Below are 57671 nucleotides of genomic sequence, written 5' to 3' on the forward strand. Positions count from 1 at the left end.
GTGGAGACTAATTTTCACAATGGTGTTTTGGAGCTGGGACATTTTGCTTTGGTCCCGATTGGTTCTGGAGTTTTGAATAGTGAGAAGTAGTTCGATTGAAGAAGCTTTACTTCTTTCGAAGAAGTTTGGCTTCATTTCAAAAGGAGTCTTCTGGGATTTCTGCTGCTCAGAAGGAAAGTCGGTCCGCTATCAGAATTGGAGTGAGCTTAAGAACTCACCTTTATTTACAGCTTATTCGAACGGATCGGGAGTTCCTGATTTCCTTTCATTGAGTTCAAAGGGGAAGCAAAGAATGGGGCAGGATTCTATCGGTCAGATTGTTCCAACCTATTTGCTACATGATGAGATTGTTATGCGGTTTTATCTTCACCTCAAGAATGAACAGATGTTGAGGCAAAGCTGGTCTGAGGCTGAACTAAAATCAGATCGAGTTATTGCTGTTAAAGGATTGGGTGATGGAATTATCTCCAAACTGCCAGACTTACTTTTTGATGTAACGGGGGGTAGCAACTTCATTCGTTGCGCTCTCGAGATCGAGCGGACAAGAAAATCGCAAGCACGGTATAAAACCATGAGGCGAGCCTATCAAAGAGCACGAAGCGTAGACTTGGTTCTTTTCGGAGTGGCAGACGAGAAAATCGAAACAGTGATTTCGGAAGAATTTAAAACCGGTGGATTGAACTTGGCGAACCAAGAGATCGGATTTTTTGATTTGGATAATTTCTCTCAGCGGCAATTGGATTGTGAACTTCGGATTGCAGGGAGGAAAACCACTCTGAAGAAGTTCTTCAATTCTCTGGCAGCATCAGTGAAGAGAACGCCGGAAAATCACCGGAATGTTTCCGGTTGATTTTCAAGAAAACTCGGGCTGCTGAAATGCGGGTAAGTATTCGGAGTTTGAAGAGAAACAGGGGACTTCCTCCCACCTCCATCCCCCTCCTGCGGTTCGTGACCCCTCCCTCCCTACGAGAGAAAGGGGTCACGAAACGGGGGATGGAGGTGGGAGGAAGAAGATATGAAAGATAGATAGAAAATATTTAGATAGATACAAAACACAAACACTTGAAATTATAAGAGGCAGGTAGCTGAAGTGCAGTTGAGATTAAAAAATGCAGTTTTAGATTTGGTCATTGATGGGCTTCGACTTTAGACAGTTAGGCTACCTACCTCATATAATTTCAGATTCTGCGAATGATGGATGCTACAGGCGGCGCATCCCGATTTTGAATACAGGGAGGAAAATAAATGGAAGAGAAAGAAGAATTAGTTACGAAGATCACTATTACCAAGCAAGCCGAAGAGGCAGTCAGTCAAATTGTGGCCCGTGTTAATGAGGGGTTTGATGCGGGAAGAGTAACAAGACAAGATGTGGCAAGTTGGGTTTTGACACGATTCAATGAGACATGTGTTGAAGGTGATGTGCAGCAGATCAGGTCTGAGTTTTTCAATGAAATTGCGTTGTTGGAGAATATTCTGAAGAAAGCAAAGCAAAGTGGTTCAGTCCCAGAAGAATTGAAGTTGGCATTAATGGGGCAGGCCAATATAAGTCTTGGTGGTGCAAAGAAGACAAAGAGAGGCTTGACTAGTAAGTTGACCAATGGTCAACATGAAGAAAGCGGAGATGCAACTTGAGTCCAGACAGATTTCGAGAAATTCGTTTAGGGTTGAACCTAACACAGGCTGATACAGCCCTCATTCTTGGAGTGGCCGACAAAACAGTTATTAGTAGGTACGAGGCCGGTGGTCGCCGTCCAAATAATTTGATGTCGGCTGTGATGGAAGTTTTGGCGAGTTTACCAAGAAAAGAATCTGAGCGACTCGTTGAGCTTTTGAAGAAGCACGTCGCCCTGCAAAGAAGCGATAATTGAAGAGAGGTCGCAAAGAAATCCCCAGTTACAAATTACCTGTGCCATTGAGGATCATTTTGAAACCCCAGCCAGAGCCTTCGATTGAATTTGAGAAGCGGGCTAAGGAAGTCAAAGACATGATTGCTAAAGTAATTTTAATTGCAAATAAAAGGGGACGACCTTCGCAAAAGGATGATGAATATGAAGAAGCAGCTTAACATTGGTGCCTACATTCGAGTTTCAACGGATCGTCAGGTGCAGGTATTTGAAGGATCATTGGATACTCAGAAGTACAGAATGCTTGAGTTTGTAAATGCTCGAAATAGAGATCAAAAGTCCTGGGGAGAAATCGTCGAGTTCTATGTCGATGAAGGTCTTTCTGCCGGAACAGACCGTCGTCCACAATATCAAAAAATGATGGCGGATGTTCGTTCAGGTAAAATCAATTTGATTCTCGTGGCCGATATCTCTCGCTTATCAAGAAGTGTCCATGACTTTAGCGTGCTGTTGAGAGAGCTAGAAAACCACAATGCGAGTTACCTTTCAATGAAGGAACAATTTGATACGACGACTCCAGCAGGACGATTGATGATCAATATGGTTGTCAATATGGCTCAGTTTGAGCGAGAGCAAACGTCCGAGAGAGTTGCGATTAATTGTAACTCGCGTGCCATGAGAGGGTTCGTCAATGGAGCAAGACCAGTTCTTGGCTTTTCACGTCATCCAGATAAGTCAGGTGTACTTGTTATCAATGACATGGACGCAAAAAAGATCAGAAAGATTTTCGAGATCTTCCTCGAAGAAGGTACCATTGGTAAAACGCTTCCAATAATTGAATCATTAAAAATTCTGCCTCGTTCATCTAAGAATGTTGAGCGTGTTTCGATTTCTCCACGTTGGAACTACTCAGCGGTTCGCGATATTCTCACTAATCCTGCTTATGTGGGACTGAAAGAAGTAAATAAGAAGAATAAAGGAGCGGACCCCGAGACACTAAAGCCGTGGCAGCACTACCAAGTCGTTAAAGCTTCATGGGATGGGATCATCGAGAAGGCAGTATTTGATCAAGTTCAAGAGGTTCTGCAGCAAAACGCTCTTTTGGAGCGCCGAAAAATGGAAGAGGCTGAAAGACGTGTATTCCTGCTGTCAGGAATTCTTCGCTGCGGAGAGTGTGGTAGGACTTTAAGTGGACAATCTGCGCATGGTGAAAAGGCTGTACACCGATATTACTCCCATTCTTACAAGCGCGGATCTGAATCAAGTTGTAGCCTAAAGAGAATTCGCGCTGATGAGATCGAAGATGTGGTCATATCTTATTTAACGAATGTAGTCTCTCGCGCGGGCTATATGAGTGGGATCGAAGAGAATTTGAAATCGGCAGTTAATATGACTCCGGCAAGCTATTCCGAACAAATTGGAAATGTTAAAAATGCGCTTTCTGAAGTCGAAATAGAAATTAAGGCGACATTCAAATTGCAAATGAAGACGTCTCTGGGGGATGAGGCAGCTTCGTTGGCAGTTCAACATCTTGAAGAGCTGGGGCAGAAAAAGAAACAGCTTGGGACTTTGTTGGCTAAACTTAAAGATCAAGAAGGTACGGTCGTTGACACTGACAGTGTTATGAATGCCATTAAGAATAGAGTTGCAGACTTTAAGAAGGGATTTCCCAAAGCAAATGCATTCTTGAAAAGACGTCTATTGAGGAAGGTTTTGAAGGAATTAATTCTAACTGATCGCGGACTTGAAACATCATTCAACGTCGATATTGGAAATCCAAATCAGACGGAAGATGACTCTTTGTCTTATGAATATGGCAAGTTGTTGAGCTTTAAGCGCAAAGTTATGAATAACGACAGTTCGCCATCAGTGCCTCTTAGGGCCACCGGGCCTGATTTTACTCCGTCGTTTGAATTATTGCTTAATGATGGAAATGGATGGGGTAGCAGGACTCGAACCTGCGAATGACAGAATCAAAATCTGTTGTCTTACCAACTTGACGATACCCCAACAAGCTGAACGGCTGAACCGCTAAACTACGGATATTGCGTGAAGATTGCAATCAGTGACGCGCTGCGAATTAAGCGATAGCTTAAGAATTCCATCGCGGATTAAGCATTTACCCATATAAAAAGCCCGCTACTACAGGTATTTGCTGTAAGAGCGGGCAAAACTGTCCTTGGGTTTCAAAGCCGCCTCAGGTATCAAGCCTCCACAAATGACCTGATACTTGGCGTGAGCAGGATACTTTGAACCTCTAGTAGTCGTCGCTACCGTAGTCGCTGCCTGGCGCCTTCTGGCGTTTCAGGTTAACCAAGGTTTCTCCCATGGACTTTAATTCGTTTTCGTAAGCTTCAAAAACCATGTCCTCGATCATCGCACGCGTTTCCTGATTCAAAGGATGGGCGATATCGCGGAATTGGCCGTCTTTTCTTTTTTTAGAGGGCATCGCGACGAAGAGGCCGCTGGTGCCTTGAATGACTTTCAGATCGCGGACTACGAAACATCCATCAAGGGTGATGGAGACGTAGGCCTTGAGGCGATCCTCATTGACCGGGAATACTTTCACTTCGGTGACTTTCATAGAGTCCCTTTCTAGGTGCCTATCGTGTTGCTACCAATGGAGCCATACTATGGTCCGATCTCTATTTCGGACGTCGCTGAGAAAATCTAAAGACCTAGGTCGAGGAAAGTTCTAAATTCTGATCTCTTAATAAATTCTGTCCCAATCTGAAACGCTTCACCACTTACAAGATTTTGAACCAAGGGCATCTTCGTCGGGATGCAGGGCGCTGGGGTGAGGTGTTGTTGAGGCCAAATCCGCGTGCAGTTCGGGCAACTGGCAAGAACTTCATATGACTTGCGGTAACGTGACACGGGTTGGGGGGCATGGGAAACAATCGGTCCTTATTTAATTAAATATTTGTTTGAAGAGGACTCTATGAAAACACTTTTGGGTTTTATGTTCGTTTTGGTTTCCGCCCTGACTTCAGTGTCACATGCCGCTGGATCTGAGGAGTGGACTTTCGCCGCAAGCTGCATGCAAACGACGACAAACGACGGCTCTTTGCCAAACATCGTTTCTATCTACACAAACTCCCAAGGCATCAGCCAATTGCTTCTTAAGTTCTATATCGAAAACGACCCGCGCGAAGTGATCGCAACACAAACGGGTCGCGAGCCAGCGAACACGGTTCAGTTCGACGATGTTCGCCTGTTTGAAGATGGCGCCGTTAAGGGCGGTCGAATGGGGATCAAATTTAACATGGATCTGGGAGTCTTCCAAAATGGTGGCAACATGACTTGGAAATACTTTGATGGGTCTGCAGCTTCTTACGTCTGCGCACCTTTTTAGTTTTCCGATCCAAGCAATTTTAAATGAAAAAATCCCCTGTGAAGAGCAGGGGATTTTTTTTACCTAACTCTGTTAACCCTATTTCTTTAAGCAGCTTCGCGCAGTTGCTGGGCGGCGTGGTGCTCTTTTTTAGTCGCGACCTTATTTGCGCCGTGGACCAATAATCTGAGTTCTCCAACCAGTGAACTTAAAGTGTTCGCTTGCGCTGACATTTCCTCGGACGAAGCGGCCACTTCTTCTGATGAAGCCGCATTTCCTTGAGTCGCTTGGTCCAACTGATTCATCGCCTTGGTTATTTGCTCTAATCCTGTGGATTGCTCGTGGCTGCCGGCAGAGATCTCGCCGTTTAAGTCGGCAACTTTTTTAACGGAGGTCAGAATTTGCTTCAGGACGGCGCCACTGTTGCCAGCAATAACTGCACCTCTTTCGCTTTTTTCCACGTTGTCTTTAATAAGAGAGTTGATGCCTTTCGCAGACTCGGCACTTTTTTGTGCTAATGCGCGAACTGCTTCGGCCACGACGGCAAAGCCTTTACCTTGTTCTCCGGCACGGGCCGCCTCGACCGCAGCATTCAATGCCAGCAGGTTTGTTTGAAAAGCGATATCATCGATCACATGAATGATTTCTTCGATCTTTTTTGAACCTTCGGCAATCGCATTCATCGCGGTGATCAGCTGCTCAATTTCATTGGCACCTTTTTCGGCCGAGTCTCGGGATGACTGCGATAATTGATTGGCTTCCTGGGCATGGGACGTGTTGAGTTTCACCATACTGGAAAGCTCTTCGATGGACGCGACTGTTTCTTCCAGTGAAGCTGCAGCTTCCGTTGCACCCGTTGATAACTGCACGCTGGCAGAAGCAAGTTGAGTGCCCCCCGAAGCTGTTTGTGCTGCAGCCCCATAGATATCGTCGCTGATGCGATTCAAAGTTGTGGCCAGTGCACTCGAGAAAAGAAAACCAAAAATCGAACCAAATAAGGTCCCGCCAATAACGATCACCATAATCAGAGTATTGGAAGAATCACGAATCGAAATCGCTGATTGGACCTTTTTGTCTGAGGCCAATCTGTGGAAATCGGCAAGGGTGTTCACAGCGATGGTATAGACCTCGGCTTTTTTGGGAGCTTCCTCAAAGAGCATCGTCATCATTTTAGCATGATCTGCGGGAGTTCCCGATTTGTAGAGCTTTAAGAGCTCTTCGCTTAGATCTTTGAATTCGATCCATGAGGACTGCAGCTTTTCGTAGCGATCTTTTTGTCCCTCAATAAATCCCAAGTCGGTGTAGGCCGTATTCGATTTTTCATAATCCTGAATACCAGAGAGGACTGCATTTACACTTTGCTCTGCTTGGTCCTTTGGCAAACCATCAAGCCCCAAAACAGTGAGGTTGATTCTAATTTTACGATAGTTCAGAAACATCTGATCCAATTGTTCCATTTTAGGCATGGTACGTGTGGCGATCCAGTTGTACTCAGTACTCACCCGAGTGAGAGAGATATAACTGGTCACTCCCACTGCGATACTGACCCCAATCAAAGCGGTCGTTAGCAATAATAATTTAGTCTTCAGGCTCAACTGTTGCATTTGTTTTCTCCGGTGTTTTGAAATCCAAGTCAGAGGAGTATCGGTCGATTATTATATTTCGTTAAGGATATATCCGTACTGATTTAAACTTATGGATCAGGCTGGATAAAAGTATATAACCAATATACATGGGACGTGTTGTTAAAGGGATTAAAGACAAAGAGTTGGGCAAGCTGGTGAAGAATTTGTCAAAAAATCTGCACAGGGAACGGACTAGGCTAGGGTTTACTATGCAAAGTCTAGCTTCGATGGCACAGATGGCAACCTCCACCGTATTTGAAATTGAAAATGGAAAAGTCGAAGATGTGCGTATGAGTACTATCACGGCACTTGCACGTCAGTTGGACATGGACCCGTTGGATTTATTAAAATAGAAATAGTACGAAGTTGAGTTCAGGCTAAATGAAAAAGTGGTTGCCCTATTTGATAGTGATCGCGGTGCTCTTAGCAGCATCTTTTGTGGTTCCTCACCGCACGGTGGATCCCTGGGGTCTATTTAATCCCTATAGTCTTATCAGAATTTTATTAGCACTGACGGCGCTTCAAGTTTTTAGTTCCTTACTGATGAGTTTTTTGCGCGGGCACCATGCCGGCCTGTTGTTGGGTTTTTTGGGTGGATTAATTTCCAGCACCGCCTTGGCGGTTTCCCTTTCTAATCAAAGCCAGGACTGTTCCGAAGATGAAGCGCGGCTGCTGAGTCTGACTTACTTAAGTGCTCTTTTGGGAACGGTTGCTTTAGCCGCTGTTCTATCTATGATTGGCTCTGATCAGCTCAATTGGAGATTGCAAGGGGTCTTTCTTGGGCCGATTGTGGTGAGCCTGTGGCTGGTCGTGTGGCGAGCGCGTTCTATTCAAAAGATTCAGTTTAAACCTGATTCCATTCCGACTTTAAGTGTGAAATCTGTACTTTCTCTGGGCCTTATTATCATGTTGTTTCTTGTTTTTTCAAAAGTGCTGCAGACTTATCTGGGAGAAGTGGGGCAGTACTATTTAACATTTTTGACCTGTTTGTTTGAGCTTCACGGTTCCATCATTGGTAATACGCAGCTTTTACAAAATGGCACTGTTACGGCCGCGACAACGGGGAATTTATTTGCCTTGGGAATTTTAGCTTCTTATATCGCAAAAATGACGATCGTGATTGTGATGGGAAGTCGGTCCTTTAAGAAACGAATTATCAAATACACGGGCTGGCTGTGTTTATCTTTAATCGTCGCCTGGTTGTTTGCTTCAGCGGCGCTTGCATTTTGAGAAGTATAAAAAAAATCCCCGGTTTAGGAGCCGGGGATCTGTCAGGATACTACGAAGGATTCTGGATTAGGGAGTATCCATGTTGATGATTTGAATTCTGGAATTGCGAGCAATACGTAAAGTGTTGCTGCCTTTTTTCAAATTTTTCAAAACATCTTTTGAATTTGAGACGGATTGCTTGTTCACATCCAAGATTACGTCTCCTACCGCCAGGCCGGCTTTGCTTGCTGCCGAGTTGCGAGTGGTCTCAATGACGATTGGTTGCTTCATATCGTCTGGTAGACCCCATTCTGTGCGGATCGCAGGGGTAGGGTCGATGATCGTAAAGCCCACGTTAAAGGGTGCTTTCTGGCCATCGTATTTCTTTACATCGGTTTTCTTAAATTTCGCCTTGTCGTCAGGGCGCTCGCCCACTACAACGGAAACTGTCATGGGTTTTCTGTCGCGAATAATTTTCGCCTGAGTCGGTTTGCCAATCGAAGAGTCGCTGACAGCATCCACCAAGCTTAATGAACTATCGATCGTGCGACCATTAAACTCTGTCACGATATCGTAAATTCTAAGACCTGCACGAGTCGCTGGACCGCGTGGATCAAGCTGCGTGATCACCGCACCACTTTGCTCGCCCATGCCCAGGTACTCGGCTGCTTCTGGATCCAGATCACCCAAGGCGGCGCCAATCCAACCGCGAGCGATGCGACCTTTGGATTCAAGTTGCGGGATCAAAGCTTTCACTTCGTCGATGGGAATCGCAAAACCGATACCTTGTGCGCGGGCATCGATCGCCGAGTTCACACCAACCACCATGCCTTTGGTATTCACCAGGGGACCACCAGAGTTACCAGGGTTGATTGAAGCATCTGTTTGAATCAGAGGGATCTTATTGATCTCGGCAATGCCGCGACCTTTTGAGGAAACAATCCCTTTAGACATCGAGTGACCGTGACCAAATGGATTACCGAAAGCGGCAACCCATTCACCAACTTCTAGATCTTTAGATGATCCCAGAACTGCCACAGCTAGTTTTGTTTTTGGTTTGATTTTGATCAAAGCGATATCCGTGCGCTCGTCACTACCGATCAAAGTTGCTTCGTAAAGGTCTTTGGAATCTTCGCTCAGTTGAACTTTGATTTGGTCAGCACCTGCGATCACGTGATTGTTCGTTACGATCAAACCGTCTTCACGAATAATGAACCCAGTTCCCAGGCCCATCATTTGTGGTTTTTGTTGTTGCTGGGGTTGTTGCATGCGCAGGCCATACAGTTGCTCTAACATATCCAACATTGGATCACGTCCGCCGCGGGGCATGTTCTTAGGAATCGCGGTCGTTGAAATATTCACGACTGCAGGATTGATCGCTTTCGCCAATTCCACAAAAAGATTTGCAGGAAGTGGGGCGGTCAGATTCATTTTCGGGGGATCTTTGGGAAGGCTTGTGGATTGAGCCTGAGATTGGGGACCTGCCACCAGGGAGGTCGCGACTAGAAGGAATAAAAACTTCTTCATAACACTTTTCTCCTAACAGTTTCGGAACAACTATCACTCTAACTGAAATGCCCAACCTCAGCCAGTCTAAGTCGCTGGTCAATTCTGAGCGTTAGGCATTTATTTTTTTAAATTGAAACAAACTTCATTTGTAGATCGTTAATTAGGTTATCTAAAAATTGCGCCTCGTCAGAACTTAGGTTCCCTTTGGTTTTTTGCTGCAGCACCACCAAAAGATCGATGTTAAATCGAGCCATATTTTTATCTTTAGAAGTCTGGCCCGTTTGTGGATCCGGGGCCAAACCCATAGCCATGACGGCAGAAGAGGCCAGGGACATAATAAGAACTGATAATGAAGCTTCCATTTTTTCTTGCATAAAACACCCTTAAGTGAACATGAGTTCACAAAATTTAATGTCAAGGTTAGATCGGATAGTAACCCATGAGCTTTTGCAGGCGGGTTTCAATCGACGGATGGGATTTTAAAAACAAATTCTTTTGCTTAAAACCCTCGGGATTCACAATAAACAAATGGCTGGTGCAAGCTGGGATCTCTAAAGGTTGAGTTTGTGCAAGACCCTCAAGTCTCCACAAAACTTCTCCCAAAGGATGGCGATTATTTAATAATTCAGACGCCATGAGGTCATTTTCAAAAAAGGACTTTTCACCCACGACCGCTTTGATAATCAACCAACCAATCGGCGACAACAGCGGCATGAAGAATTGCAAACGGTAGGGGAGGAATGAATCTAAGAATTGTCCCAAGCCCACAACGGAGTTTGCAAGTGTCGAGCTGACGCTGAAGGCAAAAGTATCCAAGCGACGAATGTGACAAAGTTGATGGGCTACAACTGCTTCAAGCTCCTTGGCACTTAACTTTTGCAAAAGACCCAGTGTGAAACCCAAAGAACCATTTTTCCAGGAATGACCCACACAAAATGCATTCACGGAAGAGTGCGGAGTCATAAATACTGCCGGTGCCGGCATGCCCAGTTGGTGAGACATGCGCTCCACCATATCCAGAACGCCCCAGGCATCCTGGCCTTTTACACGTTGAGCGCGAAGTTTGAAAAGAACACGGTTTTCACCATAAAAGAACACGATGAAATTTAAAAGCAGGGCTAATAAAAAACCGATGATCAATCCCAAACGTTCGCCGAATTGGTAGCCCAAAATCAGGAGCGCTAAGGATGTGGATAGAATGAAAACCCAAACTTTCGTGTTCGTATTCGTCATACTGATTTTGTCCCATTGAACCGGGTTTTTTTCAACGCGTACAATTGGTGTAACGCCATGCCCGTCCAAACTAAAGGCTAGGACTGTGACATAACAATTGCAAGTTTTCCTAGGCCCGACGCCCCGAGAAATTTAGGTCTGGAGCGCCTCGGTTAAGGCTTGCCGGAGGAAAGCTAACAGAGTGAAATAGTAAGGATATTTCCCGAGGAGGAATGGGTGAGCGAAGTTGATATCATGGCGTTAAACGCCGCGATCAAACAAGAAAGTCAATTCATCGATAAGATGATGACAGAGATCAACAAAGTTGTAGTCGGTCAAAAGGAAATGGTCGAAGGGATCATGATGGGTCTTTTGACGGGCGGTCACATCTTGCTTGAAGGTGTTCCCGGTCTGGCAAAGACACTGACGATTTCCACAGTTTGTAAATCCATTTCATTGGATTTCCAACGCATACAATTCACTCCCGATCTTTTGCCAACGGATTTGATCGGTACCATGATCTTTAATCCCAAATCAGGCGAGTTTGCTCCACGTAAAGGCCCAATCTTTACGAATATCGTTTTGGCCGATGAAATCAATCGTGCTCCGGCAAAAGTGCAATCAGCGTTGCTTGAGGCGATGGCAGAAAAACAAGTCACGATCGGTGACGAATCGTACAAACTTGCAAATCCATTCTTGGTTCTGGCGACCCAAAATCCATTGGAGCAGGAAGGTACTTATCCACTTCCAGAAGCCCAAATGGACCGTTTCATGTTTAAGATCAACGTGGTTTACCCACACAAAGGCGAAGAGCTTGAGATCCTAAACCGCATGGGTACGAATGAAAAACCGGTCGTGAATCCGGTGATTTCTAAAGAAGACCTGTTGCGTGCTTCGGAACGTGCTGACCAAATTTACGTAGATAATAAAATCAAAAACTATATCGTCGAGATCGTGATGGCTTCCAGAAAGCCAGCGGAATATGGTCTAAGCCGTATCGCAAATCTTATCAACGTGGGTGGTTCACCGCGTGCGACGATCTGCTTGTTCCGTGCGGCGAAAGCTCATGCGTTCCTTCGTGGTCGCGGTTACGTAACAGCGGAAGACGTAAAAGCGATTGCTTACCATGTGATGAGACATCGTTTGATTCTGACTTACGAAGCAGAGGCAGAAAACATCAAGTCTGATGACGTGATCAAAGAAATCCTAAGCCAGGTTGAGGTTCCATAGTGGGATTGCCTCCAGAGGTCTTAAAGAAAGTTAAACTGCTAGAGTTGAACACAAGAAAACTTGTGAACAACCTTTTTGCAGGCGAGTACCATACGGCCTTTAAAGGTCAGGGTATGACTTTCGCGGACTTCCGTGAGTATGTTCCTGGTGACGATGTTCGTTCGATCTCCTGGCCGCTGACGGCACGCACAGGAAAAACTTTTATCAAAACTTTCGAAGAAGAACGTGAACTGACGTTGATCATCGCGGTCGATGTCAGCGGTTCCAGTGATTTCGGAACGGGTCCTTATTTCAAGGGCGAAGTGATGACTCACATGGCAGCCTTGCTTGCGTTTTCGGCAGTTAAGAATAACGACCAAATTGGTTTGTTGCTTTTCAGCGATCAGGTAGAACATTTCGTTCCGCCGAAAAAAGGCCGTGGCCACGTTCAACGTTTGCTGCGTGATCTTTATTACTACAAACCAAAAAGTCACAACACCAAACTTTCTAATGGCTTTAGCTTCCTTCAAGGGGCTTTGAAAAAGCGTGCGACTATTTTCGTATTCAGTGACTTCCAGGACGAGGGCTTTGATCAAAGCTTGCGCTTGCTGGGAAGAAAGCACGATGTGGTGGCGTGTGTTGTGAACGATGCTGCGGAATACTCTTTGCCAAGTATGGGCGTAATTGAAGTGCAGGATGCCGAAACGGGTGAAGTATTAACCGTCGATACATCGTCTGCAAGCTTTAGAAAAGAATACGAGCAAGCTGTTCAGGCCCGAAAAGAAACTCGGGATAAGTTATTGCGTAAAGCCCAAGTGGATCGCGTGGATGTAAAATCCAGCGAAGATTTTGTGGATCCTTTGGTAGCGTTTTTTAAGAAGAGAAAATAATGGCTGCGATTCAGTGTAAAGTTGAAATTCCAAAAGTCGATGGACTCAAAGACGGGGAGCTGACGGTTGGCCGTGAGTTCTTGCTGGTCTGTGAGGGGGAATTTCCGAAAACTTTGCAGCAAGATAAGCTTCAGTTGGTTTTGCAGCCGGAACAAAAGTATACTATTGCTTTACGGGGTTTTGAATTCCGTACTCCCACCGAAGCTGATATTAAAATCACTTCTTATACTGCGGGTGGGGTAAAGTTTGATAATCTGCAAATCACAGATGGCACAACGACTTTAGATTTGGGACCCGTGCAATATCAGCTCGTCAGTGTGTTGCCGCCGCCAAAACCACCAAGTCAACCTGGCGAGCAAGCTCCGAAACAAGAACCCTTTGGTCCGATTGGTCCGATGAGCATTCAAGTGCCAATGATGTATTGGGGAATTCTTGCCGCTTTTATCGGGATTATCGCTTTGTTCGTCGTGACAAAGATTTTCCGTTCTTTGCAGCGTCGCAAAATTATCGAGCGTTTAAAAGAACATGATTCAGCTCTTTCACCTTTGGCGGAATTTCATCAAAAATTCCGTCGCATGCAGCGTGAAAACACGGTCTTTTTTGGGGGCACTCCAAAATCCGAGGATATTCCGTTGGCGCTGGATGAAACACGCCACATGTTAAAGCTGTATATCACTCGTCGCTACAGAATCCCGGCGCTGGAGTGGGGCCCGCGTTTAATTTTGAAAGATCTTAAAAAGTATCATCCGAAAGTTTATCAAGAAACAGGCAGCGAGCTTGAAAAGCTGGTGAAAGAGTTTTTGCATGCGGTTGAAGATAAAAGCAAATTAAGTGGCTCGGATGTTTTAAATCTTTCTAAGCGTACGCGTTTGCTGGTTGAAGAAATGGAGAGATTGTCATGACAATACACTCTCCCGTAGCTTTCTGGCTTTTGCTACCCCTGATTGCGATCGTCGTTTGGGTTTTATTGAGAAAGAAAACTAAAACTCCCACTTTGCAGTTTGGTTCTGTGCAAGTTTTAAAATCCGTGACTCCAAGTATTCGTACGCGACTGTTAAATATTCCTTTGATTTTAAAAGCCCTGGGAATTGCCCTTGCGATCTTTGCTTTGGCAAGACCGCAGGAAATGAATACGAAAATCAAAAAGAACGTTGAAGGCATCGATATCGTGATTGCTCTGGATATCTCCGATTCCATGTTGATCGAAGATATGAAGCCTTTGAATCGTTTGGAAGCCGCGAAAGAAACAATCAAACAATTTATCAATGGCCGTAGTTCTGACAGAATTGGTCTGGTGATCTTTGCAGGGGAATCATTCACGTTGGTGCCGCCAACTTTGGATTACCAATTGATTCTTTCCCGCGTCGATGAAATCACGACCGCGGCTAGTGCCCGTATCAAAGACGGAACGGCGTTGGGTGTGGCATTGGCGAATGCCGCAGGCCGCTTGAAAGATTCCCAGGCAAAAAGCCGCGTCGTGATCTTTATGACCGACGGGGAGAATAACTCAGGCACAATCGATCCGGAAACGGGTCTTGAGATCGCGAAGGGTTATGGAATCAAGATTTACTCAATCGGTATCGGTAAAGATGGTCCGACACGTATTCCAATTTATACCCGGGATATCTTTGGTCAAAAAATTAAAACCTATCAGCCCTTTGATTCCACGGTGAACGAAGATCTGTTGGGTCGGATGGCAAGTCAAACCGGTGGTAAGTACTACCGTGCTTCCAAGGAAGACTCTTTGAAAGGTGTTTTTAAAGACATCGACTCGTTGGAAAAAACGAAAATCGATGTGAATAAGTTTACGAACTACACTGAGAAATACCCGCCATATCTTTTGGCCGGTATCATTCTTTATTTGGTGGGCTTGCTCTTGGGTCGTACATGGTTAAGGAGGGTGCCGTAATGTTTAGATTTGAAAACATGGCAGCTTTTAACTATTTGTGGTTGATACCGGCGATCATCATCATTGGTTATTTCTTTGATCGCAGAGCCAAAAAAGCGATGGAAAAGGCTATTGGTTCCCGCCTGTACCCATTCCTTTCCAGTTCCGTGTCCCAAAAGAAACGCAGAATTAAAACTGTGTTTCAGGTGGTTGCGGTTTTCTTTTTTGTTCTGGCATTGGCTCGACCGCAATTTGGTCAAAGTAAACAGGAAGTGAAAAGCGAAGGTGTTGAGATCATCTTTGCCGTCGACGTCTCTGAAAGTATGATGTCTGAGGACGTCAAACCCAACCGTCTGACTCAGGCAAAAACGGAATTAAGCCGTTTGGTTGATCTGATGCCGGGAAATAAAATTGGTGTAATGGCCTTTGCCGGATCCGCGGCCTTGTTGTCACCTCTGACAAATGACCCAGGTGCCGTGAAAATGTACATCGATGCCTTGGATACGAATTCAGTTTCAAGCCAAGGGACAAGTTTTCAGGAAGCTCTGTCTAACGCGAAAGATGCCTTCGAGCGTGGCGGTGTTTCAACGGATGATACCGTCAAAGTCACACGCGTGATCATTATCGCCTCTGACGGTGAGGACCACGAACCGGGGGCTTTGGAAGCTGCAAAAAAATTAGCTGAAGATGGCACACGTATTTTCACAGTCGCTTATGGAACTGAAAAAGGTGGCGCGATCCCAGTGCGTGATGGCATGGGCTTTCTAAAAGGCTATAAAAAAGATCGTGGTGGGCAAACGGTGATCACGACGGTTAAAGGTGATGCTTTACGTGCCTTGGCTGAAGCCGGTAAAGGCAGCTTCTATACAGCAACAGTTGGTGGTGATCAGGTTAAGCACCTGGTTGAAGACATCAACAATCTTGAGAAAACGCAATTCGATACGACGATGGCGACTCAGTACGAAGAGCGCTTTCAAATCCTGCTGTTAATTGGAATTTTGCTTGCGATGTTTGAGCTCTATGTCGGCGAAAGACGTAAAGGCTTCCGGTTCTGGAAGGGTCGCTTTGAGGTGCCTGCCGAATGAGAAAGCTGATTCTTTGTTCTATTTTACTGATGCTGACGGGTTGTGGAGATCAACTGGATCTTAGAACTTTGAAGGTGAACCGCGAGGGGAATGCCCTTTTGGAAAAACAGAACTTTCAAGGTGCGAATGAAAAGTATATCGAGGCTTTAAGATTCAATCCTTATCTGTCTCGCGTGCATAGTAACTTGGGTCTTTCGTTTGAAGGTTTGCAGCAGGCCGAAAAAGCTCAGCAGTCTTATGCCGAAGCTGGCCGCTTGGCGGAAGCAACGAAAGATGCGGATATGCTTTTCGTTGCACGATTTAATGAGGCCCAACTTTTAGGAAAAGCTAAAAAAGTGGATGAAGCCTTAGAGCTTTATCAAAAAGCGCTGGAAATCGTCCCTTCCAGCAAAGAAGTGAAAACCAATATCGAGTTATTAATCCAGACGCAGCAAGGTGGCGGCGGTCAGGGCGATAATAAAGATAAAAAAGATCAGCAGCAGCAGGGTAAAGACCAACAACAGCAGCAGCAGCAGGATCAAAAGGGCGATAAAGATCAAAACAAAGACCAAAAAGACCAGGACGGAAAAGACGGCAAGGACCAAAAAGAAAAGCAGCAGTATCAAAACTCTGCCAAGTACAAGCCTCGTCCCTTTGCCGGAAAAGAACTTTCCGAAGGCGATGTAAAGAAAATCCTGGGAGAGATTAAGCAGCAGGAAGGAAAAATCCGTGCTGACTATAATCGTAAAGAAACGAAGGAGCAGCCTCGTGACAAAGATTGGTAGATTTCTAATCTTTCTGACTTTTATTTTAAATGCAGTCATGGCTATGGCTGCAGGGACGACGGTTAATGCAACCGTTGACCGTAATGAAATGCGTTTGGGTGATACCTTTACAGTGACAGTTTCCGCAGTTTCCAGTGAAGACGTGGATATGCAGGAACCCCGCGTTCCAGAGCTTGATGGTTTTGAACTATTAAATACCTGGAGTTCAACAGCTGTTGCGCAAAAACTTGTTCCCGGTCCGGGCGGCATGCAGTTTGAAACCCAGCGCCGCAAAGAATACAGCTATAGCCTGGCTCCAAAGCGTCAGGGGACTTTAAGTATTTCTTCATTTGAAGTTGTGGTGGGCGGGAAAGTTTTTAGAACTCAGCCGATCGTGATTAAAGTCGGCACAGGCGGTGGTGCTCCGAACCCACGTCAAATGCCTCAACGTCCTCAAGCCCCGCAATTCCCCGGCATGAATGAAGATCCCTTTGAAGCGATGGACCGCGCCGAAGAAGAAATGTTTAATCAGCTTTTGCAACAGCGTCAGCGTCTGCAACAGCAGATCAGACAACAACAAGGTGCAGGAATGCCAGACGAACAGTTCGGCATGGGGGCCTCCAGCGCGATTGATAATCCGGCTTTTCGCAGTCTGCCGACAAATCCCAATGATGCTTTTTTTATTGGTGTCGAAGTAGATAAAACGGAAGTGTACGAGGGCGAACAAGTCACGGTGAACTGGTACATTTATACTCGTGGCCAGATGGAAACTTTGGACCGCTTGAAGTTCCCAGATCTTCGTGGCTTTTGGAAAGAGATCATCGAGGAAGTTCCGTCTATTCAGTTCTATGAACAAAATGTCGGCGGCATCCCTTGGAAAAAGGCTTTGCTTGCTTCCCATGCCCTTTTCCCGATCAAAGCGGGGACCGCCACTATTGATTCATATAAAATCAAATCCCGTGTTCGTACTTTGAGTCAATTGGGGATGATGAGTAAACCCTATGAATACACAAAAAGCTCAGCCAGCATTCCTATCAAAGTAAAACCACTGCCAGTGGATGGACGTCCTTCTGATTTCTCGGGTGCTGTTGGTCAGTTCGACGTGCATGCGACGATTGAAGGTCAAAGTTTCCCGGTGAATCAACCCTTAAGCCTTAAAGTCCGTTTTGAAGGCGCAGGGAATGCGAAGCTGATCGATTTGCCAGCCATGACTTTGCCGACGGGACTTGAGCAGTACGACACAAAATCAGATTCCAAGTTCTTTAAAAACGGTCGCAGCTACAAAGAATTTGAGATGCTTTTAATCCCGCGCCAAGAAGGCGACATGGTTTTTCCGGGATTAAGTGTCAGCATGTTTGATCCTAAATCAGGCAAGTACTACACGAAGAAAACTGAACCGATCACTTTGAAAATCGTAAATAACCCAAATGCTCCGGTGGGCTCTTCACAAAGAATTTCCGGCGCTCAACAACCGGCAGCTGCGAAGGTTGTGGAAAATAAACTGCCTGACGTGATCATGGCGTGGCAACCATCAGCGCAAGCAGCAGTGATGGCTCGTCCCTGGTTATGGATTGTGATTTACGCGGGGATCATCACGGCTTTATTGGTTAAGAGCCAACGTGAATTCGGCTGGGGCCGCAGACGTAGAACTTTGAAAGAACAGGTGGCCAAACGTTATAAAGTTGTCGATCAAGCGGTAGGCAAAGATGACTACCGCACGGTCGGTGCTGAAATGACGAACATCTTTTATATGGTGATGGGACAAGTGGCAGGGGAGTCCGGAGCTTCGCAAAAAATCGAAGACCTGATGACCCAAATCCCCCCAAGCTTACGACGTGATCATGGGGATGAGATCACGAAGACTTTTGAAGTTTTCCAAACTCTGTCCTTCGCTCCGGATGAGATGCTCGGAAGCCTAAAAGAAAAAGCCACGGTGAAACAAAACATCGAGCGGGCTAAGAAGGTCATCAGCGAATTGATTTCCTCGAAAGAAGAGAAATAGCTGAATAAAAAAAAGGGACCATCACTGGTCCCTTTTTTATTTTTAGAAGTTTAAAGCTCTGTTAATGAATGACGGCAAGAAGTACTGCACATTGTTAGTCGTGATGACCGTGTCTAACCCAGCATCGGTGTAACCCCACTCTCCACCCACACTTGCACCACTACACATCATCGTTCCGCCGGTCGTCGTTGCGCAGATACTTGAATAGTTAACTTGGACTTTAGAGAATGTAGCTCCACCTGCAACTTGGATTGGTACATTGAATACTCCGTGAGAGTTTGCTTCACCTACGCCCGTCAAATTTGAAACATCAGAATATCCCCAGCATTTCATCGTGCCATCTGTCTTGATACCGCAGGCATTGGAATAACCCATAGATACCGCAGTATAGGTCGCGCCACCGTCAATCACGGTTGGGGAGTAGGCATAGCTAGCTCCAGTACCACTCATTGAGTCACCCCAACACTTCACTGTGTCTGTAGCTGTGATCCCGCAACTGGCGTATGCCCCCACAATAAGTTTTTTATAGATTGCACCCGAGTCAATAGTGAATGGAGTTAACTCGGATGTTGTGCCGCCGTTACCGACAGAACCAAACCCGTTGGCACCCCAACACTTGATTGTGCCTGCCATCGTGCGACCACAAGTATGGAAATAACCGCGGGCAATTTCCGCATAAGTTACGCCAGAGTCAATAGTGGTAAATGCAGTTATAGGGTTCGATGTTCCGTCACCAGCTTGTCCACCTTGATTTCTGCCAGCGCAACGTAATTCGTTGGCAGTGGTAATAGCACAGATTGTTGCATAGTTCACGGACACGGCTTTGTACGTCGTGCCTGGATCAACGTTCGTTGGAACATAGGCCGTACTTCCCACCGCCACGGCAGCACCCAGCTCACCGTAGTCATTTTTACCCCAGCAAAGCAGATTGCCAGCGTTATCAATCGCACAGTTGTCGGCATCATGATGAGAAGCAATAGCAGTATAGGTCGTGGACGGGTCGATAGCGACTGGGGCATAACGACGGACCGCTGTTCTTGATCCATCCCCAAAGACTGCGGCCGCACCCCAACAGAATAATTTTCCTGATTTCAAGCCGCACGCTTGGGAGGCGTTATCAAAAACGGAATTGTTCGCTGGAGTATAGATATCCCACTGAGGAAGTTCTAGATTGGTATACCATTTATTCCAGCTACCCATGTGAGGAGCATAACCAGCTCCCCACAGGTTCAAAGATTTCGTTGAGTCATAAGTAAAGTTACCCCAACATTTTAATGCTCCACCAGCCGAGCCCGAAGTGATGCCGCACGCCCGTGAACCCGTCACCGCGATGCTAGAATAAGTTGTACCTGCATCCACATTTACCGGGCTTGTACTTTGTGTAAGCGTACCATTCGCAAGGAGGGCATTGGCGTTACTGCCCCAACACTGAGCTGCTCCTGAAGAAAGGAGAGCACATGTTGTTGTTCTGCCGCCGGCAACGTTAAGATCGTCATTTACAGACACAGCAGTGTAGGTCGCAGACGCATTCACAGACACTGGTGTCGTGCGTGCGGTTGTCGTGCCATCGCCGATAGCGCCTGTACCGTTATAACCCCAACATCTCATTAAACCCGTTGTTGTGACTCCGCAGGCATGACCAGAGCCAATAGCAACTGTTGCGAAGTCATAGGTTGCGTCGACGTCAATTGGAGATGTCGCATTTGTCGTCGTACCGTCACCAAGCTGATTAACAGCATTGTGACCCCAACAACGAAGCTTATTGGCGGAAGTGATTGCGCAAGATGATTTTGCTCCCACTGACACGAATTTATAATCAACTGCTGCGTCGATCTCAGTCGGAACATTTAAATTACCGGTACCACCCTGACCAAGAGCTCCGTACATACCTTGTCCCCAGCAGCGGATTTTATTGGCAGTCGTAATACCGCAGCTGTGATTTTCACCAGAGCTAATTGCTTTATAAGCGACACCTGAATCAATCAGCTGAGGAGAGTTCTTATCAACACCAGCACCATTGTTACCAACTTGTCCGTTGGCATTGCGACCCCAGCAATAAAGGTCTCCATTAGAAGCAATCGCACAAGTATGTTCATTTCCTACGGCGACATCTTTAAATGATGTGCCGGAGCTGATGATAACAGCTTCAGAGCGGAACGTGGTCGATGCATCACCAATTTGCCCATAGGTATTGTGACCCCAGCAACGTAGTGAGTTGTCGCTCATGATCGCACAATTGTGTTTTCTGCCGATGGAAGCTTTCGTCACCGTCAGGTTTTTTTCATCATCGGCAATGTAAAACTGCGCGGTATTAATCGACGTCATATATGCCATCGATGGGTTGTCTGTGTGCGAAAGACCAAAATTAAGAACCTTTTCACCCGTTGTTGTCGCATTGTCTGGGAAATTGATTGTGACATTTGCACTTGTTGAGCCAGCTGGAATCGTCACAGAACCATTTACTAGATCATGCTGCGAAGGATAGCTTGCGTCGCCATAAGCACGGTAATTAACAACGACGTCGTAAGTTTTTGTAGCGTTCATGGTGATGGTAACGGTCTGAGCGCCTGAGCCTTCCATTACTCTGTTCATGCGTGGAGATGTGATTGATATGGAGTTAATCGCGTCTTTGATCCAAGTGACACTTGTAGCAGAGGTGACTGGTTGCCAAGTTCCCGATGCATCAGAACCTATCACGCATAAAGTGACCGGGCCATTCGGATGTAAGAAGACTGTAGTGGAAATTGCAGTCGCGATGCTAATTGCCGAAGTATAGCTGGTCGTAGCGCAAGTGCCCGATGAGATAACATTATATTTGTACTGTACGAGTCCTGTTCCGCTGACGGTCACGTTAATGCTACTGCCTGTATAAGTTCCCGTAGGATATCCACTTAGAACCGCGACCGGGTAGGGTGCATTCACGACGATGCTTTTTTGACCAGCAAGGGAGTTCGCTGAACCCGCTGCAGGTAACGTCAGGGTGGCGTTATTCCCCAGGGTGTCTTTCATAGTTCCGCCATTGAGGGAAATGACCGCGGCAGAAGCATAGTCCAAATCAGCAGAAGAATCTCCGGTCGCAACAGTATATCTGAAAGTCAGAGTACTCGTTCCATTTCCGGACCACAATGTTGCGTAACGAGTAGTTCCGCCCGTCTCCATTAAAATACGAGGCGTACCTGTGACACTGACTGGTTCATTAAATGTTACCTCGATACTTATGATCGAATTTAAACCGTAGGTGCCATCCGCTGTCGAGGATGTAATAGATTGTGGGATCGGGCCTGTTGTATCACGAGTCCAGCTTGCGGAAGTTGATGACGTTGAATCATTCCCTGAAGCTTCGCTACCCAGTACGCAAACCTTGTATGCGCCATTTTCAGTTAGTGTATCTGTGATTTTAGTCGCCAAAGCAATTGCAGAACCTGTGTAAGCAGCCATGTTCGTACAAACTTCAGAGCTGCTTGGAGGTACGATAAAGTATTTGTATTGAGTCAATCCTGTTCCAGAGACGGTGATATTCAAAGTTGACGTCGTATTTGTACCAGTCGGAGAACCCGTCAGTGTTGCGGCCCCTGGCGCCACAGTGTCTTTAACGAAAGAACGATTTTGCGTGACCGTACTACCGCCTAAAGAGGTATGTGTCGCTCGCAGTGTGTATGTTGCGTCGGATTTGGCAGAGAGGTCAAACGTCGTGCTCCATGCGCCTGAAGTACAAGTTGGTGTGTTGGTAATGTTTTGGTAAGTCGCACCATTATATACTGCTACAGAGACAGGTCGGCCATCGATAGAACAAGTCCCCGAAACATCAAATGCGGATTTATTGGCGATATTAATATATGCCATCGATGCCGGAGAAACCCAGGCAACATTGGCAACGGAACCATCATGAGTGATAGAGTCTGACACACAGCTTGATTCATTTCCCGCGATGTCACGAGTTTTAAAATAAACCGTGTTGTAGGCATCTGCAGTTGCTAGCCACCAAGCTTGTGACGTTGCATAGGTTTCCCAAGTACCACCCGTCAAGCAAAGTGCATTGTTAGTGATGTACATCTCGGTAGAAGTGGCTGCTGCTATCGTAAGGACGTTGCCCAGTTGATTCGTATACGCATCATCATTTTTAATGATGAAAGTTGTAACGATTGGAGCCACGGTGTCTTTGGTATAGCTTTGTGACGCCGCCGGCGCAGCGGTACCGCCAGAACTGCTGTGATTTACTGTAAATGAAATCGAAGCATCTGCCAAAGATGAGACGTCAATCGTTTTCGTCCAGGCACCGGCAGTACAAGTTGGCGCAGTCACGGTGAGTCCTGTAACAGTGATATTCACAGCTTGACCGTTTTCAGAACATGCACCAGAGATGGTGAATGCTGTCGAATTTGCGATATTAATATAGGAACCTGAGGCCGGGGAGGCTATCGTCACGGTAGGGGTTGTTGAAGTGTGAACGATGGTATCTGAATAACAACTAGATTCGTTGCCCGCAGCATCTTTAAATTTAGAATAAACGGTATTCGTCGCATCTGCTGTCGCTAAACTCCAAGACTTTGAAGCTGCGAAAGTTTCCCAGGAACCGCCACTCGCACAACCAGAAGTGTTTGTGACATACATCTGACCGCCAGTGTCTGATGAAGATAAAGTCAGAGTAGCAGTGAGACTTGTTGTACTTGCTGCTCCACCATCGATTGATACGGAACCTGTTGGAACAACAGTGTCTTTGGTATAAGAAGGCGAAGTCGCAGATCCTGTATTTCCTGCAGCATCATTAATAGAAGCACCCAGCTGGAAGCTGCCTTGAGCCAATGATGTTAAATCAAGAATCGCACTGAAAGTAGTACCCGAGCAAGTTGTGGTCGACGTAAAGCTGCTTGGGCCGGTAATTGTGATAGAGCGGCCATTTTCAGAACAGGAACCACTGATCGTAAATGCGGTAACGTTCGCACCGTTCACGTAAGAACTTGCAACTGGAGAAGTAATTGAAATCGTCGGATTTGAGTTGTCATGAATGATGTCATCACTCACACAGGCTGTTTCGTTGTCATGGCTTTCTTTAAATTTAACGTAAACGGTGTTTGTTGAATTCGCGGAAGGTAACGTCCAAGATTTTGAAGAAGCGTAAGTTTCCCAAGCTCCACCAGACGCACAGCCTGGAGTATTTGTGATGTACATCTGAGTCGCGCCCGTGACGTTCATATTCAAAGTCGCAGACAGGGAATTCGTGATCGCCGCACCCGCATTCAGCGCGACAGAAGTGATCGTAGGAACGGAAACATAACGAGATGTGATCACGAATTTAGAGCGAGTATTGTCGTAAGTGTCTTTATGAGTTGCTGAAACCGAAATCGTATTTCCGGTAAGGCTGGTCACGTCCAAAGTTTTTGAAAAAGTACCAGTCGAACAAGTCGCAGTCGTATTAATAGTCCCAATTGCGATATTCACAGTTTCGCCGTTTTCAGAACACGTACCAGAAACCGTATAGGCCGCTTGGTTAGCCGCATTGATCGCAGTAATCGAAGGGATATCAATAGTCGGAGGTACAGAGTCTTTATCAACCGTGACCGTATATGATTTAGGAGTGCCGCCACCTTGTGGAGTTACGGTGAAAGTAATGTCTCCGGCATAAACTCCCGCCATCGCACTTAAATCGATGGCGCGGGACCAGTTACCAGAAGAAGAACAAGTGAATGTTGTGATGTTCGCAACGGAAGGAGCGGAAACCTGAATGGTCGCACCTTGCCCACAACGACCATAAAAAGGAGCCGTGGCGACATTGGCTTCATTGATTTTTCCACCAACTGCAGAAGTCGCAACCGCAAACGAATCTTGATAAGTCACCGGAACAGAGCAGTCAGATTCTTTCACTTTGCCAGTGACGTCCATTGAGAAAACGCGAAATGTATACTGCTCACCTTCATCTTTAGTGAACGAAGCCGTGTTATTAGCCGCATCTGCACCTAATTGAATAGTGGGCAAGATAGGGTCTTCGCAGTTCGCACCTTTATAATAGAGAAGTTCTTGCTGAACGATTTTTTCGTTTTTAGGCGCTTCCCATTTAGCCTGAAGGTCCCCAGACTTTTGTAGGGCGTTTTGATCCCACACCAATGAGGTTCCAACGCTACTGGAAAGTTCTTCCAAAGACATTTCGATAGAGCATCCCACCAGCAGAAGCGGCAGGATGCTGTATCTTATAGCCAGAAACAGTGACTTCAAAGACGTCCAAGAGTGTTCCATGAAGTACTTATCGGAGTTTCCCAAAATCCTTTAATGAATTCATGAGGTAAGTTATTGAAACCACGATCGTGTTTCACGAAAGTAATTTATGAGGTCGATGGGACTGCTTCAAATTGAGACGTTGTAAAACTATCTTGTTTGAACAAACGGAAAGCGTTCAGTCAGTTGATAACGCGTCTGGGGAGTCTTACCATCCAATTCACTGCTGGCGGTCCCCATAAAGATTTGCAGCGGAGTCTGGACTTTCACCTGATAAGTCGTATACAGAATATCGCCCTCGCCAGGCACCTTGTATTCATCACAAACTTTGCCAGTCACAACTCGCTCTTGATTTGTTTTCCAATCAGAAAAACCACACCAGTTGATCATGTTTAAAGCTTCCGTGACTTTATCAGTTAGGCTTTTGTAAGTCGCCTCCACAGTCGTCATGTCAATTTCACGGTCCACGGACTTCACTTTGTAAATCTCTGCGTAGACCAAGTAAGCCTTGGTGCATTTATCATCCTCATAAGCTACGTGAGAAAAATTCCATCGCGGACCTTGAATCGAAAGGTGAGTGATCAAGGAATCATCGTCCATTAAATGACAAGCCTTAACATAATTGCCATCAATCTTTTGAACCGAAGGCGCCGCAAATACCAGTTGTGAAAATAGCAAAATCATTTTGATCATCCATAAATCGTAATTCCCACCCCCACCAATTCAAGCTGCGCCGCTTCCCCAAAAACCGGCAGGCGCCTTTTCGAAAAGGCGCCTGCCGGTTTTTGGTAGCTGGGTGCGGCGTTGGTGGCTAGCTGTGGGTAAGTTCTCAGTGAGCTTTCGTTTCCGGCGAATTTCGGAGATGTCGTTGTTTCCGTGAAAGCGGCCTTGTAGGTTCCGCCGCATATCAAAAAGGAGTTCCTCATGCGTATTTTGGCAATGGCTTTAACTATGGTTCTTTCTTCGGCGGCGTTCGCTGGCACAAACATGTGCGCAACATTCAAATCAGATCGCATGTTGAAGGCTCTTCACACAGTGGCTGCTCGTGAAAAAGTGACATTCGAAGAAATGTGCAACTTGCCTAAAGTTTTGGGTGTAGAAGCCATGCCCTCGCAAATCGTGAACATCAATGGTGACGTGATTCCATACACGCGCGTGCAATTGCATATGTCTGAAACCAGCTGCCTCTACATGGTTCGTGACGCTGACCAAGCGATCACGGAAGCTCGTTGCTATTCAGCTTGGTAATAAATAAGTAAGTAAGTACGCCGGGCTAAAATCCGGCTTTTGATTTCTTTTTTTCGTATTCTTCCATATTTCTTCAATGCTGTTTTCATATTCTCATCTTAAGAGATCACAACTGATTGTGAGCTTAAGCCCATGAGGAACAGAACTATGGAAAGAATATTGAATGCCGTATTGTTTTCGCTTGTCTCAATGGCCACGGCCGCTGCGATTGGCGCCCAGGAGCAACCGCCCCAAAGAGGTCCCGCCGGTGCCGGCGGGGAGGGGAATGAAGTTCTGCGCTGTATTTATACTCCCGCAGCTGATTCCCAAAGTTCCTCACTGCCAACATCCAAAATCGGCGTTAAGTTTTTGCTGCAAAGAAATAACAGCAATCACATTGCTGCTGACACTTACACTTTGAATGATTCCAATCAACCGATCAAACAAGTTGGTCATGCGGAACTTGCGGGCTCTGTCTCAGAAGTCTCAGCCACAACGAAGGCCGCTGATATAATTTCGGGGTTAGCGTTGGCAGAGGATTCGCCGTTTGATTTCCAAATCACTTTAGATTCAACCGCTGCCGACAGCAATGGTCGTTTAAGCGCCGTTGTGGAATCCATGACAACTTTTACGGGACAAACTTACACGCAAGTTCCTGTAAGTTGCAAAATCCCACCAGCTCCGCAGCAAAAACCACCGCAATCACAAAACGCACGTTTAAATTAATCGCCCAGGATCTGCTTCACAAGTTTCGGAACTTCCTCTGAAGCAGGTCCCACCAGATGTTCCTCAAAGGCGCGGGAAATTTCCGTGTCTTTCACATTGATTTCAATCTTGCGCGCTTTCCACGCAAGTTGTACGAAGCCGGCGGCAGGGTAGACATTGCCGCTGGTGCCGATGGAAATAAAAATGTCGGCGTTTTCCAAGGCGTAGTAAATCTCGTCCATGTGGTGGGGCATTTCCCCAAACCACACGATGTCGGGGCGAAGGGCGCCCTTGATGCCGCATTGAGGGCAACTCTCATTTACTTCTAAGTCTTCTTCCCACAGCATCACTTCTTCGCAAGACAGGCAGCGGATTTGATCCAAGCGACCATGCATGTGCAGAAGGTTTTGGGAGCCCGCTTTTCGATGCAGATTGTCGACATTCTGGGTGACCAGCAGGAATTCGCCCTCCCAGGCCTTTTCCAACTCTGCCAGAGCGAAATGAGCGGCATTGGGCACCACTTTTGGGTCTTTCAGTTGAGATCGTCTCGCATTGTAAAAGCGTTGAACCAAAGCCGGGTCCCGATGAAAAGCCTCGGGAGTGGCAACGTCCTCGATACGATGTTCTTCCCAAAGGCCGTCTTGATCGCGAAACGTGCGAATGCCTGACTCGGCGGAAATGCCGGCCCCAGTAAGAATCACGATGTTTTTGAAGAGATGTGAGTTCAAAATTATGCCTCGTGACAAGATGCCCAACTCGTTGAGCTTTCAACTGATTTTCATTAGGATGTGGCGTTCTTTACAGAAAGGCAATTACAATGGCTTCTAAAATCGAAACTACACCGGAAATGGTGCAGAACGTTTACAAGAAGACAGCTGAACGTATCGCAGTTGTTGGTAAGCGTTTGAACCGTCCTTTGACTCTTGGAGAAAAAATCCTTTTCGGTCACTTGGACGACCCACAAAATCAAGAATTAGTTCGTGGCGAAAGCTTCCTACTTTTGAGACCAGACCGTGTAGCAATGCAAGATGCGACAGCGCAAATGGCTTTGTTGCAATTCATGCTTGCTGGAAAAGACGAAGCAGCGGTTCCTTCTACAGTTCACTGTGACCACTTGATCCAAGCTTACAAAGGTTCAAGCGTGGACATGACTGTTGCTAACACTTCCAACAAAGAAGTTTATGACTTCTTGGCGACAGCTTCTTCTCGTTACAACATCGGTTTCTGGAAACCAGGCGCTGGGATCATCCATCAAGTCATCCTAGAAAACTACGCTTTCCCAGGTGGCTTGATGATCGGTACAGACTCTCACACTCCAAATGCGGGTGGCTTGGGTATGTGTGCGGTAGGTGTCGGTGGATCTGACGCTTCTGACGTCATGGTTGGTCTTCCATGGGAAGTTAAAAATCCAAAATTGATCGGTGTTCACCTTAAAGGAAAACTTGGCGGCTGGGCTTCTGCCAAAGACGTGATCTTGAAACTTTGCGGAATGCTAACTGTTAAAGGTGGTACGGATAAAGTTGTTGAGTACTTCGGTGAAGGGACTTCTTCAATCTCTTGTACGGGTAAAGCTACCATCACAAACATGGGTGCTGAGCTTGGTGCAACTTGTTCTGTATTCCCGTACGACGACCGCATGGCTGCTTACTTGAAATCAACTGGCCGTGATGAATTAGCTAAAGTTGCTGATGCTCACAAAGATCTTTTGTCTGCTGATGCTGACGTTGTTGCAAATCCAGGCAAATACTTCGACGAAGTTTACGAAATCGATTTGTCTGCTTTGGAGCCACACTTGGTGGGTCCTCATACTCCGGACTTGGCTCGTCCTATCTCTGCACTTAAAAAAGAAGTGGCTGAGAAAGGTTACACAGTTAAGATTTCTTCTGCGTTGATCGGTTCTTGCACGAACTCTTCATACGAAGATATTGGTCGCGCGGCATTCGTAGCGAAACAAGCTATGGAAGTCGGCGTGAAAATGGAATCTCCATTCTTGGTTTCTCCAGGTTCTACACAAATCCAAAACACTATCGAGCGCGACGGTCAAATGGCGACGTTCAACGAAGTGGGTGCAACTGTTCTTGCGAACGCTTGCGGTCCTTGCATCGGTCAATGGAGACGTGACGACATTAAACCTGGCGAGAAGAATACAATCGTAACTTCTTTCAACCGTAACTTCCGCGCACGTAACGATGCGAATCCAGAAACTTTAGCTTTCATCGCAAGTCCTGAAATCGTAATGGCGTTGGGTCTTGCCGGTCGTTTGGATTTCAATCCACAAACGGATGAATTGGTTGGACCAAAAGGTTCTATCAAATTGCAAGCTCCAGTGGCGCCAGAGTTGCCTGCTAAAGGTTTCATCGCGGACACTGAAGGTTACCAAAAACCAGCGGGTGCGACGGCTCAAGTGGCTGTGAATCCTTCTTCAGATCGTTTGCAACTTCTTTCGCCATTCACGAAATGGGATGGTAACGACTTCGTTGATAATTTGGTTCTTGCGAAAGCAAAAGGCAAATGTACAACGGATCATATCTCTCCAGGTGGTAAATGGTTGAACTACCGTGGTCACTTGGACAACATCTCTAACAACATGTTGTTGGGTGCGGATAACGCGTTCACAGGTGAAATCGGTAAAGGTAAAAACCAACTGACTGGCGAAACTGGCGTTGAGTTCGCTCAGATCGCACGTCAATACCAAAAAGCTAGCAAAGGCTGGATCATCGTTGGTGACGAAAACTACGGTGAAGGTTCTTCTCGTGAGCACGCAGCTATGTGCCCAAGACACCTTGGCGCGACTGCAGTGATCACGAAATCATTCGCACGTATTCACGAAACAAACTTGAAAAAACAAGGTGTGTTGGCTTTGACTTTCGTAAATCCAAAAGACTACGACAAAGTTCAAGAAGCGGACAAAGTTTCCTTGGTAGATCTTAAAGATCTAGCTCCAGGTAAGAACGTGAAAATGATCTTGAAGCACGCTGATGGATCAACTGAAACGATCGAAGCGAAACATACATACAACGCAGAACAATTGAAATGGTTCAGAGCGGGCTCTGCTCTTAACTTGATCCGCGGCCTTTAAGAAAGAGCGATCGGAAGATCGCTTTCATTCTAGATAAATTTTAAAACCCACAGTGATGAGCTGTGGGTTTTTTAATTGTCTTAGACGGATTCTAGTTCGGATTTTTCGTAGTTGCATTGGAAGCAGGTTAGGACGTAGTGGCCGTATTGGTTGGTGGCTACGTTCAGGTGGGAGTTTTCGCAGTGAGGGCAGGGAATTTTGTCGGAGTTGAGCCATGTGCTTGCTGGGGCCTGTAGAAGCTCGTACAGATTTTGTTCTGCGGGCTCGAAACCTTTCAATGAAATTTTGCCGATCGCGTGCATTTCAAATCCGTCGATGGCCAAGGTCTTTGCGACATTGGCATCGATCACGATTTGATCAGGGGAGGCAAACCCTGCAAAACGCGATGACAGTGGTAATGGAGCGCCAATTGCCGTGTACGAGCGGAAGTATTTTGAATTTCCGTAAAAGCCAACGTTGGCATCCCCAGCAGCGATACCAATTCGAATCTGCAATTTCTTTTGCCAGTTGAATTGATAAAATTCCTGATCCTTCGTCAAGGCTTCACGGACATCCAAAGCTGCCAGGCAGGTTTTTTGGATAAATTCGCCGTGGTGATCTGCATCGTTGGCAAAGGCCATGATGCCATCACCTTGAAACTTATCAATCGTCAGATCGTACTTTAGGAATATCGAAACCACGGTATCCATAAAACGCGCAAGGACCGTGTCGACCTTGCGATAATCCAGACGCACGACTTGTTGGCTGGAATCCACGATGTCGATAAAGATCGCGCAGATTTTCAGCTGACGAATGCTTTTTTCCAGATCCATGCGCCCATCATAAATAGCTTGGGCGATCTTGGGGCTGAATTGAGTCTTAAGAGAGTTCAGACGAATCGCTTCGGCAGTTTTTCGTTTAACAATATTATCGCGATTGGCGAGCTCAGTTTTCAAAGCGATGCGGGAGTTGATTTCTCGTAAGCGCAGACGTTCGTGAAAGAAACGAATCAAATAGCAAATGACTACGGAACCAAAGATAAAGAAGGTATTGATCAAAAGACCTGACCAGTCCTTCATCGAATGCGCACCATAAATCACGATCCCAAAGTAAGGCCCAAAAATCAGTGCAGTCGTCAGGCAGAAAAATCCCATGGTAAATGGAATAAAAGAAAGGCCACCCAACGCCACCAGATTCAATCCGGCGTAATAGACAGTCGTCACTTCTGGCAAAAGTCCAATCATCACATTGATCGGAAGAGCCACCATGCCGACATAGGCTGCCGCGATCCACTGGGCAGACTCAGCGGAGCGTTCGTGCTCCATCATTTTTTTGCCAAATAAGCAGACGGGGATGATTGTTAGCCGAAGAGCTAAGAATTCCCACTTAAGATTCGGAGCATAGGCCCAGTCAGCAATCCAGAATACCAAATAGAGCGGGATGGCCATCCAGTTGGAGATCACCTTTAAGATCGCTCTAATTTCTGCATTCACTTCAAATTCGCGCATCTGCGATGAAGTGATCACTGTTTCAAACACGGTTGTTCCTATTTTTTAATGACTACAAATAAGTTCACTCCAAGGGGTTCTTTTTCAATCCAGATTTTGGATCCGAGTCCGTTAAAGATACGCAGAAGATCTTCTTCCGATCTGTAAATTAAGTGCCAATCCAGTATCAGCTCCATAAATGGAACACAAGGATTTGTTTTGCTGAAGTTGCCAATGATAATGTGTCCACCATCTTTCACTGAGTTCAACATTTGCTTCGCAGCCATGTGTGCAACGTGTTCCGTGAAATAGTCAAATAAGCCAGCAGAGTAAATCATGTCGTAATCCTGCTCGGGACAGCCCATGGCAATCACATTCTTAATGGCCATATTATTAAATCGGTAACTGAATCCTGACTTTACTGAGCGTTCGAGCGTCAGTAAACGGCGCTGAGCGTGTTTCAGGGATTCCTCGTCTTGATCAAGGCAAGTGAACTCTAGCGTTCGGCCGTAAAATTCTTTTTTGTTTTTCAAAAAGAGCTGCTGTTCCATCGCAGGGCCGCTGGCAACTGATAAAAATTTGAGGGGCTTATCAGGTGGTGATGCTTGCACCAATTCGGATATCTTTTCGAACAAGTAGGTTCCGCGATTTTTCACCGCAGCACCGGCAGGCTCATCAATAAAGTATTTATGCATGCATTGATCGAACAGAGTTTTGCCGACCAATTCATTGCGATAAAGATGATTCATCATTTCATAGTCACCCGCATAGCCACGCGGTTTATAGTACGCACGACTTGCAAAAGGTGCCCCATAGATCAGGTGACCTACTTGCTCACGGGCAAATTTCGTGGCCCACTTTAACTGCTCGGGCGTTAGATATTTAATCAGTTCTGGGATCTTAGCATAAGAGCTGGGAATCACATGCCCCAAATACTGTGATAGTTGAGTTGCGATAGTGGCTTTATATTCCTGACATTCGTCAACACTATCCTTGGGAGCGTTTGCCTCTAAGGTGTCGACCTGGGCTTTTAATTTTTCTAACCAGTCTTTCATTTCATAGACATAGTTTTTAAATTCAGCGGAAAGTTGAGACAAAGCCACGGCATATTCAGTTTGTTTTTCGATAACAGATGTCGTCGCTTGCAAAGCTTGAATGCGTTCGATCTGTAGAGGCTCTTCCATTACTTCAAACGCTACCAGCATTTGCGAAAACGCCGACAGAGCATAGGGTTCGTTACGCACCCAACGCAGTTTAATGCTTTGAGTTTTGATGTCTTTATAAGTCAGAGTCGCTTCAGGATGATTGTGTATACCAAAGGCTGCCCTGAAAGCTGCATAGTCTGTTTCCGCAACAAGTATCGCGCAACCAAAGGTGCTTAGATTTAAAACATCGCAGCGAAACCCGTTGACCGTGACATGGCAAAGGCCGGGCTCAAAAGGCGTGCGATCCTGACGAACCACGTTTTTCCGTTTATCCGCGACCACACTGAAGAATTCTTGCTTCATCGCTTGTTTGCTCATTGATCCCTCGTTGTAAGGAAGCCTACTTTTGTCTTATCGCCATTATTAAAAGTGTTATGAGCCCAAAATTGCGTTTAACCCGAATAATTTTACCCCTGTTTACCCATGAGCATTACAGGGGGCGAATGATTCCTACATAAGAGGGGTGGGTCTTTGCGGACAAATGCCTTTAATTGTCACCTTAGACACTCTTCACAAATGAAAAACACATAGTTTCCAAGGCTTAGCTGGCGATTTTCGAGGTCTAAGCTTTGCACTAAACCGCCGAGTTATGAAAAATACCGTTCAATTAATGCTGTTCGTTTTGTTGATGATGATGCCTTCCCGCTATGTCCTAGCGGTGGAGGAGGGCCCACGTGAGACCGTGGATACGGTTTTAGTGGAGGAGACACTTGATCCGGCCAAGGTTGCACAAACCACGGATAAAGAACACACCGTCATCGAGGTTAAAGGCAAAACATTCACTCTGGAAGCTTATCCAGATGTTGACGCTATGAAGGAAGCTTTGGGACTGACTATTCCCGATAAAGTGCGCGCTGAAATTTTAGCTCGCGGTGGAAAAATTGAAGACGTCAATCCACTGGAAGCATACGAAAAACTGCCCGCCGACAGACAAGAGCAATTCCGTAAAACTCGGGAGCAATTCCTAGCGAATGCTGCAAGAATTCTTATGACAACTAAGTTCGCCTTGGGGGCGGGTAGTGTTGTCGGCGATGGCATGAGCTTTATCAAAGTGAAAGTTAAAAAAGTTTTCGGTAAAGACACTCCTGCCCAAGAAAAACAGAAGCTAACTTTCGGAGAAAAAAGTGATCGCGCCGTTTTGAACATGCTTAAAGGCATGGACTATAAATTGTGGTCTCAGGCGCCACTTCTTATTGATTCAAACGAATTTGGTCTTAGCGTGTCTGTGGGTATTGTCGCAGAAACAGGCGTCATGAAAAAGGGCGCCGGCGGAGCTGAGGAGTTGGGTTTTAGCTTAGCGATGAACAAAGCCAAGAAGGCTTTCGTTTTTGAACTTTTCCATAACTCGGAAAGATTTGATAACACGAAAGCCGCGATTTCCGTCATTGGTGTTGTTGGAAAAGTAGGTATGACTATGGGTCATCGTGAAGGTGCCGAAACTCTTAAAGGCAGCTCTTTTTATCCACCAGCCATCCCTGGCTTTAGCATGAACTCGCCAGAATATTTTGCTGCAGGATTCAGCAGCAGCATCGGATTACCGCCTCCACCGCTGGCTGACCTTTTAACTTTCACCAATAAGTTTGAACGCCATTCGTTAATTCGTGTGACAGTATCGCCGTTGGTTAAAGGATTTGTGCGTATTGAAGTGGGTGATTTAAAAGGTACGTTCAAAGCTGTCACTTATCGCTTCGTGGATATCTTTAAGGCCATTGCTTATAAGACTCACTTGATGAGACGGCCTACTTTGTGTTCTGCTGTTTTTGCAACAGCAGGATAAGGATATCTCACATGCCCGGCATCGTTAAAAACCCAGTGCTACGAAACGTCCTTCTGGTGCTGGGATCGGTGTCCTTAATTCTTGGAATTATCGGCGCTTTTCTTCCCGTTCTTCCTACGACGCCTTTTGTTTTGCTATCGGCCTGGTGCTTTCTGCGCAGTTCAGATAAGGCCCATGCATGGCTATATCGTCAGCCCTTGTTTGGCAAAGCCCTGACTGATTGGGACCGCAATAAGGCCATTTCCAGAAGAACTAAAGTCGTCGCAATCACCATGATCCTGTGTTCACTGTGCTTTATGTGGTGGACAGTTCCTAATACCTATTTAGTAGTGTCTCTGACGGTTGTGCTTTTGGCAGTGTCTGTGTTCATCGCCACACGAAATGAAGTATAAAGCGGGATTGACGGACTCACTGCCCTGCAGTTGAATGTTCCCATGAGCCTAGAGCAATTTTTTTCAGAACTAATCCAAAAAGCCGAAGATTCGGATGAGATTACGAACGCGGGGAAAGATGATGAGGGGTTTTATAAACCCACACGTACGATCCTGCTTCGTCATCTGCATTTACTGAAAGACTTGCACAAAAAGCCTTTGGCAAAGCCGATGCTGAAGCAGTCCTGGGCCTATGTTGTCGAACACGTTCCAGCTGAGTGGCTGGTCCCGGGTACGAAAGAGGATCAGGCTGAACTTAAAAAGATGCTTTGATCTGTTACATTCACTTCTGATTGATTTTGATTCGGACTATGCAAAATTGGAAAATTTAGAATATGAAAAAGGTATTCCGACATGTAAATCTACACATTAGATTTCTTGAGATCATTTTCAAGGTCGGAATGATCTTTTGTTCATTTACCTCCAAGGCCTACGCGCTTCCGGATAATGGGCCCTCCGCTCAAGCACATAAAAAAATTCTGTTCGTCGCTTCCAATTTAAGAAATGGGGGAGTGAGGGCTGTTAGTGATTCATTTCAGCGAGCCGCTGATGAACTTAAATGGCAAGTGTTGCTGGTTGACTGCGCGGGAAAGAAAAGCTGCATTCAAGCAGCACTTAAAAGCTCTCTATCAAAAGCCACTGACGGAATAATCCTGGGTGGTTTTGACGGAGCTGACTTTCGGGAAATCTTAAAAAAAGCTCAGAAGCGAGGAGCAAAAGTCGTTGGGTGGCATGCTTCCGCCAAAGCGGGAGTCACGGAGGACATGTTCGTCAATATTTCGACAGACCCGGTGGATGTTGCGAAAGCCGCCGCACATCAGCTGGAAAAATTTGGAAGAAAACCTGGAGGCGTCATCATCCTGACGGACCGGGACTATTCGGTTGCGACCTTAAAAACTCTTTCGATGAAAAAAGCTGTCGAAGCTATGCCGGATTTTAAATTGCTCGCCGTGGAAGATTTGGCAATTTCCAAGTCAGATAAAGAAATATATCATCTGGTGAAATCCTGGAATCAGCGCTTTGGAAAAGCTTGGACTCATACCTTAGCGATCAATGACCTTTATTTTGATTATATGGCTGATGCTTTAAAGGGGATTCAGCGCAATGATGTGGTGGGCATCGGTGCCGGGGATGGCTCCATTGAAGCCATCGGTCGCGTGGGCTCCTCCAAATCCGCGCAAATGGTGACAGTCGCAGAGCCTTTGCAAACCCAGGGCTGGCAAATCGCTGATGAACTTAATCGCGCTTTTGCCGGAGAGCCGCCGAGCGGTTATGCGACCCAGCCTCTGGTTATTACCAAGAAATTTACCGACGAAGTTAAAGACGGGAATATCGAGGAGCGTATTCCTTATCAAAGAACATATATGGCCATCTGGTATCCTCATCGCGCCAAACCAAAGGATTGAACAAACCTTTGACACTCCTGAAAAGAATGCCGACGGCTGATCCCACAAGAGCTAACACTCGTAGGATAAAGTATAATTTAGCAGCCATGAATAAGCTGTTTTTCCTCTTCATTCTCGTCGTATTTTCAGTCAAAACTTTCGCCGCAGAGGAATCCTTTGTGACTATTTCAGCCGTGGGCGACGTGATGCTGGGAACCGATTATCCCACAGATAAACTTCCCAATGACCAGGGTCGTAAGCTCTTCAGGTATGCCGAAAGCTATATCAAAACCGGCGACATCCGTTTCGCAAATTTCGAAGGAACATTGTTTGATGGAGTCAAAGGCGCTGGAGCGAAAAGTGAAGGTTCCAATCGTCACTTGTTCCGCACTCCTACAGAGTTTGCGCGCACCTTTGCTGATGCAGGTTTTAATGTTGTGAGCTTAGCCAATAATCATGCGATGGATTTTGGTTCGGAAGGTCTTTACTCGACTCAACAAACTTTGCGGTCGTATCAGATTCAGTACTCCACGAAAAAGGGAATGGAAGTTGCACAATTCTTAGTGCGCGGTATTCGTGTGGCTTTGATCGCCACTGATTTCTATCCTGGTTCTCGCAGCATTTCTGCTCCGGAGAAAACTTATCAGGAAATTCGCGACCTAAAAAAACGTTTCGATGTCGTGATCGTGTCTTCTCATGCTGGCAGCGAAGGTTCTGATTCCATCAGAACTCCGAATACGACGGAATACTATATGGGCGAGAATCGCGGAAACTCTGTGGCCTTCGCCCGGGGGGCCATCGATGCGGGGGCAAGCTTGATCCTGATGCATGGTCCGCATGTGCCTCGCGGCTTAGAAGTTTATAAAGGTCGTCTGGTCGTATATAGCTTGGGAAATTTCGCAACCGAAAGAGGTATCAACGTCCTAGGCACAGCGGGATTGGCTCCACTGTTGCTGGTGAAATTAGACCCTCAAGGAAAGTTCCTAAAAGGCTCTATTACATCGTTCATCCAAAACCGCGAGCAGGGTGTGATCTACGATAAAAACCTGGGAGCTTTTAAGCTGATGCAAAGCCTGTCATATCAGGACTTCCCGGGCTCGACCCCGCTGTTTGACTCCACCACAAGTATGATTCGCCCACGCTAGTTGCGCCCCTGTAACGTAGTGTGAAATAACTATATTTCTGTTTTGCCTTATTTAAATTTTGGACGCGAAAGATTACTATCTGCGTCATTATGCGTTGGATTCCTCTCTTACTTTTGATTGCTGTTTTGGCTTCGTGCTCCTCTGAAAAACCAGAGACGCGCGAGCAAAAAATGAATCGTGGTTTTGAATACCTCGATCAGCAAAACTACGATCAAGCGATTGCGTACTTTCAAAAGCTTTTGAAGGAAGACGGGCACCCGCAAGTTCGCATGGCCTTGGCCTCGGCCTATGCCGCCCGCGCCGGTATCCGCATTGAAAACATCTATAACTTCGTGGTTGTTAAGCACCGCCCGGTGATGCGCATTCAAATTGAAAATCTCACTTTTTCTGAACAAACCAACGAAGTGATTCATAACTTAGAAAAGTTCCTGGCCCAGTGGGAGCAAGTTCCCAACGTGAACGCCCAAGGACGCACAGATCTGGAAAAAGCGGTGGGCATTTTGGCTGAGACCGACAATGGCGGCGCCAGACTTTACAGTGCCATCCTGCGCGTTGTGGTTTTGAAAGCCAATGTGAGCGAGGGAATCCTCTCCTGGAATCTTGAAACTCAAAGCACAGGCAAAAAACTTTGCGTGCAAGACATTCGCCCGTGGTGGAGCTGGTGCGAGAAAGTTATCAGCTCTCTAGATAGCCTGGGTAATGACTTAGAAAAAGCCTTCCCTAAAAAACGCGAAGATCTGAAGCAATATCGTGCACAGCTTTCTCAAGCCAAAGTGCAAATGAAAGCTGTGACGATCCCCGTGGGTGAGCAATGCTTTTAAGAGTGTTGTTGATCTTGCTTACTTTAACTTCTATCGCACAGGCGGGCCCTTTGCCAGCCTACTTGCGCGACGGCGGCACTCGTTTTTTATTTAGAACATTCGGTACCACTTGTTATTCGATGGACAGCATCGAGCGCGGTCTTCCGTGCAATCCTGCCTTTATCGCCAAGAATGATAGAAAACGTTTCGACAGTGATTTGTTCTTAGGGACAAACATGGATTACCTAAGTGACGTCGATGACATGGTAAACGGCAACGCCACTCCCGAGCAGGTGAATAGAATTTTCTCGCGCAGAGATGCATCCCAAGCCGAGGCTTCCCTGGAAGCTGCATTTCAAGCCAGAACCTGGGGCCTTTCAGTTGAACCATATCGCCTGGTTTTTTACACCGACATTCATAATTCGTCATTGCCGGCGGTGAACTTCATTGGCGCTGAAGAGAAAAGCCTTAAGCTGCAATTTTCCTCTTACGTAAGCCATAACTTTTATGCGGGTATTCAGCTTCGCTATACGCACGTGAAATTCGTCGGGAACTACATCATGCTGACTGAAGCTTTGGCTGATGATTCCGAAGAAATTTTCAGAGCGCGCACTCAGGATCTTTTTTATATCGAGCCAGGTTTCGTTTACTCTTGGGATGATGAAGTGTGGAAGCCACAAGTCACTGCGATGTTTTCGCAGTGGGGCTTTACTGACGAAAAATCTGAACAGTATCCCGTAAAACCCCAAGGTATGCTGGGCGCATCGATTAAGCCTCCAGTAGGTATGGGTGTATTTGAAGTGGGCACGCAAGTGGCGGTGGGTACGGATACGCAGCACTGGCAAGAAACCGTGCGCGCTGCCATGGCTTATAAAATTGGAATTTTGCAACTGGCGGTCAGCGGTGGTCAGCGCGATCACTCCGCTGGCTTTTTGCTTGGCTATAAGAACATCACCAGCGGTCTTTCTTACTGGGGTCAGGACCGCGACAGCGGCGTTTATATTTCCTTCGGGGTGACGCTGTGAGATCGCTTATCTTAACGCTCCTGATTCTTACCACGTGCTTTGCGATGCAGGCGAACGCTTACATGAGTGACGACAATCACTATCAAGGTTTGCCTGAGTGGTCAGAGTTCCGTCAGTTCATCAAAGAACAACAAGAGGAAGATGAGCGCCTGGGACTGAGCTATATGATTTCAGGTGGTATCGCTGCTGTGGGCGGGGTGATTGGATATGATCTTTCTAACGACCCTTTAAGTCGCAGCGTTTACGCATTGACGTCCACAGTGGGGATCGCCGCCATCGGTTTGGGTGCAAGTCACTATTGGACAGGGAATGAATACGACAGTTTCTTTTACGCTTTAGAAAATTCTAACATTTCTGTTCAGGAAAAAAATCGCATTCTGCAAAAGTACCTGGAAAAAGAGCACGATAAACGCGAGGCCCGCCGCTGGATCCGCGTGGTGACTCACTCCCTGATTGCAGTGGCGAACTTTTATAGTGCTTCCCGAGAGACAAATGGTGACGTTAAGCCGATCTTTGTGTTCCTTGGTACCGTGAATACGGTTCTAGCGATCAGCTATTCTTTTTAAAAGCCCCGTTGATAACTTAAAGACACATTGCCTCGGTCATCGGCTGAGGTCTGCGTTTTAAAGCGCTTGGTGCTCATCTCATAGCTATAACCCAGTTCAACGTCGCCGATACGGACGACGAAGCCCATGCTGCCTGCCGTGACCAAGGGACGCTTCTCGACATAGGGGCTATTACCGTCAGAGTTCCCATCTAAAAAGATATCGCGCGCCACCAGCTTTTCATAAATACGGAAGACCGAGAATAAAGAGAAGTTTCCATCATACGCATTAATCGCTCTGTAGCCCATATCATCCGGAATATTGTAACCCCAGCGTAAGATAGCTCCGACCTCCAGATGCGTATCTACGTTCCCCAGCGACCCACCATAGAAGTATATAAAGTCAGAGCTGTCTTCGTAACGATAAGGCATCACAGCTTGTTTGATCTTTAAATTGATACCCAACTCGTTATGAAGTTGCTGGTCCCAGCCTTTGGCTTCGGGGACATTAATAAGACGGTGATAGAAGTTCTGCGTTTCTTCTGCGAGTGAAGCAGGTCCCACCACTCCGATATCAACACCATAGGTGTTGAGGAGATTATTTTCGCGCGCACCTAATGATGTCGTTAGAAATAACCAACCAGCATAAGGCTGATCCGCAGGATCCGGAATCGTGCGCTTGGTATCTTCAGGCGTATAGATAAATTGCGAGAGTGCTACAGAGGAATAAAGTTTTTGTGATTCGGAAAATTGATCTGCCAAACCACTCGTAAATCCAAAGAGTCCACTGCGAATAACACCGAGAGAAATGTTGTTTGTGAGATGGCGATCGGTGTGTTCGGGTCCCGTGAAGTAGTCATTGCCAATATCTAAAATAATCTGTCTTCCGCTGTCTTCAGCGCGTGCTGAAATTATAGGCAGAAAGATGTAAATAAGAATGACCAAGAATCTTTTTGAAGTCACAAGTCCTCGTGATTATTACGACTTTTATATCATCAGTGTAATTAACACGCATCGCCAAGTGCAAAGATTTCATAAATAAGGTGAAATTTACGCGGCGGCTAAAATCGAATTGTCTTTGCGCGTAATCGGGTGCATTTATCGGCCCACAACAAAAACGTAATCCATTAACAGGAGAATCTAAATGAAAAACATGATCCTTGCTATCGCCGCTCTTATCGTTGGTCAAACTGCTAACGCAGCTATCTCTGCAAACTCTTCTTGGGAAGAAATCTTCGCAGCTAAAGGTCCATATCAAATCGTAGCTCCAGCTGTATACATGGGCCGCGCTATTGATTACACTTTCGTTTGCCGCGACGGTGACACTCTTCGCACTCAAAAACCAGTAGACATCGTTGAAGTTGTTCAACCAACTAACCAAAACGGTCGCACTGAATTCAAAGTTGTTGGTTCTGAAGTTCTTTCTACTTCTATCAACTACACTCACAAAGAATCTTTCTGTGACCAAACTAAAGGTGACAAAACAGTTTGCAAAGACGTAGTTTACACTGGCACATACCCAATGACTGTTAACGTAAAAGTTTACACTCAAGTTGGTAACGAAGCTCCAGCTCGTTTGGCTTTCGTTAAATCATACACAGTTCCAACTTGCGACAACGCATCTGTTAACTAATTAATTAGTTAATTTGGAAATGTTAAAAAGCCCGCTTTATCAGCGGGCTTTTTTTTTGCTTTTTAGGTAACACTTTCTTTTTCTGTACCTCTTCCCAAGAGCTTGTTTCGGTCATCTTTTTGCAACCCTCCTAATTCTGAAAATTTAAACACGCTTAATTGGATCTGGCCCCCGATCGGGCTCCCAATTTGGTCTCGCTGTCTCATTCTTAGACAGTAGGGCCGTCGCGTATTTTGGAGTGACCATGCAGTTCTTAAACCGTACGTCTGTGGCTGTGCTCTTGGGTTCGTCTTTATTGATGGCTTGTACTAAAGAGACCGTCAGAGTCGAAGAAAAGCTTTTGCCTCCCGCTAAAATCGAAGCGACGGCGACCATTCAAAAGAACACAGTGAGCTTTGCTAAGTCCTCCTTAGGTAAGCTCTTCATATTGATGCCGGTCCAAACCAAAGCTTCACGCGCGGCGGCTCCCGAATATCTGCGATCGTTGTTGGTTTCTTTTGAAAGAAACGGAAGTCGTATCGCCGTTTACAATCGCTCCACAGATAATTCGCAGTCCGACATCGTGGTGGATGCTTTGATTCAGACCTTTGAGGTCGTATCTGAGACTGAGGAATATGTGACTTTCGATATCGGTCAGGGATTTATGAGTCTGAATATGCAGCCCGGTTTGGATGTTGTCATATTGGAGACTTATCCAGTACAAAGCCAAGTGATCGAAACAAAGTCTGAGAACGTCTTGAAGGTAAAAGACTCTTTCGTTAAATCACTCGCTTTGAAAAACAATGCGATCCAGCTGGTGCAAGATGTGCGTGTCATTCGTCCTTTCAAACCCTATGTGGAGATTGATCCCAAAATTCAAAAGGATCTTGCGGAAATCGGAGGGATCCCCACGGAGGTAGAGCAGGGTGCGACCCTTGCTATCGAGATCAAACCTTATGTAAGTAACGAAAGTTTTGTCGTTCGCAAGTACGACTCTGAACAGCGCTTTGGATTCTTTATTAATAAAGTCGGAAAAGGCAGTACTGAAACGAAAGAACCGTTGGGACAAATCGCCCGTTGGGATGTTTCGGAATCGCGTGGACCCATTCGTATGTTGGTGGCTCCCAATTTTCCAGCGCATTTGCGTGAAGGCGTGAATCATTCTGCAAATTATTGGAATAAGATTTTTGGTCGTGAGGTTTTGAAAGTCGAGTTTGATTCTGCCATTGATGCAATTCAACCAGATAGAACGATCGTGGTTCGTTGGATTCAATGGGATGAGGGTAATGGGGCCTACGCAAATATTCAGACGGATCCTTTAACCGGGGAGTCTTTGCGCGCGATGGTTTATATCACTTCGGCTTTCACTGCAGATAAGAACTATGTCGAAGGTCGACCGAAATCGGGCGATGTCATGGGAAGCTCTTTGCGTGGACTTTGTGATTTGGAGATCGATGGATCTTCGATTCATAAGGTTAATATCGTTGGCGAAGTGATGGCTCATGAAGTGGGGCATGTCTTGGGCCTTCGTCATAATTTTGCGGGCACTGCGAATGCGCCAGTGTCAGACCAGGAAATCAAAGAAGCTGTAGATAAAATAATATTGGATGGAACGGTTCAGCCGGTGGCCGCAAGTTCCACGGTCATGGATTATCCTCCGACAGAGGTTTATTCGATTTTGGGTGCTTATACAAAATCCAATTCACTTCCTTATGACAAAGCTGCGATCGAGTGGGGATACTACGGAAAAGAAACTCCTCGCACCGCGAATATGTACTGCTCTGACGAGCACATCATGTCTGTGGGCATGGCTGAGCGTAGGTTCTTGGGGTGTGAACGTCGTGACTTGTATGCTAACGTCTTTTTCGCCGAAAGAGAGAAAGTTATCTCCGCGGCTAAGAATATTGTCGCAAATACGGTCAGCGCGGTGAAGTATAGTTTTAACAGCTTAAAGTCTGACGACTTTAAGGCAGCTCAGTATTACTTTAGCTTTAGTCCGTCGTTAAGAATTGTAAACGATCTCTATGAATCAACTCCTCAGAAGACTCAACCTCTGGTGATTGTCGATGATGTCGTGCCGGACTACTTGGCGAACTTGAGTCCTTATGCGACCAGAAAAGTTGGCTTCTACAATTCCTACGATGCACCTGGTGATAAAAAAATCACTTCGGATTTGGCTGTATTTGGTGGCATGAAGGCCTATGTGGAATCTTTGAACCCCATTAAAGTGTTTGGAGAGGGCTTCTTCCAAAATCAAGTCCAAGACCCTAAAACAGTAAGGCTTTTGATTGCTGCGGGTTTAATGGAGGCGCAAGCACTGCGTGTACAAGCGGGTTGGTTGATTCGTGCAAAAAGTCTGGATGAAAAAGAAGCTGCAGAAGTTGTCAGCAAGTTGGTGGATTTCACCAAGCTTCGTCGCTCAGAGTGGAAGAACTAATATCTTTATAAAAAAAAGCCCGCTGATAAAGCGGGCTTTTTTTTTGAGGTAACAGTTCCCTTTTCGTCATGCGCAGCAGTACGAAAAGGGAACTGTTACCTTAGAAATGCCAGTTTTCGATTTGTAGGTATTCGCTGTTATTGTGACCGGTCATCTCGTAGCCCTTGAGGCCTTTGGGAATGATCGAAGTGTTTGAGCGATAGTAGCTTGGGAGCTGGGGCAACTCGTCCGTATATGCTTTCAAAATTTTGCGCATGATAGCGGTGCGTTTTTTAGAATCAAACTCTTGAGTTGCTTGTTCTAGAAGTTTATCGACTTCCTTATTTCTCCAGCCGGAACGATTGTGTCCTGACCAGCCATTTTCTTGGGATGGAACCATTGTCGAACTCATTGTGCCCAGTGGAACCATGTTCGGCGATTCAACCCATGTTAAAGCCGCCATCTCGAATTTTCTTTGGCGCAGAATTTCTCCAAAGAACACGCGACCTGGGAAGCTTTTTAGAGTCACTTCCAGTCCCAATTGCTTCCATTGGTTTTGCAAATAGACCGCAATCATTTCGTTCATTTTATTATCGGCGACATTGGTCATCGTCAGTGACATCTTCTTGCCGTCTTTATAACGATAGCCATCGGCTCCCATTTTCCAACCAGCTTCATCTAGCAAGCGTTGCGCTTTGATGCGGCTATAAGGATACAAAGTCACGATTTTTGGATCGGCTGTGTACCATTCGTCAAAGGGCGTGGCGAAGTGAATTGCGGGAGGTTGCTTGCCATCAAAAAATGATTTCGCCATTTCTGCGCGGTTAAAGGCATAGTTCAGAGCTTGGCGAACTTTAAGATCCTTAAGAATGGGATTATCAAGATTAAGTTCAATGTGTGCATACATGGAGCCTGCAACGTACTTCACTTCGTACGGCAAGTTCTGCGACTTTACTTTCTTATCAAACGCCAAGGTCTGATCGAAGCTCATGCCCGAAGAGGACGTCATATCAACATTTCCACTCATCAGATTTGCTTCCATTGATGTGGAGTTTAAAATAAATTTAAAGATCACTTTTTTAAAGTACGGCTTTTTCCCATAAAACTTTTCGTTGGGAACTAAAACCACGTGGCTGCCTTGCTTCAGTTCGCTTACGCGATAGGGGCCGTTGTAAAGACCGGGCTCGGTGATTTTAGTGGAGTACAGAGAATTACGTTCGTAAGTTAGAACTTTTCCTTTGTATTTTTCAAAGACCGGCATTTCCAGATGCGCTGGCATCAGGCGGGGAAAGGAAACATAAAAATTGTAAGCCGGTTTATCGAAAACGATCGTACACTTTTTAGGATTGGCCTTATCAATAACCAAGTCTTTGACGTTTGCATAGTCATCACGGTTGGGTGTTGCGACCAATTCGTTGCTGCCAATTTTCCAACCAGCTTCCAAGTCTTTGCAAGTGACAGGTTTGCCGTCACCCCATTGGGCATCGATAAATTCTAAATCGGCTTTCAAGTGAGTGCCGGTTTTATCTGTGAACAACTGTGCCCTTTTATTTTCAATTGTCGGAATCTCTTTGATCAAGACGGCTTTAGGTTTTCCGTCGGGCATGATCATAACCAAAGGACGCATGATCGCATCTTGAATCAGTCCACCCGCGGCCATCGTGTTTACGATCGGATGGATGGTGTCGAATTCTGCATTCACAGCGATTTTAAGTTCTTCTTTCGGTGCGCTGAAGGCCACAGAAGAAAAAGTTGAAGAGAGAGTCAGAGAAATTAAAATTGCGTTGCGAATCATCCGCGGGCTCCTTCGTCGATAGAAAAACTATATCTGGCCGCAAAAGGCAATTGCAACTCTAAACAAAAATCCCCCACCGTTGATGCGGTGGGAGCGGGAGAATTTATTCGAGTTGCACATTCATTTGCAGATGTACGTGATAACTTTGTTATGAATAGATCCACCCTTCATTTTTGATAAAAGGCCCTCCGCATTGGAGATTCTACAGAGGGCCAGAGACACTGCCGAGATGGAGAGAGGAACATCCATGTTCTCCAGCCGCTTCTCTTGACGAACGTGCATTCAAATACGTGCAGGAAAAAACGCTCCGGAATTAATGCATTCAAGCTTTAACGTTCTTCTTTGCTACAGGGATATCTTATCAAGGAAGTTTGAAATATGAGATGATTCCCATCACGTCGGGCGACGTCACACCAGTCTTGTTTATGACTTGGGTCAGGGAAATAAAAAAACCACCAGGGGTTCGTCTGGTGGTTCCTGAGTGATCTTTTAGAATTTAGCTCACTAGTGATTAGACGCTTGTTTAGGTACTTTTGATTCGTCGACAGTGATTTCGATTTCTACACGGCGATTTTTCGCGCGAGCTTCAGCCGTCTTCGCAGGGTCAACTGGATTTGATGCGCCCATGCCTACAGATGTGATTGTGTCTGCGGGTACGCCACCCATGATCAATTGCGCGCGAACTGATTCTGCGCGATCTTTTGAAAGTGGATTGTTCTTCATGGCTGTCCCTGTGTCGTCTGTATAACCACGAATAGTCAAAACGTTTTCAGGATACTTTTTCATGATTTGCGCAAGTTCAGCGATGCTGGATTGAGCTGCTGGTTTCAAGTTAGATTTACCGGAGTCGAACAAAATGTCTGATTTAAGTTTCGTGATCAAACCTTGCTCAGTTCTTTTTGTTTCAGCGATTTTGGCAAGCTCTTTAGCCTGTTTATCCATGCGGTGACCTACGCCACCACCGATACCAGCACCCAACGCCGCACCAATCAATGCACCTTCGTTGCGTTTACCAGTTTGGTGACCAATAACAGCACCAGCAACCGCACCAATAGCGGCACCAATACCAGCACCTTTTGCTGCATTTGGATTTTCGTTCGCAGTTGCGCATCCAGTAGCGATCATTGCCACCGCTGTTCCGATAAGAACCAGTTTTTTCATAAATAGAACTCCTTCATTTATTCTTTTGTGAATAGACAAAGTTTGCCAAGCTGCGCGAAATTCGTCAATCCCCCTGGAGCTCATATATGTTTTGTTTTATTCTGAGAAGCGTCGTTACTTGAATTATACGAAGGAGCGTTTTTATGAGAACAGCGATTAAAGCTTTAGTAGTGGTTGTCACACTTTGGGCCGGGATGGCTCAGGCGGCAGACCGTATGATTATTGTTAGTGGTACATCTGAAAAAGGCTTGGATCCAAACCTTGTCAGCATGACTGTAGAGGTTTGGAGCAAAGCCCAAACGGCGAAAGTGGCGCAACAGACAGCGGCCAACCAATTCAGACAAGTTAAGAAGGTCTTTGACGATTTTAAAATCAAAAAAGAAGACATTCAAACGGATAACTACAGCCTGAATCCGGAATACGTTTACGATCAGAAAACGCAAACGAATAAAATGGTGGGCTTCCGCGTGGTGCAATCTTTGGTTGTCACTTTGCGCAAAGTGGATGAAGCGGGACCATTCTTGGATGCTTTGGTCACAGATAAGCAAACAAAAGATTCCGGTGTGAACGTAAATTCTATCAATTGGGATTCAGATAAACGTTCGGCTGCTGAAACATCAGCTTTGGGTGACGCAGTTCGTGCAACAAAAGTGAAGGCCGAAGAAATCGCCAAAGCTGCGGGCGTTAAAATCAAAGGCGTAACAAGAATCAGTCATGGGGCACAGACGACTCAGCCGCCGGTTCCCTTGATGCGTAATTTTGCGATGAAAGCGATGGCCGATTCTGCTCCGACCGAACTAAGTGCGGGGCAAATCAAAGTCCGCGTTGAAGTGACAGCAGAATACGAAATTAATTAGTTTTGTTCGGGCTTCAGATAGAAGCCCATAAGTTCACTGGTACTGACAAAGTTGCCATCCTTAAAAGTGCAGCGATCCAGTCGGTGCCAGTCTTGGCCCACCTTAAACTCCACAATCTGTGGAGTTCCTTTTAATTCACGACAAATATTAAATCCAGGATTGCTGGTGGTGTTTAGAACTTTGTTTTTGTCGATGAACTTAAATTTAAACGCTGTCTTGCAATCAAGCTTTTGGCAGCTTGTGGAAGTTAAGATTGTCTTGTCTTCATTGTAACAATACGTCGCTTTGATTTCTGTGGTTTTTCCATCAGTGGTTTCGCGCAGCAAACCTTTTTCACAAGTCAGGGGAGTTTGTGCAAAAGACAATGTGAGTGCCAAAGTCAGTAGACTATTTAACATAGGTCACATCCCACGTGCGGCGAAAAAGATCAGGTTTGCTCATCCAAAACTGTCCCTGGCTACAGTTGTAGCTTTTGTCTGGGGAAGAGCATCCCTTGCCCCATGAGTTTTTAATTTTGTATTCGCACTGACCAGTTTTTTCGTTAAAGCGACGACCTACCAAGGTGACAGCGTGAAAGCTTGCCGAGCTGGGTGTCGAGGCAGGAGCACGGCGATCATAGATTGCATGGGAGTCAATCCCAAGACTCAGGGGATTGTTGGCGCTTAATTGTTCATCGATGATCTGAGCGTATTTTTCTTCACTTACGGCGCTGTCCACGGTATCTTTAAGGCCATTGAAAAATCCCTTGCGCTGAACGATCACGACTTCCGGTTTTGCCTGAATGCGGTTTTTACAGGTTTTATTGCGTAAACCTAAAATGAAATCTTCCTCGACAGTTTTATTAACGACATCCTGCACATCAGTAAGATTGATTTTTGGGAACATTTTTTTCGCTTCAGTATAAAGATCATTACAAGCTAAATTTTGTGACAAAATTTGGTTGCGCCCATAAATATCTAATTCCTTCAAATTGGCAGCGAAGTTACCACCTTGGTTGTCTTCGCTGGGTAATTCACTTTCCAGACAGAATCCATTCTTGGATGCCATTTGAAGAGCTTTATCAGTGAAGCCACCTCTGATATCAGGTGCGGCGGTACCCAAAATTCCGCGATCCATTCCAGAGATCCAGTCATCTTGATATGCGAGTGCTATGTCGACGGCAGAGATGTTTTTTTTCAATTTATAGGACATCAGATCTGCCGCCGTAAAAGCGTAGCACCAACCGACGGAATCTTGGTTTCGTGCTGGTGGCATATCTTTGCTCATATCCACAGAAGTGCAGACTTTGCGCTCCTTTGCTTCAGCGGCTAGGCCTTGCTGCTTTTTCTCTGCCAGATAATTTTTGTAGTCAGCAAAGCCGAATTCCTTGGAATAGTCTGCGAATTCTTTTTCGAACTGAGTGGTGTTTCCGTATTTGGCAGAAGTATCTAGATCGTCTTTGACTCTAAGGAACTCACGCTTACGAGATTCCTTGGTCATGCCATCGAGAAACTTGTCATCAACGCCCAAGAGTTGCTGCGTCGTTTGACCGCAGGCTTTAACCGACATTTTTAGTATCTGCACAGTTCTGGTTACGATTGTCTTGTCGTAGGAATCTTTAATTCCTTCATAGAGTTCTTTGGCGTCAGAGCAAGTCGTCGATTCGGCAACGGAGATACTTGGGAATAGAAATGGTAGGCACAACAGCGGTAAGTACTTCATCATTAGATTATCGGATGGAAGAAAGGCTATGGGGAGCAATTTAATAGGAGAAGTCTTAACATTTTTGAATAGAAATGAAGCATTGAGTGATGGAATTTCTGTGGCCAAAGGATATCAGCTCCTTTAAGTTGAAAATACACGACTAAAGGAGTGCTTTTCACATGATCGAAATGCTTTCGAATCCGCAAATCTGGATCGCGTTTTTCACATTGTTTGCCTTGGAACTGGTTCTGGGCATCGACAACGTTATTTTCATTTCCATTCTGGCAGGTAAGCTTCCAAAAGAACAGCAAGACAAAGCCCGTGTGATGGGTTTAAGCCTTGCCGTTATCACCCGTGTGATTTTGCTTTTCTCTTTAAGCTGGATTATTGGATTAACAGCTCCGCTATTCACGGTATTAGGCCAAGAAATCTCCGGTCGTGATTTGATTCTTCTGTTGGGTGGTTTGTTCTTAATCGTAAAAAGTACGATGGAGATTCACCACAAATTGGAAGGTGTCGAGGGGAGTCAGTCTAATCACGTGGCGCATTCCTTTAACGCCGTCATTTTCCAAATTTTGCTTTTGGACGTGGTGTTCTCTTTGGACTCTGTGATTACAGCCGTGGGCATGGTCAGCGAAATCAGCGTGATGATCGCAGCCGTGGTTATCTCTGCAGGTGTGATGATTGTTTCGGCAAAATCCATCAGTAACTTTGTGGATTCTCATCCCTCACTTAAGATCCTGGCTTTAAGCTTCTTGCTGATGATCGGTTTCACATTGATCGTGGAATCTTTGGAAGTACATATTCCAAAGGGTTACGTGTACTTTGCGATGGCATTCTCGGTCGGTGTCGAAATGCTGAATATTAAAATGCGCAAGTCCAAGAAAACCGAACCGGTTAAACTCCGCGAGCGTATCGCTGAAGAGCCAAAATAGGCAAAAAAAAGCGTGGCCTTAAAAACCACGCTTTTTTTATCTCAAATGGCGAAGATGACTATTGGCGGTTCATTTCTTCACAGCTTGATCTTTGAATAATCAAGTTGCTGAACTTTGCATCCATTGAACCATCACTGTTAATCCAGATTTTTAGATTAGCCCCACCAAGTCCACCTTCATTCAAAGTGATTGGGCTTTGTCCCTGTTTCACGGCATTTTTGAAATCTTCAGTCAGACGGAAGCCATATCCACCATGACCGTCGTTAGTTACATAACGGTATGAAACAATGTTGTTGTTTGTATCAAGAGTTACAGAGCATTCATTGCCTTTGGAATCGTGGCCTACGTAAGCTGCTTGACCTTGGGCATGTGCTTGAAGACCAATTACTGTCAAAATAACTGCTAGGGTTACTTTCATAAATCCTCCTGGGATTTTGTTATAGTTAGTTATACGGATTCTTTTTGTTTAATTAAACTTACCAATTTTTTTCCTAACTCATCCCGTTGATTCTTACTATCAGCAGTCGAGTATTTGATCAAAGCCCTAAAGTATTGGAGCTCTAAATCTGTGAACTTGATGTTGTACTCTAGTTTCTCGCTTATCTCAGCGTTTACACTTCGTTTGCCGGTTACAATTTGACGAAGATAAGAGCGATCTTTAATTCCCATCTCGTCAGCCCAGCGCTGATACGAAAAGCCACTTTCTACGGACTTACGGTAAACGTAGATCTGCTTCAGAAAGTGGTGCACGTTTAGGAATTCAAAAATATCAGGTATCTTCATGGCATTTTTCCTATTTCAAAAGCTGATCCCATCTCATAATCAGTAGGTTTCATCTTTACTGTCTGGACGTATTTCACCGCCAGCAATTGGCGGTCTTTCTTGTCTGCCGTGAGCAGCGATTTCGTACTCAGTGTTCGAGGGGAGAATACAGATGTCTAATGAGGCTCGCTATGGGCATTGTCAAAGTGTCAATATTTTAGTTTTTAACTAATTATTCCGATATATTAGGAATCATGAAGAGTTTGCAGTTCGACCTTAAGAAAGCATTATTTAATAAGCGTCTGGGCGTTTCGGAGCACCGGCAGTTTCAAATATTGGAAACGGCGCTTGAGCTTATTCAGAAAGACGGTTTTGAACAATTGCAGTTCGGGAATCTCGCAAAGAAGTGCAAGATTTCACGCACTCTTGTGCATCATTACTTTAAAGACAAATTGGAATTGGCGAATAAACTTTTGGATTTAAGTACTTTGCATCTCCAGCACGAAGTGCAAACAGCACTTTCTCGAGAGAAAAAGACTGAAAAGCATTTTGAAGTTTATTGTAAGGCGACTTTGGATTGGGCCGCAGAGCATTCGCTGGAAGCCACGGGGCTTTTGTTATTTATTAATTTGTCTTCTCATAACATTGAGATGCGCCAAAGGAATGATGAGCTGAGCGCGCTCGGACGGCAAAGAATCAAGCTTTTACTGACTCAGGCCGGAATGGCGGGGCCGAGCTTAGATTCAAATGCTCAAATGGTGCAGGTGTTGCTGACGGGATGTTATCTGGTTTTGCTTTCAGAGAATCGCAATTCCAAAGAGTCCCTGCAACTCCGCAAAGATTGCTTGAAAAGCTGCCTTTCGATCGCTGTCTCAAAATGAGATTTCTCTGTGAGAGATCGGATCGAGTTTTGCTCTCTAATTTAATATGAAGTTGGCCTTTCTTTTAGCAACGATTATATCGCTTTGGACCGCTACATCTGCCTTTGCCCAAGTCAGATGTGAATCCATTTTTGTCACTGCGGAAACGCTAGGTGACTATGGCGTCAATGCGGAGTCGATGGCCCCTTACTATATCGCCATGTTTCGTACGACCCAAATCGTCAGTGGTCTTAACTCTCGTTCTGGTGTTATCACCCAAGATATTCTTAATTCAGCTTCTTCGGAATATGGCACGATCATCACGAAATTCAGACCGCGTGGAAACCTGATGAGCCAGGACGGTCAATTTCGCGATCTGGTGAACGAGAATATCGAATTTGTTTTGCAAACTTATTCTGAACGCCGTGACTGGTCGCCGGATTTACGTATTCATCTGAAAAAAGAAGCCGAGCACTACGCTGAACAAAGCACCTACATCGAAGTTAGAAAGCTCAATCAAGATACTTACCTTCCTGAGGGATTGATCGGCACGATGAAGATCGTCAAAGTCGGGGTGGAAACTCGACTGAAGAAGCTTCCGCTGGAAGCAGACTTCTTGGTTACTATGCCCAGCAATAATGGGAAAAAATTCGAGCCCGCAAATTTCGTGGTGGATAAAGACCAAAACAAACTTGGAACTTCCGAAATTTTTGCGCAATTGATTTTACATGCTCGTGAACAACTGAAGGATCCGGGTCATGAGCCGGGTAAAATGATGTACTATACTCCTGCCGATCGCCTGGGTGTGAAGATGTACGGGAAGCTGGGATTTTCTGCTGTCCCTGGTTTTGAAGCTCCTATTAAAGAAGGAGACAAAGACTGGTGGATGATTGGTAGCTCCGCTGAAAATTTGGCGACCTTGCCACAACGGTTGGCGCAAAATAAAGCTCAATGGAGCCCAGAAGACGTTGAATGGATGTCAGAGCTGGTAAAAAAATTTGAAGGCTTGCGCGGAACCAGAACTGAAATTGAGAGCCGTCGCACCCGAGATGTCATCAATGCCGAAGGTGCTCGTGAAGTTCAAGAGATGGGTGTCTTCATCACAGAGCCTTTTACTTATAATGATAAAAACTATCGTCGCTTGGACGTTCATTCCATCGGTGGCGGCGATGTGGATATTCAAGTAAGGATTCCCGACGAACAATTCCCTTTGCAAAATGGCTGGCGCTTTAAAGAACAAGGCATTTATATGTTCTATCAAGACGGGATCTTTAAAGTCCAAGATCCGTTAATGAAGATATCTTTAACTATGAAGGTCGACGGGGCTTTTAAAAAGCCCGAATACTTAAAGGTTAAAGAACGGCATTATGATCTAAGAGCTCGATTTTAAGTCGGCGTTATTTGAATACCTTGCGAGCTTTTACGCACGCGATTCTTTTTTTCTAAAGAAGTCAGCGTGCGGATCACCGTTTCCACAGTCAAATTCGTCCATAGAGAAATTTCTTTTCGAGTCAGGCGACAGAAGCCGTCCTCGTCCTTGAAATGTTCTAAAGTTCTTAGAACCTTTTCCACGGCACTTTTCGATTGCAGTATTACGACGCGCTCATAAGTATCCATTCCACGCTGACAAGCGCTTTGCAATAATAGCAACGCCAGATTGGAATCTACTGAAATCAGTTCGCGCACAGTTTTAAGCGGGAAGCTGCACAGGCGAGACTTTCCCTCGGCTACATATTCCAGCCTTGTCGGTTCATCTGAGACGGTGCTGGTCAGGGGAAAAAGGTGATTGGCTGTGAAGCTGGAAACTAAGTGCTCCCGACCTTCGAGATCTCTTTCGATGGTGTTAATTTTTCCTTCGGCGACGCAAAACATACTCATCGGTAAGCAGCCCTGACTGATCACGCAGCTTGCAGAATTAACCTGATGAATGGATTTGGCTTTAAGCAGCGCAGTTGCCGTTGTGTCTTTAAGCTTCAGCTTACGATTTAAAAGAAAACAGTTTTGGCATTGCTTCGAAGAGTGCTTCATAAACACGAGCCCCTATCATAAGGAATTTCCACGCCGTATGATTTGCATCATATCCGTCAAAGATACAAATCATTCTTAGCCCCCCGGTGCTTCCCATCATAATTATTTCAATGAAGCATCTTTTGTTTGGTTCAGTGGAGGTAAGAGAGTGAAGTGGTTTAGTGGGCGCGGATTGAAATTCAAATTCATTTGCTCGGTGATTGTGTCTTGTATGATTTGCGCGATGTGCGCTCTGGCCACAGGATTGTATTTCAATGGTGTTCAGTTTCGTTCCAGTCTCGTGGATAAAGCGCGAACTATCCACTCCCGGTTGAATGCGGCTTCCAGGTACGTTGCCAACCAGGGCGGATTACAGCCGATGATTGAGCGCTATACCAAACTCTATACAGATTCTTCGCAATTGACTGAAGAGGATCGTAAGATCATTTTGCAGCAAGTTCCGATTTATGCGGGAATGGCCATCGGTGCTTCCGAATCTGAAAAAGAACATTATCGCTTCCGTGTGTTCTCTGATGAGCCGCGCGATAAGAAAAATACTGCAACCCCGGTGGAGATGGAAATCTTTAAAAAATTCGAGCAGGATAAAAACCTCCAAGAATTTATTATCAACACCGAAAATGAAGTCAGCGTGTATCGTCCAGTGCGTTTGAAAGAGTCTTTTGGCTGTCTGACTTGTCACGGTCACCCCTCCACCAGTCCCTGGAAAAATGGCAAAGATATTTTGGGCTATCCGATGGAAGACTGGAAGGACGGCAAGCTTCACGGTGTGTTTGCTGTTCATAGTAACGTGAAGGAAGCCAAAGCGGCGGAAATCAGTAAAGGTGATAGTTCCCCAACGACGTTTATGGCGATATTCGTGTTCTCGGGAAGTTTGGTGTCTTTAGTGATCGCGGCGTTCTTTGTAAAGGGAGCGCTGGGGCAGTTGCAGGATGTTTCAAAAGTTTTAAAAGAATCAGGTGAACATGTAGAGAAAGCTGCGCAACAGATAGCTGAATCTTCGAGCTCCCTTTCCAAGGCCTCCACGGTGCAAGCTTCCTCATTAGAGGAAACAGTGGCGACTATGGAAGAGATGTCTTCGATGGTAAAGCATAACTCTGAAAGTGCGAAAGAAGCTGCGGCGTTGGCATTGTCGGCAACGAAAGTGGCAAGCCTTGGGGGCAAGCAGATTCAAGAACTTGTGCATTCTATGACCCAGATTTCAGCAGACTCTAAAAAAGTCGTCGAGATCACCGCAGTGATTGATGACATCGCTTTTCAAACAAATCTCTTGGCCTTGAACGCGGCGGTAGAAGCCGCGCGCGCGGGTGAGCAGGGGAAAGGCTTTGCCGTGGTGGCTGATGCTGTTCGCGGCCTTGCTCAGCGCAGCGGCGAGGCGGCTAAAGGCATCGCTGCTTTGATCAATGAAAGTGCCGCGCGCATTGAAACCGGTGAAGCCCAAGCCCAAAAAGGTGGCGCTGTGTTTGAGGAAATTTTAGAGGCTGTCAATCGTATGGCGGAGCTGAATGGAAATATCTCTGAATCAAGTGAAGAGCAAAGTCGAGGCATTGCCCAAATCGGGCAGGCGATGAATCAATTGGATCAAACCACTCAACAAAACGCCGCAGTCTCTGAAGAAGCAGCTGCTTCGGCAGAGGAACTCTCCTCGCAGTCCACCAAGCTGAAATCGTCGGTAGATATCTTAGAAGGCGTGGTTTTCGGGGTAAAATAGAAAAAAAGCCGCTCTTTTGAAGCGGCTTTTTCGTTATTTGGCTTTTACTGGGAACAAGTATGTCGTCGTCATGGCGGCTTTTTCCGAGATCGAGTGGATCTCGTAAATTTCCACCGCAGCACCTGTTTGTTCCAGTTTCTTATCTAAAAGATAAGCTTCAACACGCGGATATACTTTCAAAGGTCCGATGCCTGGTGAGCCGGTAAAGACCGCTTGTACATAGGCATGAGCCGGGATTTCACCCTCTTTCATTTCTTCTGGCGCTCCTGCTGGCATCGCTTCGATAATGCACCCAACTTTAGAGCGCAGACGGGCTTCTTCAACTTGGCGAGGATCATCAAGGTATTCACCAAAAGTACGTTGGCAAGTAACGCCCTTTTCCTTCATGAATTTTTCAACGCGTTCGATTACCTTATTCACTTTGTGGTAGGGGCCTACGTGTTCAATGTAAATCGTTTTGAACGGGCCTTGTTGAACTTCAGAAATTTGCACGCCTTTGAATGCGCCCAAATAAGTCGCTAGATAAACACCGAAAGAAATAACCGTCACCACGACGAAAACTAAAATATATCTCATTGTACTACTTCCATTTAATTGAACAGCCCATAGAGGCTGTTTGTTCTTCAGTAACTTTTTGATTTTTTAAAAGTGATTGAACCGCATCATACAACTCGCGCTGAGTGACTTTGTTGGCATCTTTCCACGAATTATCCAGGCGACCACGGTACGTAAGCTTTAAAGCACCGTCATAGACAAAGAAATCAGGCGTACAAACGGCGCCGAAAGCCTTCGCCACTTCCTGTGATTCATCGACCAGATATGTGAAAGAGTAGTTCTTTTCTTTCCAGCGTTTTGCCAAGGCTTCAAAGGAATCTTCAGGATGATCTTTGGGATCATTCGAGCAAATTCCCACGACATTGACACCGTCTTTTTTAAGATCAGTTCCCAGAGCGATCAAGCGTTCCTCAACAGCTTGAACATACGGGCAGTGAGCACAAATAAACATCACTACCAGTGGTTTTCCATTGGAAAAATCTTTTAATGAGTAAGTTTTGCCATCAACTGCCGGAAGTTTAAAGTCCGGAGTGGCATTCCCCAAATCAGGAAACGGAGTAAACGTAGTAGCCATATCTAATCAACCTCCATTTTCGATTTTCGAGTCTCTAAAGATCAGCCCAGCTGATCTTTTTTTTGCCTTGGTAAAGGCTGCCATCCGCTTCCATCGCCGTGTACTTTTCCTTTAGTAATGGATGTAGGTTCAAAGCGGTTAGCAAAGACAACTGCTCCGTCGGGCTTAAAGGTTGGTCACAGTGTGAAGCCGCATCTGTTAATTCAAACATCAAGCGATCCAAGAACGCTGTGTAGTCTTCACCTAATAAAGGCGCGCCTTCGGGCAAAGATTCCAAAATGCTTGTCGAAGTTTCCACAGACTTAGGAGATGACGTGATATTGACACCCAAACCGATGATGAAGCGAACTTCATCCGCTTGTGCGACATTTTCTAAAAGAATACCCGCCACTTTTTTGTCACCGATGTAAATGTCATTCGGTGCTTTCAAGTTCCATTTCAAAAACGGCCAAGTTGCCGAGCAGGCCCGATACACAGCCAAACCCACCAGGCATGAAGCTGTCGGTTGCGGCATCATCGGCAAAAGGTAAGACCAAGAACTTAATAGGGAAGAGCCCGGCTCAGAATCAGTCCACATGTTTTTACCACGACCGCGCCCCGCTGTCTGGTGATCTGTCACGAACAGACAAAGCTGTTGTTCCAACAAGTCTTCTTCGAATGCCAATTCTTTGGCAGTCAGGTTCGTGCTTTCTTGCTGATGTTTGTATTCCACATGCAGGTGATTGTTACGAGCCCACTTGGCGGTCACATCTCCGATGCGAATTTCACTCATGGGATTTTCGTTGGTCATTATTCCTCCCAGGCAAAGATCAATGAAACGTCAGCAACCGGAGCTGAATGAGTCAACGCGCCGACAGAGATAAAGCTTACGCCAAGTTCTGCCACGGAGCGAACGCGCGCCAAATTCATGTTGCCGCTGGCCTCTGTGTGAACGCCTTCTGGAACCAATGCCAAAGCTTGCTTTAGCATGTCGTTATCCATGTTATCCAAAAGAAGGTGCTTTACGTTCAAGCCAACAGCTTCTTTCACTTCTGCCAACGTGCGAGTTTCCACTTCCATCGGAAGATTGCTGTGCTCGCGCGTGCGGTTCACGGCAGCCGTGATTCCACCCATGACAGAGATGTGGTTGTCTTTGATAAGAATCGCGGTGCTTAAGTTCATGCGGTGATTGACGCC

General features: G+C 45.8%; 56 protein-coding genes and 1 tRNA gene (2 of these 57 cut by a window edge). 34 read left to right on the forward strand and 23 right to left on the reverse strand.

Features of this window, described 5'->3' with window-relative positions; genetic code table 11:
• The 6 genes from DOM22_RS05630 to DOM22_RS05655 all read left to right on the forward strand — a co-directional run.
• On the forward strand, window positions 1-90 hold the end of the coding sequence (locus DOM22_RS05630; protein WP_142699434.1) for a hypothetical protein. It extends 210 nt beyond the left edge of the window; 90 of the gene's 300 nt are visible here — the last part of the coding sequence; its start codon lies off the left edge, out of view; it ends in the stop codon at window positions 88-90.
• Window positions 80-850 (forward strand): hypothetical protein, encoded by a 771-nt coding sequence (locus DOM22_RS05635; RefSeq protein ID WP_142699435.1) that lies wholly within the window; start codon window positions 80-82, stop codon window positions 848-850. The genes DOM22_RS05630 and DOM22_RS05635 overlap by 11 nt, the downstream gene beginning before the upstream one ends.
• A 395-nt stretch (window positions 851-1245) precedes the next feature.
• Entirely contained in the window at window positions 1246-1632 is a 387-nt protein-coding gene (locus tag DOM22_RS05640; protein WP_142699436.1) for a hypothetical protein, read from the forward strand.
• The gene (locus DOM22_RS20230; RefSeq protein WP_142699437.1) at window positions 1629-1868 is read left to right on the forward strand and encodes a DNA-binding transcriptional regulator; all 240 of its coding nucleotides are present in this window, start codon (window positions 1629-1631) and stop codon (window positions 1866-1868) included. The genes DOM22_RS05640 and DOM22_RS20230 overlap by 4 nt, the downstream gene beginning before the upstream one ends.
• Window positions 1865-2065, forward strand: a complete 201-nt coding sequence (locus DOM22_RS05650; protein WP_142699438.1) for a hypothetical protein — start codon at window positions 1865-1867, stop codon at window positions 2063-2065. Before DOM22_RS20230 ends, DOM22_RS05650 begins: the two co-directional genes overlap by 4 nt.
• Window positions 2049-3812, forward strand: coding sequence for a recombinase family protein (locus tag DOM22_RS05655; protein WP_168196578.1), 1764 nt, complete (start codon window positions 2049-2051; stop codon window positions 3810-3812). The genes DOM22_RS05650 and DOM22_RS05655 overlap by 17 nt, the downstream gene beginning before the upstream one ends.
• Here DOM22_RS05655 and DOM22_RS05660 read toward each other — a convergent pair.
• Together DOM22_RS05660 and spoVG are read right to left on the reverse strand one after the other, a co-directional pair.
• A tRNA-Gln gene (locus DOM22_RS05660) sits at window positions 3779-3854 on the reverse strand. The two genes, DOM22_RS05655 and DOM22_RS05660, sit on opposite strands and share 34 nt — an antisense overlap.
• Window positions 3855-4101: 247 nt before the next feature.
• On the reverse strand, window positions 4102-4428 hold the full coding sequence (gene spoVG, locus DOM22_RS05665; protein ID WP_142699440.1) for a septation regulator SpoVG: 327 nt from the start codon (window positions 4426-4428) through the stop codon (window positions 4102-4104).
• A gap of 357 nt (window positions 4429-4785) precedes the next feature.
• On the opposite strand from spoVG, the gene DOM22_RS05670 reads away from it, so the two are divergent.
• Window positions 4786-5199 (forward strand): hypothetical protein, encoded by a 414-nt coding sequence (locus DOM22_RS05670; protein WP_142699441.1) that lies wholly within the window; start codon window positions 4786-4788, stop codon window positions 5197-5199.
• Window positions 5200-5285: 86 nt separating this feature from the next.
• Here DOM22_RS05670 and DOM22_RS05675 read toward each other — a convergent pair whose 3' ends face one another.
• Window positions 5286-6782, reverse strand: coding sequence for a methyl-accepting chemotaxis protein (locus tag DOM22_RS05675; protein WP_246845858.1), 1497 nt, complete (start codon window positions 6780-6782; stop codon window positions 5286-5288).
• A gap of 128 nt (window positions 6783-6910) precedes the next feature.
• Here DOM22_RS05675 and DOM22_RS20145 point away from each other — a divergent pair, with 128 nt between their 5' ends.
• Window positions 6911-7156 (forward strand): helix-turn-helix domain-containing protein, encoded by a 246-nt coding sequence (locus tag DOM22_RS20145; protein WP_142699442.1) that lies wholly within the window; start codon window positions 6911-6913, stop codon window positions 7154-7156.
• A 28-nt stretch (window positions 7157-7184) separates the two neighbouring features.
• Window positions 7185-8033: a DUF4010 domain-containing protein gene (locus tag DOM22_RS05685; protein ID WP_142699443.1), complete on the forward strand. Its 849-nt coding sequence runs from the start codon at window positions 7185-7187 to the stop codon at window positions 8031-8033.
• 66 nt (window positions 8034-8099) lie between these two features.
• Here the strand turns inward: DOM22_RS05685 and DOM22_RS05690 are convergent, their stop codons facing one another.
• From DOM22_RS05690 to DOM22_RS05700, 3 genes are all read right to left on the reverse strand, one after another.
• The gene (locus DOM22_RS05690) at window positions 8100-9539 is read right to left on the reverse strand and encodes a trypsin-like peptidase domain-containing protein (RefSeq protein WP_142699444.1); all 1440 of its coding nucleotides are present in this window, start codon (window positions 9537-9539) and stop codon (window positions 8100-8102) included.
• Window positions 9540-9646: 107 nt separating this feature from the next.
• Entirely contained in the window at window positions 9647-9895 is a 249-nt protein-coding gene (locus tag DOM22_RS05695) for a DUF1844 domain-containing protein (RefSeq protein WP_142699445.1), read from the reverse strand.
• A gap of 46 nt (window positions 9896-9941) precedes the next feature.
• Entirely contained in the window at window positions 9942-10754 is an 813-nt protein-coding gene (locus tag DOM22_RS05700; protein ID WP_142699446.1) for a M48 family metalloprotease, read from the reverse strand.
• A gap of 216 nt (window positions 10755-10970) precedes the next feature.
• Here DOM22_RS05700 and DOM22_RS05705 point away from each other — a divergent pair, with 216 nt between their 5' ends.
• Genes DOM22_RS05705 through DOM22_RS05735 form a run of 7 tightly spaced genes read left to right on the forward strand, consistent with a single transcriptional unit; the run spans window position 10971 to window position 18550 of the window.
• Complete coding sequence (locus tag DOM22_RS05705) at window positions 10971-11963, forward strand: MoxR family ATPase (protein ID WP_142699447.1); 993 nt, start codon at window positions 10971-10973, stop codon at window positions 11961-11963.
• The gene (locus DOM22_RS05710; protein WP_142699448.1) at window positions 11963-12832 is read left to right on the forward strand and encodes a DUF58 domain-containing protein; all 870 of its coding nucleotides are present in this window, start codon (window positions 11963-11965) and stop codon (window positions 12830-12832) included. The genes DOM22_RS05705 and DOM22_RS05710 overlap by 1 nt, the downstream gene beginning before the upstream one ends.
• The gene (locus DOM22_RS05715; protein WP_142699449.1) at window positions 12832-13734 is read left to right on the forward strand and encodes a hypothetical protein; all 903 of its coding nucleotides are present in this window, start codon (window positions 12832-12834) and stop codon (window positions 13732-13734) included. The genes DOM22_RS05710 and DOM22_RS05715 overlap by 1 nt, the downstream gene beginning before the upstream one ends.
• Window positions 13731-14741, forward strand: coding sequence for a VWA domain-containing protein (locus DOM22_RS05720; protein ID WP_142699450.1), 1011 nt, complete (start codon window positions 13731-13733; stop codon window positions 14739-14741). Before DOM22_RS05715 ends, DOM22_RS05720 begins: the two co-directional genes overlap by 4 nt.
• Window positions 14741-15805 (forward strand): VWA domain-containing protein, encoded by a 1065-nt coding sequence (locus DOM22_RS05725; protein ID WP_142699451.1) that lies wholly within the window; start codon window positions 14741-14743, stop codon window positions 15803-15805. The genes DOM22_RS05720 and DOM22_RS05725 overlap by 1 nt, the downstream gene beginning before the upstream one ends.
• The gene (locus DOM22_RS05730; RefSeq protein ID WP_142699452.1) at window positions 15802-16569 is read left to right on the forward strand and encodes a tetratricopeptide repeat protein; all 768 of its coding nucleotides are present in this window, start codon (window positions 15802-15804) and stop codon (window positions 16567-16569) included. Before DOM22_RS05725 ends, DOM22_RS05730 begins: the two co-directional genes overlap by 4 nt.
• Window positions 16553-18550, forward strand: a complete 1998-nt coding sequence (locus DOM22_RS05735) for a BatD family protein (protein WP_142699453.1) — start codon at window positions 16553-16555, stop codon at window positions 18548-18550. The genes DOM22_RS05730 and DOM22_RS05735 overlap by 17 nt, the downstream gene beginning before the upstream one ends.
• A 42-nt stretch (window positions 18551-18592) precedes the next feature.
• Here the strand turns inward: DOM22_RS05735 and DOM22_RS05740 are convergent, their stop codons facing one another.
• Both DOM22_RS05740 and DOM22_RS05745 read right to left on the reverse strand, forming a co-directional pair.
• Entirely contained in the window at window positions 18593-24781 is a 6189-nt protein-coding gene (locus DOM22_RS05740) for a hypothetical protein (protein ID WP_142699454.1), read from the reverse strand.
• A 129-nt stretch (window positions 24782-24910) separates the two neighbouring features.
• The gene (locus DOM22_RS05745; RefSeq protein ID WP_210415691.1) at window positions 24911-25444 is read right to left on the reverse strand and encodes a hypothetical protein; all 534 of its coding nucleotides are present in this window, start codon (window positions 25442-25444) and stop codon (window positions 24911-24913) included.
• A gap of 240 nt (window positions 25445-25684) precedes the next feature.
• Between DOM22_RS05745 and DOM22_RS05750 the strand changes: the two genes are divergently transcribed.
• Window positions 25685-26008, forward strand: a complete 324-nt coding sequence (locus DOM22_RS05750) for a hypothetical protein (protein ID WP_142699456.1) — start codon at window positions 25685-25687, stop codon at window positions 26006-26008.
• Between the two features lie 147 nt (window positions 26009-26155).
• Complete coding sequence (locus tag DOM22_RS05755) at window positions 26156-26713, forward strand: hypothetical protein (protein ID WP_142699457.1); 558 nt, start codon at window positions 26156-26158, stop codon at window positions 26711-26713.
• On the opposite strand, the gene cobB is transcribed toward DOM22_RS05755, so the two are convergent.
• The gene (cobB, locus tag DOM22_RS05760; protein WP_142699458.1) at window positions 26710-27420 is read right to left on the reverse strand and encodes a Sir2 family NAD+-dependent deacetylase; all 711 of its coding nucleotides are present in this window, start codon (window positions 27418-27420) and stop codon (window positions 26710-26712) included. The two genes, DOM22_RS05755 and cobB, sit on opposite strands and share 4 nt — an antisense overlap.
• An 89-nt stretch (window positions 27421-27509) precedes the next feature.
• On the opposite strand from cobB, the gene DOM22_RS05765 reads away from it, so the two are divergent.
• Window positions 27510-29771, forward strand: coding sequence for an aconitate hydratase (locus DOM22_RS05765; RefSeq protein ID WP_142699459.1), 2262 nt, complete (start codon window positions 27510-27512; stop codon window positions 29769-29771).
• A gap of 80 nt (window positions 29772-29851) precedes the next feature.
• Here DOM22_RS05765 and DOM22_RS05770 read toward each other — a convergent pair whose 3' ends face one another.
• Together DOM22_RS05770 and DOM22_RS05775 are read right to left on the reverse strand one after the other, a co-directional pair.
• Window positions 29852-31288, reverse strand: coding sequence for an adenylate/guanylate cyclase domain-containing protein (locus DOM22_RS05770; RefSeq protein WP_246845859.1), 1437 nt, complete (start codon window positions 31286-31288; stop codon window positions 29852-29854).
• 8 nt (window positions 31289-31296) lie between these two features.
• Entirely contained in the window at window positions 31297-32760 is a 1464-nt protein-coding gene (locus tag DOM22_RS05775; protein WP_142699460.1) for a class I SAM-dependent methyltransferase, read from the reverse strand.
• A 271-nt stretch (window positions 32761-33031) separates the two neighbouring features.
• Between DOM22_RS05775 and DOM22_RS05780 the strand changes: the two genes are divergently transcribed.
• From DOM22_RS05780 to DOM22_RS05815, 8 genes are all read left to right on the forward strand, one after another.
• Window positions 33032-34219, forward strand: a complete 1188-nt coding sequence (locus DOM22_RS05780) for a hypothetical protein (RefSeq protein ID WP_142699461.1) — start codon at window positions 33032-33034, stop codon at window positions 34217-34219.
• A gap of 11 nt (window positions 34220-34230) precedes the next feature.
• Entirely contained in the window at window positions 34231-34611 is a 381-nt protein-coding gene (locus DOM22_RS05785; protein WP_210415692.1) for a YbaN family protein, read from the forward strand.
• A gap of 42 nt (window positions 34612-34653) precedes the next feature.
• A complete protein-coding gene (locus DOM22_RS05790; protein ID WP_142699462.1) occupies window positions 34654-34923 on the forward strand; it encodes a hypothetical protein in 270 nt (89 codons plus the stop codon).
• A 62-nt stretch (window positions 34924-34985) separates the two neighbouring features.
• Entirely contained in the window at window positions 34986-36056 is a 1071-nt protein-coding gene (locus tag DOM22_RS05795; RefSeq protein ID WP_142699463.1) for a substrate-binding domain-containing protein, read from the forward strand.
• A 158-nt stretch (window positions 36057-36214) separates the two neighbouring features.
• Window positions 36215-37180 (forward strand): CapA family protein, encoded by a 966-nt coding sequence (locus DOM22_RS05800; RefSeq protein ID WP_210415693.1) that lies wholly within the window; start codon window positions 36215-36217, stop codon window positions 37178-37180.
• Between the two features lie 89 nt (window positions 37181-37269).
• On the forward strand, window positions 37270-38001 hold the full coding sequence (locus tag DOM22_RS05805; protein ID WP_142699465.1) for a hypothetical protein: 732 nt from the start codon (window positions 37270-37272) through the stop codon (window positions 37999-38001).
• Window positions 37992-39005 carry a hypothetical protein gene (locus tag DOM22_RS05810; RefSeq protein ID WP_142699466.1) on the forward strand — a complete coding sequence of 338 codons (1014 nt, stop codon included), beginning with the start codon at window positions 37992-37994 and terminating at the stop codon, window positions 39003-39005. The genes DOM22_RS05805 and DOM22_RS05810 overlap by 10 nt, the downstream gene beginning before the upstream one ends.
• Window positions 39002-39571 carry a hypothetical protein gene (locus DOM22_RS05815; RefSeq protein WP_142699467.1) on the forward strand — a complete coding sequence of 190 codons (570 nt, stop codon included), beginning with the start codon at window positions 39002-39004 and terminating at the stop codon, window positions 39569-39571. Before DOM22_RS05810 ends, DOM22_RS05815 begins: the two co-directional genes overlap by 4 nt.
• Here DOM22_RS05815 and DOM22_RS05820 read toward each other — a convergent pair.
• A complete protein-coding gene (locus DOM22_RS05820; RefSeq protein ID WP_142699468.1) occupies window positions 39568-40512 on the reverse strand; it encodes a lipid A deacylase LpxR family protein in 945 nt (314 codons plus the stop codon). The genes DOM22_RS05815 and DOM22_RS05820 overlap by 4 nt on opposite strands.
• Window positions 40513-40693: 181 nt before the next feature.
• Between DOM22_RS05820 and DOM22_RS05825 the strand changes: the two genes are divergently transcribed.
• Window positions 40694-41182 (forward strand): hypothetical protein, encoded by a 489-nt coding sequence (locus tag DOM22_RS05825; RefSeq protein WP_142699469.1) that lies wholly within the window; start codon window positions 40694-40696, stop codon window positions 41180-41182.
• A gap of 244 nt (window positions 41183-41426) precedes the next feature.
• The gene (locus DOM22_RS05830) at window positions 41427-43598 is read left to right on the forward strand and encodes a zinc-dependent metalloprotease (RefSeq protein ID WP_142699470.1); all 2172 of its coding nucleotides are present in this window, start codon (window positions 41427-41429) and stop codon (window positions 43596-43598) included.
• A 100-nt stretch (window positions 43599-43698) separates the two neighbouring features.
• Here DOM22_RS05830 and DOM22_RS05835 read toward each other — a convergent pair whose 3' ends face one another.
• A complete protein-coding gene (locus DOM22_RS05835) occupies window positions 43699-45372 on the reverse strand; it encodes a peptide ABC transporter substrate-binding protein (RefSeq protein ID WP_142699471.1) in 1674 nt (557 codons plus the stop codon).
• Window positions 45373-45876: 504 nt separating this feature from the next.
• Complete coding sequence (locus DOM22_RS05840) at window positions 45877-46533, reverse strand: OmpA family protein (protein ID WP_142699472.1); 657 nt, start codon at window positions 46531-46533, stop codon at window positions 45877-45879.
• Between the two features lie 143 nt (window positions 46534-46676).
• Between DOM22_RS05840 and DOM22_RS05845 the strand changes: the two genes are divergently transcribed.
• Window positions 46677-47390 carry an SIMPL domain-containing protein gene (locus DOM22_RS05845; RefSeq protein ID WP_142699473.1) on the forward strand — a complete coding sequence of 238 codons (714 nt, stop codon included), beginning with the start codon at window positions 46677-46679 and terminating at the stop codon, window positions 47388-47390.
• On the opposite strand, the gene DOM22_RS05850 is transcribed toward DOM22_RS05845, so the two are convergent.
• Window positions 47387-47788 carry a hypothetical protein gene (locus DOM22_RS05850; RefSeq protein ID WP_246845860.1) on the reverse strand — a complete coding sequence of 134 codons (402 nt, stop codon included), beginning with the start codon at window positions 47786-47788 and terminating at the stop codon, window positions 47387-47389. The genes DOM22_RS05845 and DOM22_RS05850 overlap by 4 nt on opposite strands.
• Window positions 47778-49094: a C1 family peptidase gene (locus DOM22_RS05855; protein WP_142699474.1), complete on the reverse strand. Its 1317-nt coding sequence runs from the start codon at window positions 49092-49094 to the stop codon at window positions 47778-47780. Before DOM22_RS05855 ends, DOM22_RS05850 begins: the two co-directional genes overlap by 11 nt.
• 158 nt (window positions 49095-49252) lie before the next feature.
• Between DOM22_RS05855 and DOM22_RS05860 the strand changes: the two genes are divergently transcribed.
• Window positions 49253-50008, forward strand: coding sequence for a TerC family protein (locus DOM22_RS05860; RefSeq protein ID WP_142699475.1), 756 nt, complete (start codon window positions 49253-49255; stop codon window positions 50006-50008).
• Between the two features lie 58 nt (window positions 50009-50066).
• Here DOM22_RS05860 and DOM22_RS05865 read toward each other — a convergent pair whose 3' ends face one another.
• Together DOM22_RS05865 and DOM22_RS05870 are read right to left on the reverse strand one after the other, a co-directional pair.
• Complete coding sequence (locus DOM22_RS05865; RefSeq protein ID WP_142699476.1) at window positions 50067-50426, reverse strand: hypothetical protein; 360 nt, start codon at window positions 50424-50426, stop codon at window positions 50067-50069.
• A 29-nt stretch (window positions 50427-50455) separates the two neighbouring features.
• On the reverse strand, window positions 50456-50791 hold the full coding sequence (locus tag DOM22_RS05870; RefSeq protein ID WP_142699477.1) for a TIGR02147 family protein: 336 nt from the start codon (window positions 50789-50791) through the stop codon (window positions 50456-50458).
• Between the two features lie 233 nt (window positions 50792-51024).
• Between DOM22_RS05870 and DOM22_RS05875 the strand changes: the two genes are divergently transcribed.
• Together DOM22_RS05875 and DOM22_RS05880 are read left to right on the forward strand one after the other, a co-directional pair.
• Window positions 51025-51651 carry a TetR/AcrR family transcriptional regulator gene (locus tag DOM22_RS05875; protein ID WP_142699478.1) on the forward strand — a complete coding sequence of 209 codons (627 nt, stop codon included), beginning with the start codon at window positions 51025-51027 and terminating at the stop codon, window positions 51649-51651.
• Window positions 51652-51697: 46 nt separating this feature from the next.
• Window positions 51698-53020: a hypothetical protein gene (locus tag DOM22_RS05880; RefSeq protein WP_142699479.1), complete on the forward strand. Its 1323-nt coding sequence runs from the start codon at window positions 51698-51700 to the stop codon at window positions 53018-53020.
• On the opposite strand, the gene DOM22_RS05885 is transcribed toward DOM22_RS05880, so the two are convergent.
• Window positions 53017-53658 (reverse strand): Crp/Fnr family transcriptional regulator, encoded by a 642-nt coding sequence (locus tag DOM22_RS05885; RefSeq protein WP_142699480.1) that lies wholly within the window; start codon window positions 53656-53658, stop codon window positions 53017-53019. The two genes, DOM22_RS05880 and DOM22_RS05885, sit on opposite strands and share 4 nt — an antisense overlap.
• A gap of 148 nt (window positions 53659-53806) precedes the next feature.
• Here DOM22_RS05885 and DOM22_RS05890 point away from each other — a divergent pair, with 148 nt between their 5' ends.
• On the forward strand, window positions 53807-55366 hold the full coding sequence (locus DOM22_RS05890) for a methyl-accepting chemotaxis protein (RefSeq protein WP_142699481.1): 1560 nt from the start codon (window positions 53807-53809) through the stop codon (window positions 55364-55366).
• Between the two features lie 33 nt (window positions 55367-55399).
• Here DOM22_RS05890 and DOM22_RS05895 read toward each other — a convergent pair whose 3' ends face one another.
• The 4 genes in view from DOM22_RS05895 to nadC are tightly spaced (at most 34 nt apart) and all read right to left on the reverse strand, a layout consistent with a single transcriptional unit that may run on beyond the window.
• Complete coding sequence (locus tag DOM22_RS05895; RefSeq protein WP_142699482.1) at window positions 55400-55942, reverse strand: GyrI-like domain-containing protein; 543 nt, start codon at window positions 55940-55942, stop codon at window positions 55400-55402.
• A gap of 4 nt (window positions 55943-55946) precedes the next feature.
• Window positions 55947-56495: a thioredoxin family protein gene (locus DOM22_RS05900; RefSeq protein ID WP_142699483.1), complete on the reverse strand. Its 549-nt coding sequence runs from the start codon at window positions 56493-56495 to the stop codon at window positions 55947-55949.
• A gap of 34 nt (window positions 56496-56529) precedes the next feature.
• Entirely contained in the window at window positions 56530-57285 is a 756-nt protein-coding gene (locus DOM22_RS05905) for a biotin synthetase (RefSeq protein ID WP_142699484.1), read from the reverse strand.
• Window positions 57285-57671 carry the 3' portion of a carboxylating nicotinate-nucleotide diphosphorylase gene (gene nadC / locus DOM22_RS05910; protein ID WP_142699485.1) on the reverse strand. It continues 438 nt past the right edge of the window, so 387 of the gene's 825 nt are visible here — the last part of the coding sequence; its start codon lies off the right edge, out of view; its stop codon occupies window positions 57285-57287. Before nadC ends, DOM22_RS05905 begins: the two co-directional genes overlap by 1 nt.

The organism is Bdellovibrio sp. ZAP7 (assembly GCF_006874645.1).
Classification (GTDB): Bacteria; Bdellovibrionota; Bdellovibrionia; order Bdellovibrionales; family Bdellovibrionaceae; genus Bdellovibrio.

Bases quoted from the DNA above. Each gene is read 5' to 3' on its own strand.
- DOM22_RS05765 (WP_142699459.1), top strand. From the start codon at position 27,510: ATGGCTTCTAAAATCGAAACTACACCGGAAATGGTGCAGAACGTTTAC.
- DOM22_RS05845 (WP_142699473.1), top strand. From the start codon at position 46,677: ATGAGAACAGCGATTAAAGCTTTAGTAGTGGTTGTCACACTTTGGGCC.
- DOM22_RS05895 (WP_142699482.1), bottom strand. From the start codon at position 55,942: ATGAGATATATTTTAGTTTTCGTCGTGGTGACGGTTATTTCTTTCGGT.
- DOM22_RS05875 (WP_142699478.1), top strand. From the start codon at position 51,025: ATGAAGAGTTTGCAGTTCGACCTTAAGAAAGCATTATTTAATAAGCGT.
- DOM22_RS05740 (WP_142699454.1), bottom strand. From the start codon at position 24,781: ATGGAACACTCTTGGACGTCTTTGAAGTCACTGTTTCTGGCTATAAGA.
- DOM22_RS05695 (WP_142699445.1), bottom strand. From the start codon at position 9,895: ATGCAAGAAAAAATGGAAGCTTCATTATCAGTTCTTATTATGTCCCTG.
- DOM22_RS05775 (WP_142699460.1), bottom strand. From the start codon at position 32,760: ATGAGCAAACAAGCGATGAAGCAAGAATTCTTCAGTGTGGTCGCGGAT.
- DOM22_RS05825 (WP_142699469.1), top strand. From the start codon at position 40,694: ATGAAAAACATGATCCTTGCTATCGCCGCTCTTATCGTTGGTCAAACT.
- DOM22_RS05880 (WP_142699479.1), top strand. From the start codon at position 51,698: ATGAAGTTGGCCTTTCTTTTAGCAACGATTATATCGCTTTGGACCGCT.
- DOM22_RS05795 (WP_142699463.1), top strand. From the start codon at position 34,986: ATGAAAAAGGTATTCCGACATGTAAATCTACACATTAGATTTCTTGAG.
- DOM22_RS05690 (WP_142699444.1), bottom strand. From the start codon at position 9,539: ATGAAGAAGTTTTTATTCCTTCTAGTCGCGACCTCCCTGGTGGCAGGT.
- DOM22_RS05810 (WP_142699466.1), top strand. From the start codon at position 37,992: ATGCTTTTAAGAGTGTTGTTGATCTTGCTTACTTTAACTTCTATCGCA.
- DOM22_RS05720 (WP_142699450.1), top strand. From the start codon at position 13,731: ATGACAATACACTCTCCCGTAGCTTTCTGGCTTTTGCTACCCCTGATT.
- DOM22_RS05685 (WP_142699443.1), top strand. From the start codon at position 7,185: ATGAAAAAGTGGTTGCCCTATTTGATAGTGATCGCGGTGCTCTTAGCA.
- DOM22_RS05900 (WP_142699483.1), bottom strand. From the start codon at position 56,495: ATGGCTACTACGTTTACTCCGTTTCCTGATTTGGGGAATGCCACTCCG.
- DOM22_RS05730 (WP_142699452.1), top strand. From the start codon at position 15,802: ATGAGAAAGCTGATTCTTTGTTCTATTTTACTGATGCTGACGGGTTGT.
- DOM22_RS05865 (WP_142699476.1), bottom strand. From the start codon at position 50,426: ATGAAAGTAACCCTAGCAGTTATTTTGACAGTAATTGGTCTTCAAGCA.
- DOM22_RS05860 (WP_142699475.1), top strand. From the start codon at position 49,253: ATGATCGAAATGCTTTCGAATCCGCAAATCTGGATCGCGTTTTTCACA.
- DOM22_RS05700 (WP_142699446.1), bottom strand. From the start codon at position 10,754: ATGACGAATACGAACACGAAAGTTTGGGTTTTCATTCTATCCACATCC.
- DOM22_RS05805 (WP_142699465.1), top strand. From the start codon at position 37,270: ATGCGTTGGATTCCTCTCTTACTTTTGATTGCTGTTTTGGCTTCGTGC.
- DOM22_RS05675 (WP_246845858.1), bottom strand. From the start codon at position 6,782: ATGCAACAGTTGAGCCTGAAGACTAAATTATTATTGCTAACGACCGCT.
- DOM22_RS05840 (WP_142699472.1), bottom strand. From the start codon at position 46,533: ATGAAAAAACTGGTTCTTATCGGAACAGCGGTGGCAATGATCGCTACT.
- DOM22_RS05750 (WP_142699456.1), top strand. From the start codon at position 25,685: ATGCGTATTTTGGCAATGGCTTTAACTATGGTTCTTTCTTCGGCGGCG.
- spoVG (WP_142699440.1), bottom strand. From the start codon at position 4,428: ATGAAAGTCACCGAAGTGAAAGTATTCCCGGTCAATGAGGATCGCCTC.
- DOM22_RS05670 (WP_142699441.1), top strand. From the start codon at position 4,786: ATGAAAACACTTTTGGGTTTTATGTTCGTTTTGGTTTCCGCCCTGACT.
- DOM22_RS05640 (WP_142699436.1), top strand. From the start codon at position 1,246: ATGGAAGAGAAAGAAGAATTAGTTACGAAGATCACTATTACCAAGCAA.
- DOM22_RS05715 (WP_142699449.1), top strand. From the start codon at position 12,832: ATGGCTGCGATTCAGTGTAAAGTTGAAATTCCAAAAGTCGATGGACTC.
- DOM22_RS05855 (WP_142699474.1), bottom strand. From the start codon at position 49,094: ATGATGAAGTACTTACCGCTGTTGTGCCTACCATTTCTATTCCCAAGT.
- DOM22_RS05835 (WP_142699471.1), bottom strand. From the start codon at position 45,372: ATGATTCGCAACGCAATTTTAATTTCTCTGACTCTCTCTTCAACTTTT.
- DOM22_RS05780 (WP_142699461.1), top strand. From the start codon at position 33,032: ATGAAAAATACCGTTCAATTAATGCTGTTCGTTTTGTTGATGATGATG.
- DOM22_RS05790 (WP_142699462.1), top strand. From the start codon at position 34,654: ATGAGCCTAGAGCAATTTTTTTCAGAACTAATCCAAAAAGCCGAAGAT.
- DOM22_RS05905 (WP_142699484.1), bottom strand. From the start codon at position 57,285: ATGACCAACGAAAATCCCATGAGTGAAATTCGCATCGGAGATGTGACC.
- DOM22_RS20145 (WP_142699442.1), top strand. From the start codon at position 6,911: ATGGGACGTGTTGTTAAAGGGATTAAAGACAAAGAGTTGGGCAAGCTG.
- DOM22_RS05745 (WP_210415691.1), bottom strand. From the start codon at position 25,444: ATGATTTTGCTATTTTCACAACTGGTATTTGCGGCGCCTTCGGTTCAA.
- DOM22_RS05725 (WP_142699451.1), top strand. From the start codon at position 14,741: ATGTTTAGATTTGAAAACATGGCAGCTTTTAACTATTTGTGGTTGATA.
- DOM22_RS05785 (WP_210415692.1), top strand. From the start codon at position 34,231: ATGCCCGGCATCGTTAAAAACCCAGTGCTACGAAACGTCCTTCTGGTG.
- DOM22_RS05870 (WP_142699477.1), bottom strand. From the start codon at position 50,791: ATGAAGATACCTGATATTTTTGAATTCCTAAACGTGCACCACTTTCTG.
- DOM22_RS05830 (WP_142699470.1), top strand. From the start codon at position 41,427: ATGCAGTTCTTAAACCGTACGTCTGTGGCTGTGCTCTTGGGTTCGTCT.
- DOM22_RS05885 (WP_142699480.1), bottom strand. From the start codon at position 53,658: ATGAAGCACTCTTCGAAGCAATGCCAAAACTGTTTTCTTTTAAATCGT.
- DOM22_RS05850 (WP_246845860.1), bottom strand. From the start codon at position 47,788: ATGTTAAATAGTCTACTGACTTTGGCACTCACATTGTCTTTTGCACAA.
- DOM22_RS05755 (WP_142699457.1), top strand. From the start codon at position 26,156: ATGGAAAGAATATTGAATGCCGTATTGTTTTCGCTTGTCTCAATGGCC.
- DOM22_RS05655 (WP_168196578.1), top strand. From the start codon at position 2,049: ATGAAGAAGCAGCTTAACATTGGTGCCTACATTCGAGTTTCAACGGAT.